The organism is Prevotella sp. khp1 (genome assembly GCF_900102205.1).
Classification (GTDB): domain Bacteria; phylum Bacteroidota; class Bacteroidia; order Bacteroidales; family Bacteroidaceae; genus Prevotella; species Prevotella ruminicola.
The window spans coordinates 1-57,671 of sequence record NZ_FNJZ01000004.1 but is presented as its reverse complement, the minus strand read 5'-3'; the positions used below and the strand labels follow the sequence as shown (position 1 = coordinate 57,671).

Annotated in this window: 42 protein-coding genes, 5 tRNA genes and 2 rRNA genes (1 of these 49 running past the window's edge); 8 read left to right on the top strand and 41 right to left on the bottom strand. The window is 49.0% G+C overall.

The features are described from left to right. The 18 genes from rpoC to BLR73_RS11190 all read right to left on the bottom strand — a co-directional run. On the bottom strand, nucleotides 1-861 hold the start of the coding sequence (gene rpoC, locus BLR73_RS11275) for a DNA-directed RNA polymerase subunit beta' (protein WP_091862103.1). Its footprint begins 3,471 nt before the window's first position; 861 of the gene's 4,332 nt are visible here — the first part of the coding sequence; the start codon lies at nucleotides 859-861; the stop codon falls past the left edge of the window. Nucleotides 862-907: 46 nt separating this feature from the next. Continuing rightward, on the bottom strand, nucleotides 908-4,720 hold the full coding sequence (rpoB, locus tag BLR73_RS11270; RefSeq protein WP_013065193.1) for a DNA-directed RNA polymerase subunit beta: 3,813 nt from the start codon (nucleotides 4,718-4,720) through the stop codon (nucleotides 908-910). Nucleotides 4,721-4,797: 77 nt separating this feature from the next. After that, a complete protein-coding gene (gene rplL, locus BLR73_RS11265) occupies nucleotides 4,798-5,178 on the bottom strand; it encodes a 50S ribosomal protein L7/L12 (RefSeq protein WP_013063286.1) in 381 nt (126 codons plus the stop codon). Nucleotides 5,179-5,226: 48 nt separating this feature from the next. After that, nucleotides 5,227-5,742, bottom strand: a complete 516-nt coding sequence (rplJ, locus tag BLR73_RS11260) for a 50S ribosomal protein L10 (protein WP_013064077.1) — start codon at nucleotides 5,740-5,742, stop codon at nucleotides 5,227-5,229. A gap of 20 nt (nucleotides 5,743-5,762) precedes the next feature. Then, the gene (gene rplA, locus BLR73_RS11255; RefSeq protein WP_013065728.1) at nucleotides 5,763-6,455 is read right to left on the bottom strand and encodes a 50S ribosomal protein L1; all 693 of its coding nucleotides are present in this window, start codon (nucleotides 6,453-6,455) and stop codon (nucleotides 5,763-5,765) included. A gap of 22 nt (nucleotides 6,456-6,477) precedes the next feature. Continuing rightward, a complete protein-coding gene (rplK, locus tag BLR73_RS11250; RefSeq protein WP_013064963.1) occupies nucleotides 6,478-6,918 on the bottom strand; it encodes a 50S ribosomal protein L11 in 441 nt (146 codons plus the stop codon). Between the two features lie 95 nt (nucleotides 6,919-7,013). Continuing rightward, the gene (gene nusG, locus BLR73_RS11245) at nucleotides 7,014-7,559 is read right to left on the bottom strand and encodes a transcription termination/antitermination protein NusG (RefSeq protein WP_013064805.1); all 546 of its coding nucleotides are present in this window, start codon (nucleotides 7,557-7,559) and stop codon (nucleotides 7,014-7,016) included. A gap of 17 nt (nucleotides 7,560-7,576) precedes the next feature. Next, nucleotides 7,577-7,768, bottom strand: coding sequence for a preprotein translocase subunit SecE (secE, locus tag BLR73_RS11240; RefSeq protein ID WP_013063860.1), 192 nt, complete (start codon nucleotides 7,766-7,768; stop codon nucleotides 7,577-7,579). 16 nt (nucleotides 7,769-7,784) lie between these two features. After that, a tRNA-Trp gene (locus BLR73_RS11235) sits at nucleotides 7,785-7,857 on the bottom strand. Nucleotides 7,858-7,943: 86 nt separating this feature from the next. Continuing rightward, complete coding sequence (gene tuf / locus BLR73_RS11230) at nucleotides 7,944-9,128, bottom strand: elongation factor Tu (protein WP_013063031.1); 1,185 nt, start codon at nucleotides 9,126-9,128, stop codon at nucleotides 7,944-7,946. Nucleotides 9,129-9,192: 64 nt separating this feature from the next. Continuing rightward, a tRNA-Thr gene (locus tag BLR73_RS11225) sits at nucleotides 9,193-9,264 on the bottom strand. Nucleotides 9,265-9,274: 10 nt separating this feature from the next. Continuing rightward, nucleotides 9,275-9,347 (bottom strand) — tRNA-Gly (locus tag BLR73_RS11220). Nucleotides 9,348-9,362: 15 nt separating this feature from the next. Next, nucleotides 9,363-9,445, bottom strand: a tRNA-Tyr gene (locus BLR73_RS11215). A 95-nt stretch (nucleotides 9,446-9,540) separates the two neighbouring features. After that, nucleotides 9,541-9,614: transfer RNA gene (locus BLR73_RS11210), tRNA-Thr, on the bottom strand. Between the two features lie 102 nt (nucleotides 9,615-9,716). After that, nucleotides 9,717-10,016: a ribosome hibernation-promoting factor, HPF/YfiA family gene (gene hpf / locus BLR73_RS11205; RefSeq protein WP_013063088.1), complete on the bottom strand. Its 300-nt coding sequence runs from the start codon at nucleotides 10,014-10,016 to the stop codon at nucleotides 9,717-9,719. Between the two features lie 40 nt (nucleotides 10,017-10,056). Then, entirely contained in the window at nucleotides 10,057-10,938 is an 882-nt protein-coding gene (xerA, locus tag BLR73_RS11200) for a site-specific tyrosine recombinase/integron integrase (protein WP_091862100.1), read from the bottom strand. A gap of 75 nt (nucleotides 10,939-11,013) precedes the next feature. Further along, the gene (gene rpsU, locus BLR73_RS11195; RefSeq protein WP_013065274.1) at nucleotides 11,014-11,205 is read right to left on the bottom strand and encodes a 30S ribosomal protein S21; all 192 of its coding nucleotides are present in this window, start codon (nucleotides 11,203-11,205) and stop codon (nucleotides 11,014-11,016) included. Between the two features lie 187 nt (nucleotides 11,206-11,392). Next, nucleotides 11,393-13,168 carry an aminopeptidase P family protein gene (locus tag BLR73_RS11190; RefSeq protein WP_091862459.1) on the bottom strand — a complete coding sequence of 592 codons (1,776 nt, stop codon included), beginning with the start codon at nucleotides 13,166-13,168 and terminating at the stop codon, nucleotides 11,393-11,395. A 153-nt stretch (nucleotides 13,169-13,321) separates the two neighbouring features. Here BLR73_RS11190 and BLR73_RS11185 point away from each other — a divergent pair, with 153 nt between their 5' ends. Further along, the gene (locus tag BLR73_RS11185; RefSeq protein WP_091862097.1) at nucleotides 13,322-14,308 is read left to right on the top strand and encodes a malate dehydrogenase; all 987 of its coding nucleotides are present in this window, start codon (nucleotides 13,322-13,324) and stop codon (nucleotides 14,306-14,308) included. 35 nt (nucleotides 14,309-14,343) lie between these two features. Beyond that, nucleotides 14,344-14,871, top strand: coding sequence for a gamma carbonic anhydrase family protein (locus tag BLR73_RS11180; RefSeq protein ID WP_073046871.1), 528 nt, complete (start codon nucleotides 14,344-14,346; stop codon nucleotides 14,869-14,871). Nucleotides 14,872-14,875: 4 nt separating this feature from the next. Here BLR73_RS11180 and BLR73_RS11175 read toward each other — a convergent pair whose 3' ends face one another. Genes BLR73_RS11175 through gltX form a run of 3 tightly spaced genes read right to left on the bottom strand, consistent with a single transcriptional unit; the run spans nucleotide 14,876 to nucleotide 18,782 of the window. Beyond that, complete coding sequence (locus tag BLR73_RS11175; protein ID WP_091862094.1) at nucleotides 14,876-15,982, bottom strand: metallophosphoesterase; 1,107 nt, start codon at nucleotides 15,980-15,982, stop codon at nucleotides 14,876-14,878. Nucleotides 15,983-15,996: 14 nt separating this feature from the next. Next, nucleotides 15,997-17,265: a 3-deoxy-D-manno-octulosonic acid transferase gene (locus BLR73_RS11170; protein WP_091862092.1), complete on the bottom strand. Its 1,269-nt coding sequence runs from the start codon at nucleotides 17,263-17,265 to the stop codon at nucleotides 15,997-15,999. After that, a complete protein-coding gene (gene gltX / locus BLR73_RS11165; RefSeq protein WP_091862090.1) occupies nucleotides 17,265-18,782 on the bottom strand; it encodes a glutamate--tRNA ligase in 1,518 nt (505 codons plus the stop codon). The genes BLR73_RS11170 and gltX overlap by 1 nt, the downstream gene beginning before the upstream one ends. Nucleotides 18,783-18,868: 86 nt before the next feature. Between gltX and BLR73_RS11160 the strand changes: the two genes are divergently transcribed. Together BLR73_RS11160 and BLR73_RS11155 are read left to right on the top strand one after the other, a co-directional pair. Then, nucleotides 18,869-20,920: an HD family phosphohydrolase gene (locus tag BLR73_RS11160; RefSeq protein WP_091862087.1), complete on the top strand. Its 2,052-nt coding sequence runs from the start codon at nucleotides 18,869-18,871 to the stop codon at nucleotides 20,918-20,920. Nucleotides 20,921-21,095: 175 nt separating this feature from the next. Continuing rightward, on the top strand, nucleotides 21,096-22,706 hold the full coding sequence (locus tag BLR73_RS11155) for a TonB-dependent receptor (RefSeq protein WP_091862084.1): 1,611 nt from the start codon (nucleotides 21,096-21,098) through the stop codon (nucleotides 22,704-22,706). Nucleotides 22,707-22,715: 9 nt separating this feature from the next. On the opposite strand, the gene priA is transcribed toward BLR73_RS11155, so the two are convergent. From priA to BLR73_RS11120, 7 genes are all read right to left on the bottom strand, one after another. Further along, on the bottom strand, nucleotides 22,716-24,971 hold the full coding sequence (priA, locus tag BLR73_RS11150) for a replication restart helicase PriA (RefSeq protein WP_091862081.1): 2,256 nt from the start codon (nucleotides 24,969-24,971) through the stop codon (nucleotides 22,716-22,718). A 3-nt stretch (nucleotides 24,972-24,974) separates the two neighbouring features. Next, a complete protein-coding gene (locus BLR73_RS11145) occupies nucleotides 24,975-25,589 on the bottom strand; it encodes a porin family protein (RefSeq protein WP_091862078.1) in 615 nt (204 codons plus the stop codon). A gap of 117 nt (nucleotides 25,590-25,706) precedes the next feature. After that, a complete protein-coding gene (gene gldN, locus BLR73_RS11140) occupies nucleotides 25,707-26,762 on the bottom strand; it encodes a type IX secretion system ring subunit PorN/GldN (protein ID WP_091862075.1) in 1,056 nt (351 codons plus the stop codon). A gap of 17 nt (nucleotides 26,763-26,779) precedes the next feature. After that, nucleotides 26,780-28,339 (bottom strand): type IX secretion system motor protein PorM/GldM, encoded by a 1,560-nt coding sequence (gldM, locus tag BLR73_RS11135; RefSeq protein ID WP_091862072.1) that lies wholly within the window; start codon nucleotides 28,337-28,339, stop codon nucleotides 26,780-26,782. Nucleotides 28,340-28,344: 5 nt separating this feature from the next. Then, nucleotides 28,345-29,109 (bottom strand): type IX secretion system motor protein PorL/GldL, encoded by a 765-nt coding sequence (gene gldL, locus BLR73_RS11130; RefSeq protein WP_091862070.1) that lies wholly within the window; start codon nucleotides 29,107-29,109, stop codon nucleotides 28,345-28,347. A 20-nt stretch (nucleotides 29,110-29,129) separates the two neighbouring features. Then, on the bottom strand, nucleotides 29,130-30,566 hold the full coding sequence (locus tag BLR73_RS11125; RefSeq protein ID WP_013063609.1) for a T9SS ring complex lipoprotein PorK/GldK: 1,437 nt from the start codon (nucleotides 30,564-30,566) through the stop codon (nucleotides 29,130-29,132). 16 nt (nucleotides 30,567-30,582) lie between these two features. After that, complete coding sequence (locus BLR73_RS11120; protein ID WP_091862066.1) at nucleotides 30,583-31,521, bottom strand: PorP/SprF family type IX secretion system membrane protein; 939 nt, start codon at nucleotides 31,519-31,521, stop codon at nucleotides 30,583-30,585. Between the two features lie 154 nt (nucleotides 31,522-31,675). On the opposite strand from BLR73_RS11120, the gene BLR73_RS11115 reads away from it, so the two are divergent. From BLR73_RS11115 to BLR73_RS11100, 4 genes are all read left to right on the top strand, one after another. Beyond that, a complete protein-coding gene (locus BLR73_RS11115; protein ID WP_091862063.1) occupies nucleotides 31,676-34,174 on the top strand; it encodes a glutaminase family protein in 2,499 nt (832 codons plus the stop codon). Between the two features lie 22 nt (nucleotides 34,175-34,196). Next, nucleotides 34,197-36,473: a GH92 family glycosyl hydrolase gene (locus tag BLR73_RS11110; protein ID WP_369821151.1), complete on the top strand. Its 2,277-nt coding sequence runs from the start codon at nucleotides 34,197-34,199 to the stop codon at nucleotides 36,471-36,473. 93 nt (nucleotides 36,474-36,566) lie between these two features. Beyond that, complete coding sequence (locus BLR73_RS11105) at nucleotides 36,567-36,920, top strand: PadR family transcriptional regulator (protein ID WP_013063228.1); 354 nt, start codon at nucleotides 36,567-36,569, stop codon at nucleotides 36,918-36,920. Nucleotides 36,921-36,940: 20 nt separating this feature from the next. Further along, nucleotides 36,941-38,518 (top strand): PspC domain-containing protein, encoded by a 1,578-nt coding sequence (locus BLR73_RS11100; protein WP_091862061.1) that lies wholly within the window; start codon nucleotides 36,941-36,943, stop codon nucleotides 38,516-38,518. A gap of 55 nt (nucleotides 38,519-38,573) precedes the next feature. Here the strand turns inward: BLR73_RS11100 and BLR73_RS11095 are convergent, their stop codons facing one another. From BLR73_RS11095 to BLR73_RS11035, 13 genes are all read right to left on the bottom strand, one after another. Then, nucleotides 38,574-42,155 carry a glycoside hydrolase family 38 N-terminal domain-containing protein gene (locus BLR73_RS11095; protein ID WP_091862058.1) on the bottom strand — a complete coding sequence of 1,194 codons (3,582 nt, stop codon included), beginning with the start codon at nucleotides 42,153-42,155 and terminating at the stop codon, nucleotides 38,574-38,576. Between the two features lie 81 nt (nucleotides 42,156-42,236). Further along, entirely contained in the window at nucleotides 42,237-44,360 is a 2,124-nt protein-coding gene (locus BLR73_RS11090; protein WP_091862055.1) for a TIM-barrel domain-containing protein, read from the bottom strand. Between the two features lie 33 nt (nucleotides 44,361-44,393). Then, nucleotides 44,394-45,119 (bottom strand): SusF/SusE family outer membrane protein, encoded by a 726-nt coding sequence (locus tag BLR73_RS11085; RefSeq protein ID WP_091862053.1) that lies wholly within the window; start codon nucleotides 45,117-45,119, stop codon nucleotides 44,394-44,396. Between the two features lie 10 nt (nucleotides 45,120-45,129). Beyond that, entirely contained in the window at nucleotides 45,130-47,379 is a 2,250-nt protein-coding gene (locus BLR73_RS11080; RefSeq protein ID WP_233456389.1) for a glycoside hydrolase family 31 protein, read from the bottom strand. A gap of 183 nt (nucleotides 47,380-47,562) precedes the next feature. Then, nucleotides 47,563-49,164 (bottom strand): DUF6377 domain-containing protein, encoded by a 1,602-nt coding sequence (locus tag BLR73_RS11075; RefSeq protein WP_143010942.1) that lies wholly within the window; start codon nucleotides 49,162-49,164, stop codon nucleotides 47,563-47,565. Between the two features lie 170 nt (nucleotides 49,165-49,334). Beyond that, nucleotides 49,335-50,465: a SusE domain-containing protein gene (locus tag BLR73_RS11070; RefSeq protein WP_091862047.1), complete on the bottom strand. Its 1,131-nt coding sequence runs from the start codon at nucleotides 50,463-50,465 to the stop codon at nucleotides 49,335-49,337. Nucleotides 50,466-50,484: 19 nt separating this feature from the next. Then, nucleotides 50,485-52,410 (bottom strand): RagB/SusD family nutrient uptake outer membrane protein, encoded by a 1,926-nt coding sequence (locus BLR73_RS11065; RefSeq protein ID WP_091862044.1) that lies wholly within the window; start codon nucleotides 52,408-52,410, stop codon nucleotides 50,485-50,487. Between the two features lie 17 nt (nucleotides 52,411-52,427). Further along, nucleotides 52,428-55,487 (bottom strand): SusC/RagA family TonB-linked outer membrane protein, encoded by a 3,060-nt coding sequence (locus BLR73_RS11060; protein WP_369821150.1) that lies wholly within the window; start codon nucleotides 55,485-55,487, stop codon nucleotides 52,428-52,430. A gap of 350 nt (nucleotides 55,488-55,837) precedes the next feature. Further along, on the bottom strand, nucleotides 55,838-56,059 hold the full coding sequence (locus BLR73_RS11055) for a DUF2795 domain-containing protein (protein WP_013063838.1): 222 nt from the start codon (nucleotides 56,057-56,059) through the stop codon (nucleotides 55,838-55,840). A gap of 64 nt (nucleotides 56,060-56,123) precedes the next feature. Then, a complete protein-coding gene (locus tag BLR73_RS11050; RefSeq protein ID WP_073046810.1) occupies nucleotides 56,124-56,687 on the bottom strand; it encodes a cob(I)yrinic acid a,c-diamide adenosyltransferase in 564 nt (187 codons plus the stop codon). A gap of 11 nt (nucleotides 56,688-56,698) precedes the next feature. Then, nucleotides 56,699-57,196 carry a hypothetical protein gene (locus tag BLR73_RS11045; protein ID WP_143010941.1) on the bottom strand — a complete coding sequence of 166 codons (498 nt, stop codon included), beginning with the start codon at nucleotides 57,194-57,196 and terminating at the stop codon, nucleotides 56,699-56,701. A gap of 144 nt (nucleotides 57,197-57,340) precedes the next feature. Continuing rightward, nucleotides 57,341-57,453: ribosomal RNA gene (gene rrf / locus BLR73_RS11040) — 5S ribosomal RNA — on the bottom strand. Between the two features lie 81 nt (nucleotides 57,454-57,534). Further along, nucleotides 57,535-57,671 (bottom strand): 23S ribosomal RNA (locus BLR73_RS11035); the annotation flags it as partial.

Here is a 57,671-nt window from a genome sequence, read left to right as displayed (position 1 = left end):
AGATGTAGCGAAACGTCCACCATCCAGTGGTACCAGAGGACGGAGCTCAGGAGGTGTAACAGGGATAATCTTCATGATCATCCACTCGGGGCGGTTGATGCCCTTCTCAACTGATGTACGGAAAGCCTCTACTACCTGCAGACGCTTCAGAGCCTCGTTCTTACGCTGAACTGAAGAGTCGCTGTTAGCACGGTCGCGCAGCTCGTACGACAGTGAGTCGAGGTCGATACGTGTCAGGAGGTCGTAGATAGCCTCGGCACCCATCTTAGCGATGAACTTGTTAGGATCGCTATCGTCGAGATACTCGTTATCGGGTGAAAGCTGATTCTCTACAATCTCTGAGTACTCATCCTCTGAGAGCAGGTCGAACTTATTAGAACCCAGGGCATCGTTACCCTCGGCATCCTTACGGCCTGCCATTACACCTGGCTGGATAACCACGTAGCGCTCGTAGTAGATAACTGCATCGAGCTTCTTGGTGGGCAGACCCAGCAGGTAACCTATCTTATTAGGAAGACTACGGAAGTACCAGATATGTGCTACGGGCACAACGAGCTCGATGTGACCAGAACGCTCACGACGAACCTTCTTCTCTGTTACCTCTACACCACAACGGTCGCAGACAATACCCTTATAACGGATGCGCTTGTACTTACCGCAGGCACACTCGTAATCCTTGGTAGGACCGAAGATGCGCTCGCAGAACAAACCATCGCGCTCAGGCTTATAGGTACGATAGTTGATGGTCTCTGGCTTGGTAACCTCACCGAAGCTGCTCTCCAGAATCTCTTCAGGAGAAGCAAGTCCGATGGTAATCTTCGTAAAATTATTCTTTATTTTTGAATCCTTCTTGAAAGCCATATATATTATCTTTCTCTTAATTCTTAACTCTTAATACTTAACTCACTTAGTCGAGGGTAATACTCAAACCAAGACCACGCAACTCGTGCAGCAGCACATTGAGAGACTCGGGGATACCTGGTGTAGGCATTGGCTCGCCCTTAACGATAGCCTCGTAAGCCTTAGAGCGACCTACGGTATCATCCGACTTGATTGTCAGGATCTCCTGAAGAACATGGCTGGCGCCGAAGGCCTCAAGGGCCCAAACCTCCATCTCTCCGAATCGCTGACCACCGAACTGGGCCTTACCACCAAGAGGCTGCTGAGTAATCAAGCTGTACGGACCGATTGAACGGGCGTGCATCTTATCCTCAACCATGTGACCGAGCTTCAGGAAGTAGGTGATACCTACTGTAGCAGGCTGGTCGAAACGCTCACCGGTCTCACCATCATACAGGTGGGTAGAGCACAGGCGTGGCAGACCTGCCTTATCAGTCCACTCAGCAAGGTCTTCGAGCTTAGCACCGTCGAAGATAGGTGTAGCGAACTTAACACCGAGCTTCTTACCGGCAGCACCGAGGATAGCCTCGAAAATCTGACCAAGGTTCATTCGAGAAGGCACACCCAGAGGGTTCAGTACCAGGTCGACTGGACGACCATCCTCGAGGAATGGCATATCCTCCTGACGTACGATCTTAGATACGATACCCTTGTTACCGTGACGTCCGGCCAGCTTATCACCTACGCCGATCTTACGCTTCTTAGCTACATATACCTTAGCCATCTGCAGGATGCCGTTTGGCAGCTCGTCACCGATAGTGATAGCGAACTTCTTACGCTTCATCTCAGCATCAAGCAGCTTATACTTCTTCATGAAGTTGATAATCAGCTTGGCAATCAGCTCGTTCTTATGCTCGTCTGTTGTCCAGTTGCTAATCTGTACATCGCCATACTCAAGGTTGCGCAGGGCTGTAGCAGTGAACTTGCTACCCTTGGTGATGATCTCGGCACCGGTGTAGTCCTTAACACCCTGTGAGGTCTTACCCTTAGTAAGCTCCATAAGCTTGTCAATCAGGATATCCTTCAGGTCCTCAACCTTTGCCTCGTACTCCTCGTCGATCTTAGCAAGCACGATCTTATCCTGCTGCTTAGACTTACGGTCCTTGATGGCACGCTGGAACATCTTCTTATCAATAATAACACCACTCAGTGATGGGTTAGCCTTGAGTGAAGAATCCTTCACATCACCAGCCTTGTCACCGAAGATGGCACGGAGCAGCTTCTCCTCAGGTGAAGGATCGCTCTCACCCTTAGGTGAAATCTTACCAATCAGGATGTCGCCTGGCTCAACACGGGCACCAACACGGATAACACCGTTGTCGTCCAAATCCTTTGTGGCCTCCTCACTTACGTTAGGAATATCAGCTGTGAACTCCTCAACACCACGCTTGGTCTCACGTACATCGAGTGAGTACTCATCAACGTGTACAGAGGTAAGTACGTCGTCGCGAACAATGCGCTCGTTAAGCACGATAGCATCCTCATAGTTGTAACCCTTCCAAGGCATGTAGGCTACCAGCAGGTTGCGGCCCAGAGCCAGCTCACCGTCCTCGGTAGCGTAACCCTCAGTCAGGATATCACCGGCCTTTACGCGCTGTCCCTTCTCACAGATAGGACGCAGGTCGATGGTCATATTCTGGTTGGTACGACGGAACTTAGCGATACGGTACTCCTTCAGGGCGGGCTCGAAGCTTACGAACTCCTCGTCCTCGGTGCGATCGTACAGAATACGGATGGTTGTAGCATCAACGTACTCGATAACACCATCACCCTCGGCAGTAACCATGGTACGTGAATCCTCACATACCTGCTTCTCGATACCGGTACCTACGATAGGTGCCTCGTTGTGCAACAGAGGTACGGCCTGGCGCATCATGTTAGATCCCATCAGCGCACGGTGAGCATCGTCGTGCTCCAGGAATGGGATAAGAGATGCAGCGATAGAGGCAATCTGCTGTGGCGATACATCCATCAGGTCAACGTCTGTAGGTGGAACTACAGGGAAGTCGGCATCCTGACGACACTTAACAACCGAGCGGATAAATGTACCATCGTCGTTCAGAGGTGCGTTACCCTGACCGATGATGTGCTCAGCCTCCTCCTCAGCGGTGAGGTAAACGATACCATTGTCGCTCAGGTCGGCAACACCATTCTCTACCTTACGGTAAGGAGTCTGGATAAATCCGAGCTCGTTGATCTTAGCATATACACAGAGAGATGAGATCAGACCGATGTTTGGTCCCTCAGGGCTCTCGATAGGACACAGACGACCATAGTGTGTATAGTGTACGTCACGAACCTCGAATCCGGCGCGCTCACGGCTCAGACCACCAGGACCCAGGGCTGAGAGACGACGCTTGTGAGTAACCTCGGCCAGAGGGTTGGTCTGGTCCATGAACTGCGACAGAGGATTGGTACCGAAGAACGAGTTGATAACGCTAGAGATAGTCTTGGCGTTGATCAGATCGGTTGGTGTGAACACCTCGTTATCGCGAACGTTCATGCGCTCACGGATGGTACGGCTCATACGAGCCAGACCTATAGAGAACTGATTAGCCAGCTGCTCGCCTACGGTACGTACGCGACGGTTCGACAGGTGGTCGATATCGTCGACAGTAGCCTTAGAGTTAACCAACTGAATCAGATACTTGATAATCTCGATAATATCTTCCTTGGTCAGAACGCGAACATCCATATCGGTGTTCAAACCAAGCTTCTTGTTGATACGGTAACGACCAACATCACCCAGATCGTAACGCTTGTCAGAGAAGAACAGGTTCTGGATAACCTCACGTGCGCTGGCATCATCGGCAGGATCGGCATTACGCAGCTGACGGTAGATGTAAAGCACAGCCTCCTTCTCAGAGTTAGATGGGTCTTTGGCCAGTGTGTTGAAGATGATGCTGTAATCCGAAGCAACAGATGCGTCCTTGTGCACCAGGATAGTCTGTGCGCCACTCTCAAGGATGTCCATCATGTTCTCCTCGGTAATCTCAGTCTCACGCTCCATAATCATCTGGTTACGCTCGATTGATACTACCTCACCAGTATCCTCATCAACGAAGTCCTCGTTCCAGCTCTTCAGTACGCGGGCAGCAAGCTTGCAGCCAATCACAGCCTTCAGGCTCTTCTTGTTAACCTTAACCTCCTCAGCCAGGTTGAAGATCTGCAGGATGTCCTTATCGGCCTCGAAACCGATAGCACGCAGCAGAGTTGTTACGGGCAACTTCTTCTTACGGTCGATGTATGCGTACATCACATTGTTGATGTCGGTAGCAAACTCGATCCATGAACCCTTGAATGGGATAACACGAGCCGAATACAGCAGGGTACCGTTAGCGTGTACGCTCTGGCCGAAGAATACGCCAGGTGAACGGTGCAACTGTGAAACAACTACGCGCTCGGCTCCATTGATAACGAATGTACCATTGGCGGTCATGTAAGGGATAGGACCCAGGAATACATCCTGAATCACAGTTCCGAAATCCTCATGATCCGGATCAGTACAATACAGTTTCAGCTTAGCCTTCAGGGGCACGCTATAAGTCAAACCACGCTCCAAGCACTCATCGATGCTGTAACGAGGTGGGTCGATATAGTAATCCAAGAACTCAAGAACGAAATTATTACGTGTATCGGTGATAGGGAAGTTCTCAGCGAACACCTTATACAAGCCGTCATTCTTGCGTTCCTCAGGCGGAGTATCCAACTGCAGGAAGTCTTTGAACGACTTTAATTGCACATCAAGGAAATCCGGGAATGGCATCGGATTTTTGACGCTGCCAAAGTTTACTCTGTTATCTATTATTTTTGAAGCCATAAATTATAATTTAAATAAAAAGGCTAGGAACCCCCGACTGGGGAGTCCCTAACCGATTGCTATTTGTATGTAACTGATTACTTCAGCTCAACCTCGGCACCAGCGGCCTCGATGGTCTTCTTCAGGTTCTCAGCCTCTTCCTTGCTCAGACCCTCCTTAACGGTAGCAGGAGCACCGTCTACGAGATCCTTAGCCTCTTTCAGACCAAGACCACAAGCCTCCTTAACGGCCTTTACAACCTGCAGCTTAGCAGCACCGGCTGACTTCAGAACTACGTCGAATGAAGTCTTCTCCTCAGCTGCATCAGCAGCACCAGCTGCAGCAGGACCAGCGGCAACAGCAACAGCTGCAGCGGCGGGCTCAATTCCATACTCGTCCTTCAGGACAGTTGCCAACTCATTAACTTCTTTTACAGTAAGGTTTACCAACTCTTCTGCAATAGCTTTAATATCTGCCATTTTATTTAAAATTTTAATTGTTTTTAATTTGAATGTTACTTATTTCGCTTATTTGTTACGCTCAGCGATAGCGTCAAGCAGACCGTGAACCTTGCCACCAGCGTTCAAGCCAGAAACAACATTCTTGATTGGAGACTGCAGCAGAGCTACAACCTCGGCGATCAGTTCGTTCTTGCTCTTGATTGCTACGAGCTCATCAAGCTTGTCAGCACCTACGAAGAAGCTCTCCTCAGCATATGCACCCTTCAGGGCAGGGATACCTTCCTTCTTGTACTCCTTGATCAGCTTAGCAGGAACGTTAGCTGTCTGTGCGAACATAACAGCTGTGTTACCCTTCAAGCACTCATAAAGTGGAGTGAAATCGATTTCTGAAGCCTCAAATGCCTTCTGGAGAAGAGTATTCTTCACCACCAGCAACTTAATCTCATTCTTGAAGCACTTCTCACGGAGCTCTGATGTCTTAGCGGCATCGAGACCGGTCAGGTCAACAAGATAGAAATGAGGATATGCCTTCAGTTTCTCTCCAAGTTCTACAATGATAGTATCTTTTACTTCCTTTTTCATTTGTCTAATCTTTTAACGAGTTATTCAACTGATTTAGGATCTACCTTGATACCCATGCTCATAGTGCTTGAGAGGAAGATACTCTTAATGTATGTACCCTTAGCAGCGGCGGGCTTCAGCTTGATAATGGTAGAGATAAACTCCTTAGCATTCTCAAAGATCTGATCACCAGTGAAGTTGATCTTACCAATTGATGTGTGCACGATACCTGCCTTATCAACCTTAAAGTCAATCTTACCCTGCTTAACTTCCTTAACTGCCTTAGCAACATCCATAGTAACAGTACCACTCTTGGGGTTTGGCATCAGTCCGCGGGGACCGAGCACACGGCCCAAAGGACCGAGCTTACCCATGCAAGAAGGCATTGTGATGATAACATCAACATCTGTCCAACCACCCTTGATCTTCTCGATATACTCGTCAAGACCAACATAGTCGGCACCTGCTTCCTTAGCAGCAGCCTCCTGATCAGGAGTACAGAGAGCGAGCACACGTGTAACCTTACCAGTTCCGTTTGGCAGCGATACAACGCCACGAACCATCTGGTTAGCCTTACGTGGATCAACGCCCAAGCGTACATCGATATCAACTGAAGCGTCGAACTTAGTGGTGGTAATTTCCTTCACCAGTGCGGCGGCTTCCTTCAAAGAGTATGCTTTCCCTGCTTCAACCTTATCAGCGACCAACTTTTGATTTTTTGTCAGTTTACTCATTGTCTCTAATTGAAGTTATTAATTATTTACCAGGGAACTCCCCTTCTACAGTGATACCCATACTACGCGCTGTACCAGCGATCAGCTTCATAGCTGACTCTACGGTAAAGCAGTTCAAGTCCTTCAGCTTGTCCTCAGCAATAACGCGAACCTGATCCCAAGTTACCTTGGCTACCTTCTTACGGTTTGGCTCAGCACTACCGCTCTTCAGCTTAGCAGCTTCCTTCAGCTGTACAGCTGCGGGAGGAGTCTTCAGCTCGAAAGAGAATGACTTGTCAGTGTAGTAGGTGATAACAACAGGAATAATCTTTCCTGCCTTATCCTGGGTTCTGGCGTTGAACTCTTTGCAGAATCCCATAATGTTAATTCCCTTAGAACCCAGTGCAGGTCCTACTGGAGGTGAGGGATTCGCAGCGCCACCTTTAATCTGTAATTTGATTAATCCAGCAACTTCTTTAGCCATTTCTGTTTGTTATTAATTGAATTTTGTTATATAAGCATCAGGAGTGGAAGCCTCCCTCTACCGATATAGAGAACAGGCGAACCGTAACATTCACCCTATTCCTTTTCTACCTGATTGTATCCAAGCTCCAATGGAGTCTTGCGACCGAAAATCTTAACCATAACTTTCAGCTTGTGTTTCTCGGCATTCACCTCTTCGATAATTCCGCTGAATCCGCTGAAAGGTCCATCTGTTACCTTAACTGCTTCATCCACAGCATAAGGTACACCAATCTCTTCACTCTTTATCTCCGTCTCCTCGGCAGTACCAAGGATTCTGTTAATATCACTCTGCTTTACAGGGGTTGGATTATCCAAACCGCCCAAGAAGCCTAACACATTAGGCATAAAGCGCAGTGTGTGAGCCATCTCACCCTGAAGGTTGGCCTCTACCAACACATAACCTGGCAAGAACAGCTTCTCCTTAACCACACGCTTACCATTACGCAGCTGAGCATATTTCTCGGTAGGCAGTAACACCTGACCAACGTTTGCTTGGAGGAAAGAGTCACGCTTCATCAAGGCCTCAAGGTATTCCTTTACCTTGGCCTCTTTACCGCTAACAGCGCGAAGTACGTACCATTTCATTCCTGACTGAGCCATCTCTCAAACAACGTTTATTAACCGGGATAAACCATACTCATTACCGACTTGAACACAAAGTCCATGGCCCATACTACTAATGCAATAATAAGCGATGCTGAAAGCACCACTACTGCACTATGAGTCAACTCTTTGCGAGAAGGCCAAGTTGTCTTATGTGCCAACTCGTCGTAACAAGCTTTGCAATAATCGATAAACTTCTTAAACATATTATTTCTTATTTAGCACGGGAAGGAGGACTCGAACCCACGACCCTCGGTTTTGGAGACCGATGCTCTACCAACTGAGCTATTCCCGTAAGTAAGCCCCCGCCCATTAAAAACGGGGGCTTGGTTTATCTAGTGTTTACTAGAAAATTCTAGATTATCTAGAGCTTACTGAGGATTAGTCCTCGTAAACCTCTGTGATCTGACCAGAACCTACTGTGCGACCACCCTCACGGATAGCGAAGCGCAGACCTGGGTTCAGAGCTACAGCGTAGATAAGCTCAACAGTGATCTCTACGTTATCACCAGGCATTACCATCTCAACACCTGCGGGCAGTGAAATCTCACCTGTGCAGTCCATTGTGCGGAGATAGAACTGAGGACGATACTTGTTTCCGAATGGAGTGTGACGACCACCCTCTTCCTTCTTCAGAACATAGATAGAAGCCTTGAACTTCTTGAATGGCTTGATCTGACCTGGGTGGCAGAGTACCATACCACGCTTGATCTCGTTCTTGTCGATACCGCGGAGCAGCAGACCTACGTTATCACCAGCCTGACCCTCATCAAGAATCTTGCGGAACATCTCAACGCCAGTTACAACTGACTTCTTGTCCTCACCAAGACCGAGCAGCTCAACCTCATCACCTACGTGGATAACACCAGTCTCGATACGACCAGTAGCAACTGTACCACGACCTGTGATTGAGAATACATCCTCAACAGGCATCAAGAATGGCTTGTCAGTTGCACGAGGAGGCTCCTGGATCCATTCATCACAAGTGTTCATGAGCTCCATTACCTTCTCCTCCCACTTAGCAACACCGTTCAGTGCACCAAGGGCAGAACCGCGGATAATAGGAGTATCCTCTTCAAACTCATACTGCTCCAGAATCTCGCGGACCTCCATCTCAACGAGCTCCAGCATCTCCTCATCCTCAACCATATCGCACTTGTTCAGGAATACAACCAGACGGGGAACGTTTACCTGACGAGCGAGCAGAACGTGCTCACGAGTCTGAGGCATAGGACCGTCAGTAGCAGCTACAACAAGAATAGCACCGTCCATCTGAGCAGCACCAGTTACCATGTTCTTTACATAGTCAGCGTGTCCTGGGCAGTCAACGTGAGCGTAGTGACGCTTTGCAGTCTCATACTCAACGTGAGCGGTGTTAATAGTGATACCACGCTCCTTCTCCTCAGGAGCGTTATCAATCTGATCGAATGACTTAACCTCAGAGAGACCAGCCTTTGCCAGCACAGTAGTGATAGCAGCTGTCAGAGTTGTCTTACCGTGGTCAACGTGACCGATAGTACCGATGTTTACGTGCGGTTTGGTGCGCACAAAATTCTCTTTTGCCATTTTACTTGTTATTAATTTTGTTAATTATTACGAATTTTCAGTTTCCTCCTTCTAATCGCAAGAGAGCTGTAACTGAGAGTTGAACTCAGGACCTCTTCCTTACCAAGGAAGTGCTCTACCACTGAGCTATTACAGCATGTTCTTTGAGCGGAAAACGGGGCTCAAACCCGCGACCCCCAGCTTGGAAGGCTAGTGCTCTATCAACTGAGCTATTTCCGCAAACATCTCTTGTAGTGGGTGCTGATGGATTCGAACCACCGAAGTCGAAAGACAGCAGATTTACAGTCTGCCCCATTTGGCCACTCTGGAAAACACCCATGTCATTTTCGCTTATTAAGCGAGGGACGACCTTCCCTTTTGTTCTTTCGAACCAAGCGGATTGGCTTTCGCCTATCCTCCTCCTTCCTTCTTGAGCCTCTTGTCGGATTCGAACCAACGACCCCGAGATTACAAATCACGTGCTCTGGCCAACTGAGCTAAAGAGGCTTTTCTAAGCAGCCGTTCTCTGTTTCAGATTTACGACCTGTCGGAAAACGGCTGCAAAGTTACGACTTATTTTTGAATTACCAAAACTTTTTCGAGTTTTTTTTATCTATTTCTCAATTTTTCCTTGAATTTCGTCAATTGAGCCCTCATTGAATCTACACAAAGGTCAATTCCTTCCTCAAAAGTGTCACATGTCTTGTCTACGAAGAGAGTGGTTCCTGGAACGAAAACCTCAAGACTTGCTTCCTTATTTTGAGCCGTGGCTGGCTTGACTACTTTAAGTTGCACCTCTACTTTCTGTATATCCTCAAACGATTTTTCTAACTTGGCGACCTTCTTTTCGATGAACGCCTCTAACTTCTCGGTAGCGTCGAAGTGAATCGACTTAATCTTAATCTCCATAGTTACCTCCTATTTTAAAATAGTTATTAATAAAAAAGGTTCAGGCTCTTGGATGAGCCTCTTTGTAAATTCGCTTCAGCTGCTCAAACGTGGTGTGGGTATAAATCTCGGTTGTGCTCACACTGGCGTGTCCTAACAAGCTCTTGATTGTTTCCAACCCTGCACCGTTGTTCAGCATGGCAGTGGCAAAGGTATGCCTAAGCACGTGTGGCGAACGTTTTTTCAGCGAGGTAACCATCGAAAGATACCTCTTTACGATCTGATAAACCTGACTGTCGGATATCCGTTGCCCTTTGTCACTCAGAAAAAGCGCGCCGCCGGTTTCGCCGAATTGTTCGTTGCGAGCAGTCTGATACTGCTTGAGCGCCTCGGCCAGCTCAGCCCCGAAGGGCACTATGCGCTGCTTATTCCTTTTTCCCGTTACTTTCAGTTGTGCCGCTTCAAAGTCTACATCCTTATCGTTCAGACTTACAAGTTCCGCACGTCGTAAACCGGCCTCATAGAATAGTAATAATATGGTACGCGCACGTACATTATTAAATGAACTATCCCACTCTATGCCGTCTATCAGGCGGTCCATTTCTCCTTCGCGAAGGAACTGCGGCAGTGGTTTTGATTTCTTTGGACCTATCACAGCATGTGCCGGATCGGTCTTAACCAGTTGTCTCTTTAGGGCAAAGCGGTAAAAGGAACGCAATGCACTCAACTTTTTATTAATAGTCGACGCAGAGTTTCCTTTATCCATCAGACTCTCCATCCAGTCACGGATCAGATCGGTATCTACCGAACTTATAGAGAGTTCTTTATCCCTAAAAGTCACATACGACTCAAAATCCCTAAGACTTTCCTCGTATGTCTGCACTGTTAGCGGAGATTTATTCCGCTCGTAGCGCAGGTAGTCCAGAAACTGGTTAATCATCATAAAATCGCAACCTTTAGTATTTGGGTACGAATTTACGGAAATTTCTCGAAACTACCAAATTTTCGGGGAACTTTTTTATTCCTCGTTAGCGCGAAGCTGCTGAACATATACAGCGTGCTCCATCTTAAGGCGCTTCAGTACAGATGGCTTGTCAAACTGCTGACGACGACGCAGCTCCTTTACAACACCTGTCTTCTCGAACTTTCTCTTGAACTTCTTGAGAGCCTTCTCAATGTTCTCGCCTTCCTTTACTGGTACAATAATCATTTGTTTTGCTTTTAATTATTTATGTTAAACTTAATGCTTTCGGGCCCAGTGCCTCGAAAAGCGGGTGCAAAGTTACTGATTTTTTACAAATCTACCAAGTTTTTACACGATTTTTATCAAATAAAACGTAATTTCTTGCGTTTTCGTACCCTCCTGATAGTCAAAAACATATATTTTGATATGTCTATTATATCGCGGCACAAGCGTTTTTAAGCCATGCCACTTCTTCAGCTGTCAGATGGGGCGACAGGGTTTCGAAAACATGCTGGTGATATTGGTTGAGCCAAGCGATTTCTTCGTCCAAGAGCATTTCCTTGACGATGGGCGTGGTGTCGATAGGACAGAGGGTGAGACTCTCGAACTGCAGGAACTCTCCAAACTGGGTTTCCTTATAGGGTGTAATCAAGAGGGTATTCTCGATACGTACACCAAACTTACCCTCGAGATAGATACCTGGTTCGTCGGTAATGGTCATACCAGCTACAAGGGGGGCTGGTTTCCACTCCATACGGAACTGATGAGGACCTTCGTGCACATTCAGATAGGTACCCACGCCGTGACCTGTGCCATGCAGATAGTTCAATCCCTCGCGCCACATCGCCTCGCGGGCCAGAATATCTATCTGGGTACCACTGGCACCGCTGGGGAACTTACATAATTCTATCTGGATATGACCTTTAAGCACCAGTGTATAGATTCGCTTCTGCTCCTCGGTGAGCGGACCAAGGGTGATTGTACGGGTGATGTCGGTAGTACCATCCAGATACTGCGCACCACTATCCAACAGCAGGAAGCCTTCGGGCTTCAAGGGGATATCGGTATCAGGCGTAGCCTCGTAATGCACGATGGCACCATGTGCCTGATAGCCAGCGATGGTATCGAACGAGATATCACGATAGAGCGGTTGTTCGGCACGGAGCGAGGTGAGCTTCTGGTCAATAGATATCTCCGTCTGTCCTCCAGCCTCAACGGCAGGTTTCAACCAACACAAGAATTTTGCCATCGCAATACCATCTTTGAGCATGGCCGATTTAAAACCTTCAATCTCTGTAGCGTTCTTGACGGTTTTCATGCGCTTGACGGGCGATTCCACCTCTACTATCTCACGGGTGACCTGCTTATAAAGCGTATAGTTAACCTCATCAGGATCGAGCAGGATGTTATACTCAAAATAATCCTTCAGACCTTTTGCCACTGCCTCGTAAGGTGCCACCCCTACCCCTTCGGCTTTAAGATAAGTCTCAACCTCGGGGGTAAGCTTCACCTTATTTATATATAAGGTAACAGCTTTGGATGAAATAAGCAGATAAGCGACAAACACGGGATTGCAATGCACATCAGTGCCTCGCAGATTCAGCGTCCAGGCAATATCATCGAGAGCCGACATCAGCATACCATCGGCATGTTTCTGGCGCAGTGCCTGACGGATACGGACTATCTTTTCATGACAGCTCTCACCAGCATACTGCAATGGAAAAATCTCGACAACATGCTCTGGGATAACAGGGCGATCGGTCCAGATCTGTGCCAACGGATCGAGATTGGTACGCAACGTGATGCCACCCTGCTGACGCAGATCGGCTATCAGCTCCTTCACAGCATTCACCGACGAGCACCAGCCATCGAGTGCCACTTCGGCCCCGGCAGCACACTCCTTGCCTATCCACTCAGCGATGGTAGGCGTTCCGGGCATCTTCAGTTTCATCAGCTGGAACTCGGTGCCACGCAACTGCTCCTCGGCCGCAATAAAATAGCGTGAGTCGGTCCACAAGGCTGCCGAAGTCATCGTCACTACAGCCGTACCAGCCGAGCCGTTAAAACCACTGATAAACTCGCGCCCCTTCCAATGATCGGGCACATATTCGCCCTGATGAGGGTCGGTACTTGGAAAGATAAACGCAGCGAGATGTTCACGTTTCATCACCTCGCGAAGAGCTTCAATTCGTTGATTCACAGTCATCATCATCGTGTTTTGTAATTTCGAGATTACAAAGGTACAAAATAACTAGCAGAAAATCACATGATTAACACAGATTAATAATAAAAAAACACTTTATATGAGTCTTTTTTCGTAACTTTGCAGCACTTTAAAAATAACAATAATAAAAATACAATTATGGCTTTTTTAACTAACGAGAAATTGGTGATTGTTGGTGCCGGTGGTATGATTGGCTCTAACATGGTACAGAGTGTGTTGATGCTGGGCTTGACTCCCAACATTTGTTTGTATGATATCTATGAGCCAGGTGTTCATGGTGTATATGATGAGATGTGCCACTGCGCTTTCCCAGGTGCAAACATTTCTTACACTGTAGATCCTAAGGAGGCTTTCACTGGTGCTAAGTACATCATCTCTTCAGGTGGTGCTCCACGTAAGGAGGGTATGACCCGTGAGGACCTGCTGAAGGGCAACTGCCAGATCGCAGCCGACTTCGGTGAGAACATCAAGAAGTACTGCCCAGACGTTAAGCACGTGGTAGTTATCTTCAACCCAGCTGACGTAACAGCTCTTACAGCTCTGATTCACTCAGGTTTGAAGCCCAACCAGCTGACCTCTCTGGCAGCTCTCGACTCTACCCGTCTGCAGCAGCAGCTGGCTCAGGAGTTCGGTGTACAGCAGGATAAGGTTACAAACGCTTACACCTACGGTGGTCACGGTGAGCAGATGGCAGTATTCGCCAGCAAGGCTCTCATCGATGGCAAGCCTCTCTCTGAGCTTCCTCTCTCTGAGGAGCGTTGGGCTGAGATCAAGCACATGACAACTCAGGGTGGTAGCAACATCATCAAGCTCCGTGGCCGTTCTTCATTCCAGAGCCCTGCTTATCAGGCTGTTAAGATGATTGAGGGTGCTATGGGTGGTGAGCCTTTCAAGTGGCCTGCTGGTTGCTATGTAAATGCTTACGGCTTCAAGAACGTGATGATGGCTATGCCTACCGTTATCGACAAGGACGGTGTACACTTCACTGAGCCCGAGGGCACAGCTGAGGAGATGGCTTCACTCCAGGCTTCGTACGAGCACCTGCAGAAGATGCGCGACGAGATCATCAGCCTTGGTATCATCCCCGCTGTTGAGGATTGGGCTAAGGACAACGCCAACCTGTAATTAATTCAGGATTTTGAATTAAGTATTTAGAGACTATGGCTCTAATAAAATCATATCGCGGTCTCGCTCCCAAATGGGGGCGAGACTGTTATTTTAGCGAGAACGCTACGATTGTGGGCGATGTAACGATGGGCGACGAGTGCTCGGTGTGGTTTAATGCAGTAGTACGCGGCGATGTGGCGCCTATCACCATCGGCAACTGCACCAACATTCAGGACGGCAGTTGTGTACACGTAACCCACGAAACAGGTCCTACACATATAGGCAACTACGTTACTATCGGGCATAACGTAACCGTTCATGCCTGCACCATTCATGATAACGCCTTGATTGGTATGGGTAGCACCCTGCTGGATGGTTGTGAGATAGGCGAAGGCTCGATCGTAGCTGCTGGCGCCTTGGTGCTGCAGAACACCAAGATTCCTGCTGGCGAGATTTGGGGTGGCGTACCTGCCAAATACATCAAGCCCGTACGCCCAGGACAGACGGATAATGCCAAGCACTATGTGGCCTACTCCAAATTCTATCTGGAGGAGGGCGAAACAGAACCTACAAAATTCTAAGTATTTATTTTAGCGTAGCTACAACATACTCGCTCTGGGTACCAATGCGGAACTTTCCGCCCCAGATGCCTATGCCCGATGAGACATAGTACTGGGTTTTGCCACGCTGGTGGCTACCCCAAGAGCATTCGTAGATACGATCCGTAATCCAAGAAATTGGCCATACCTGTCCACGATGGGTGTGGCCACTTAATTGAAAGTCGACACCTGCCGCCTCAGCCCTATCAAGATTGTAGGGCTGATGATCGAGCACAAGAATGTATGGACTTTGAACATGGAGCTTTGAACTTTGAACTTTAACCAAATCCTTGATGGGTTTGCGGCGCATGTTGGTACGATCGTCGCGACCAATAATCACGATACTGCTATCGATAACGGCTGCCTCATCTACCAACAAATGGATGCCGGCATCCTTGTAGAACTGCTGTGCCTCGGGCACACCAGCATAAAACTCGTGATTGCCCAAGCAGGCATAGACAGGCGCCTTGAGCCGACGGAACTCCTCGGCCATCTGCTCCTCGATAACCGGACGCATGCTACCATCGATGATATCACCAGCAATCAGGATAAAGTCTGGATTTTCAGCATTCATCATATCCACCCAGCGCGCCAGCTCCTTTCGCGGATTGTGATAGCCAATATGGAGATCGCTCGCCATCACAATCTTATATTCTTTCGCCAATGGTTTTGCCGACTTTAAATCGATGCCTACACGTTCCTTATGATGATAATGCAGATTGCCATATACAAACACGCCCAGCATCAGCACCAAGATGCCAAGGGCTGTATATCCGTTTTGGTAAAGAATTGACTTGGGCACCAGACGAACCAACCGGCCCAGATCGAGTACCAGGAAAATCATCACCAGATAAAGCAGAACAAACAATGAGGATGTACCAATCTCGTAAGCCCAACGAGCCGTCCATAAAGGTAAGCTATCAAAGGCGCGACGGAAATTCAGGAACAGCATCACAAAACTCAGTACGCCTATAGCGATAATAAGCGACTTGAGCCAAGCCTGCACAGGCAGCATCACCCAGATGTGCCAAGCCAGATAGCCGATAGCCAAGAATGGTAATAACAGGAATAGTATCATCCACATAGTTTTCATGCTTTACAAAAAAATTACAGAGCGACAGACGAGAGCACCTTCTGCGTGGCACCCGACTGGCCCTTTACAAAATGACCAGCCTTCTGGCCCTGCTCCTGCAGGTAAGCGTCATCGGCAGCAAAGCGATCCATCTGTGCAGCAAAGTCCTCGTAGCTGCTAATCTCAAAGCCACCGCTGGTCTTCAGTCCCTGAGCCTCCTGGAACTTCTGATTGTTAGGTCCGAAGAATACGGGCACATCCCAAACAGCAGCCTCCAACAGGTTGTGGATACCAACACCAAAGCCTCCACCGACATAAGCCACATTGCCATAGTGATAGATGCTCGACAGCAAGCCGAAGCAGTTGATGATAAGAACTTCGTAGTCATTGACCATTGACAATTGACCATTGACCATTTTCTCTGCCTCGGTGTAACGGATTACCTTGCGGCCCTCGAGCAGTTTCTCAATCTGCTTGAGATGATCCTCGCCAATCACATGAGGGGCTATAATCAGTTTCCAGTTCTTATGCTCATTACGCTCGGCTTTGCCGCTTAGCTTGTCTAAGAAGTATTTAATGAAAATCTCCTCATCGGGAGGCCATGACGAACCAGCCACGAATACCTGAGGAGCATCTTTCACAAACGACTCAACGATAGGCAGTTGCTTGGCAGCCTCTTTAATCTGCAGCACACGATCGAAACGGGTATCACCCACCACAGTAGTATCGGTGATACCAATCTTGGCCAGCAGTTCCTTGCTGATCTCGTTCTGCACAAAGAAATGAGTGAAGCAATTAAGCACACGACCGTACTGACGACCGTACCACTTAAAGAACACCTGCTCAGGACGGAAGATACTCGACACACTATAAACAGGCACACCACGATGCTTCAGAATATGCAGGTAGTTGTACCAGAACTCGTACTTGATGAAGAAAGCCATCACAGGACGTACGGTACGCAGGAAACGACGTGCGTTGGTGATGGTGTCGAGTGGCAGATAGGTGATGATATCAGCACCCTCGTAGTTCTTACGCACCTCATAACCTGAGGGCGAGAAGAATGTGAGCAGAATCTTGTATTCAGGATGATCCTTGCGCAGCTGCTCCATCAAGGGGCGTCCCTGCTCAAACTCACCCAGCGAGGCAGCATGGAACCACACGTACTTGGCATTCGGATCTACCTTTTCGCGTAGAATCTTGAATGCCTCGCGCTCGCCACGCCACATTTTACGTACCTTCTCATTGAAGCAGCTATAAATAGCCACTCCAAGAAGATACATATATATTACGAGATTATACATCAGCCTAATACCTCAATCGCACGTTTCATTCTGGCGATGGTCTCCTCCTTACCCAAGAAGGCAGAGATATCGAACATGCCAGGACCCTTACCCTCGCCAACGAGAGTGAGTCGCCATGCGTTCATTACATTACCCAGCTTATACTCCTTCTGCTCAACCCAAGCATGTACAATCTGCTCCTGATTCTCGAGCGAGAAGTCGTCGATACCCTCAAGCACACCAATCAGTTCGGTCATCACCTGAGCACTATCTTCCTTCCAGCGCTTCTTAGCAGTCTTCTCATCGTAGGCTGTAGGAGCCTCGAAGAAGAACGAGCAAAGTGGCCACATCTCGTGAACAAACGATACACGATCCTTCATCATCTCGGTAACCTTGAGGATGCGCTCTGAGGTCTCGTTAGGACAGTGCTCCTTAACGATAGGCTCGAAGAGAGCTGCAATCTCCTCGTTGCTCTTCTTCAGAATATACTCGTGGTTGAACCAAACAGCCTTCTCGAAGGCGAACTTGGCACCAGCCTTAGAGCACTTAGAGATATCGAACAGAGGAACCAGCTCATCGAGTGAGAAGATTTCCTGCTCGGTTCCAGGATTCCATCCCAGCAGAGCCAGGAAGTTGATAACAGCCTCGGGGAAGTAACCATCCTCACGATAACCGCGAGAAGTCTCACCACTCTTAGGATCCTTCCACAGCAGTGGGAATACAGGGAATCCCAGACGGTCGCCGTCACGCTTCGACAGTTTACCCTTACCATCGGGCTTGAGCAGCAATGGCAGGTGAGCAAACTGAGGCATGGTGTCCTCCCAACCGAAAGCACGATACAACATGACGTGCAATGGAGCAGATGGCAACCACTCCTCACCACGGATGACATGCGAGATTTCCATCAGATGGTCGTCAACGATGTTAGCCAGATGATAGGTAGGCAGCTGGTCGGCACTCTTATAAAGCACCTTATCATCACAGATATCGCTCTTAACACGTACCTCGCCACGAATCAGGTCGTTAACCAGGATCTCCTGACCAGCCTCAACCTTGAAGCGAACCACATACTGTTTACCCTCGGCAATCAGCTTCTCAACCTCTTCCTTAGGCATGGTCAGCGAGTTACGCATCTGACTGCGGGTATGACAATCGTACTGGAAGTTCTGAATCTCAGCACGCTTAGCCTCCAACTCCTCTGGCGTATCGAAAGCAATATAAGCCTTATCGGCATCCAGCAACTGCTGAACATATTTCTTGTAAATATCACGACGTTCGCTCTGGCGATAAGGACCCTTGTCGCCACCAAAGCTAACACCTTCATCAAACTTGATACCGAGCCACTTGAACGACTCGATGATATACTCCTCGGCACCAGGTACGAAACGGTTACTATCGGTATCCTCGATACGGAAAACCAGATCGCCACCATGCTGCTTGGCAAACAGGTAGTTATACAATGCTGTGCGCACACCACCAATGTGCAAAGCACCCGTTGGACTGGGTGCAAAACGTACTCTAACTCTTCTTTCTGACATAATCAATTAAAATTTGTGTGCAAAGTTACAAAAAAATTGAGAGTTTTTTCGTATTTTTGCACCATAATTGCATAAAATACGTAGAAATGAGTAGTTTTAACATTAAAAACGACCTAACTTGGCGTGATTTTCTCATTCGTTTGGGTCTGATCATCATAACTGTTGCCATCATCGTATGGATGATGCCACGCAGCAGTCAGCACAATTTCAAGATCGAAAAAGGCCGACCTTGGATATATACCGACCTGAAAGCGCCATTCGACTTCCCCATCTACAAGAGTGACGAAGCCGTGAGGGCCGAGCGCGACAGCATCATGAAGCAATACGAGCCGTATTACATCATGAACAGCGAGATTGTGGGCAAACAGGTACGCCAGTTCTCGAAAGACTACTCAAACGGCATCCCCGGACTGCATAACGATTACATCAGCATTATCTCAAACCGTCTGCACCGTCTGTATGAGCAGGGTATCATGAGCAATTCCGAGTATGCCAAAATCAGTAAGGACACCTCTCGATTTGTACGTATCGTCAGCGGTAAGAACGCCACCAGCTCACAAATCAGCCATGTATACTCGGTGGTATCAGCCTACGAACAACTATTTCAGGATCAGACACTTGCCAAGCATCGCGAGGTGCTGCAGAAATGCAACCTGAATGATTATATCACTCCCAACCTCACCTACGACAAGGAACGTAGTGAGGCCAGCTTGAACGACCTGCAGAACAGTATTCCACTGGCCAGCGGACTGGTACAGCGAGGTGAGAAGATTATCGACCGTGGTGATATCGTTGACGGCAAGACCTACAATAAACTGCTATCGTTCCAGAAGGAGATGGAGCGCCAGAATGTGGACCAGGAGAAGATTCGTCTGAACATCATGGGCCAGTTGCTGTACACAGCCATCCTGATTACTTGCTTTACCATCTTCCTTACCCTGTTCAGAAAAGATTACTTTGAGAAAGTACGATCTACCACCATGTTGTATGCACTCATCGTGCTGTTTACGATTATTGCATCCGCAATGGTAGAACATAGTGTGCTGCACGTTTACATCGTTCCGTTTGCCATGGTGCCTATCTTCATCCGTGTGTTTATGGATTCGCGAACAGCCTTCATGGCTCATGCCACCATGGTGCTCACCTGCGCCTGCTTCCTGCAGTACCCGCTGGAGTTCGTGGCCGTTGAACTGGTAGCCGGATTGGTAGCCATCTTCTCGCTGCGCGAACTGTCCAGTCGCTCGCAGCTGTTCTGGACTGCCGTATCGGTTACGGTTGCAGGCATCCTGACCAACCTGGCACTCGACTGGATTCGCATCAACGACATATCAAAAATCAGTTATAGCGAATACAACTACCTGATTATCAACGGTGTACTACTATTCTGCTCATACCCCTTGCTCTATGTTATCGAGAAAGCATTCGGTTTTACATCCAACATTACGCTGATTGAGCTATCGGATATGAACAAGGCTGTACTGCGCAAGATGAGCGAGGTTGCCCCAGGCACCTTCCAGCACTCTATTCAGGTAGGTAACCTGGCTGCCGAGATTGCCAACAAGATTGGTGCCAAGAGTCAGTTGGTACGTACTGGTGCACTGTATCATGATATCGGTAAGATTGTTAATCCTATCTATTTCACAGAGAATCAGTCTGGCGTGAATCCACACGAGAAAATGAATCCGATAGACAGCGCCCAGATGATTATCAGTCATGTTACCGAGGGAACCAAACTGGCCGACAAGTACAACCTGCCCGATGTGATCAAGGAATTTATTACCACCCACCACGGACAGGGAAAAACCAAGTACTTCTACGTACAATATAAGAATGCTCACCCCAACGACGATGTCGACGACCTGCTGTTTACCTACCCAGGGCCTAATCCGTTTACTAAGGAGCAGGCCATCCTGATGATGGCCGACACCGTAGAAGCCGCCTCGCGCTCGCTGCCCGACTACACCGAAAAGTCGATTCGCGAACTGGTTAACAGACTGATTGATGCTCAGGTGGCCGAGGGTTACTTTAAGGAGTGCCCCATCACCTTCCGTGATATTGCCTATGCCAAAACCGTGCTGATAGAGAAGCTGAAGACCATCTATCACACCCGTTTGAGCTATCCTGAGCTGAAAAAGTAAATCCATTTATGCACAAAACCACCCAAAAGTGTGCAAAAACCTGCACACTTTTGCACATTTGTGCAGGTTTGTGTGCAATTTTCGTTAAACAACGTTAACTTTGTGTGCGTAAACATAAGATTTTGAAACATTCACTATACCTTTGCAGCCGATTTTGAAAAAAAGTGTTTAAATTATGAAAAAGATGAATGTCTTGCTGGCCAGCCTGATGCTGACAGCAGCTACAACAACAGCCACAGCTGGTGGCATCTTAACCAACACCAATCAGAGTATCGACTTTTTGCGCAATCCTGCGCGAGATGCAGCCATCGGTCTTGATGGAGTATACAGTAACCCCGCCGGTGTAGCCTTCATGCCCGAAGGTTTCCACCTCGGTTTCAACTGGCAGTATGCCCATCAAACCCGTACCATCGAGAGTACCAGTCCATTCTTTGCATTAGGAAGAAAGAACGGAGGTCAGACCACCAAGACTTTCGAAGGTGTGGCCGACGCCCCCTTCCTGCCCTCAATCCAGGCAGCCTACAACAAGGGCAACTGGAGTGTGCAGTTCAACTTCTCGGTTCCTGGGGGCGGCGGTGCCTGTGAGTTCCAGGACGGTCTGGGTTCGTTCGAGAGCGTAGTTGGTAACATCGCCAGCAGTTTCATGACGCTTGATGGCATGGCCACTCAGCTCAATGGTCTCACCTCACAGCTCACCCCCCTCTATGCCATGATGGGACAGGCTGCCCCCAACGCTATCAATACCTATGGTGTGAATGGCTATGACATGAACGGCTATATGCAGGGACGCCAGTATTACTTCGGTTTCCAGTTGGGTACGGCCTACAAGATTAATAAGAACCTCGCTGTTTACGGAGGTTTGCGCGTGCTCTATGGTACAGCCACTTATAAAGCCAAGATCAGCAACATCATGGTAGGCACACAGGGCGGCTATGTGGATTTTAGCAATTTCCTGCCCAATGTTCCTGCTCAGGCACAACAGAATGCTGCTGTGGCTCAGCAGCATCTGGCACTGCTCAGCAAGGTTGAACAGGCAGGCATGATGACCGATCAGCTCAAGCAGGCACAGGCATCGCTGACAGCTGGTTTGTCACAGCTTCAACAGAGCTCAGGTCAGTTGGCCACTCTGTCGAAATATGCCGAGGGTGTGAACCTGCTTTGCAACCAGTCGAGTGTAGGCATCGCTCCTATCGTCAGCGTTGACTATACGTTTGGCAATTTCAACTTTGCTGCCAAATACGAGTTCAAGACACAGATTCGCATGAAAAACGAATCAACGGTGAATGAAGCCAGCGAGATTGCTGCAGTCAACAAGTTCCGCGATGGCGAAGAGGTGAATGAAGATGTTCCTGCTCTGCTGACAGTAGGTGCCATGTGGAGCCCTGTTGAGGATATCCGTATTAACTTAGGCTATCACCATTATTTCGACAAAGACGCTTCATGGTATAACAATGCCCAGAAACTGCTCGACCACGACTCAAACGAGTATCTGGCAGGTGTAGAATGGGATCTGAGCGACAAACTCACCATCTCAGCAGGAGGTCAGGTAACACGCTATGGTCTTACTGATGACTACATGAACGATATGTCGTTTGTAACCAACAGCTACAGCTTCGGACTTGGTTTCAACTACAAGGCCAGCGACAAGATTACCTTGAAAGCTGCCTACTTCCAGACCAACTACGACGATTACAATCGTAACGACTATCCCCCACTCTCTGGTATGAGCGACTCGTTCACCCGTACCAACCGCGTACTGGGTATCGGCTGTGAGCTGAATCTCTAAAAAGAACGATTATTGCGGATCTACATCGAAGTAGATCTGGAGCGACGAATAGCGCTTGTCTTGTAGCATCTGCTGCTGGGCAAGCGCTAAATATTTACGAACGTCGGCCATACCGATGCCTGGTTCTAACTTAAGCACCAACTTACGAATAGAGAGCGACTTAACTTTAGCGATGGCAGGCTTGTCAGGACCTAACACACGGGCCGAGAACCACTGGCGCAATCTGCTACCCATCTCAATACCTGCCGACTCAACCACTGCATCCGAGCGGTGTTTCAGGTAAACATAGATTAAGCGATAATAAGGCGGATAATGGAAATGCTGGCGTTCGGCAATCAGCGAACGGTATAATCCGGCATAATCGTTCTGCACTACCTGTTGGATAACTGGCAGCGTAGGCGATTTGGTTTGTAGGATTACCAAACCCTGCTTGCCCTTGCGACCGGCACGACCTGCCACCTGAGCCATCATCATATAAGCCTGCTCGTAAGCACGGAAATCGGGATAGTTCAGCATGTTGTCGGCATTCAGAATGCCTACTACCGACACCTTATCAAAATCCAAGCCCTTGGATATCATCTGGGTACCTATCAACAGATTGGTACGCCCTGCCGAGAAATCGCTGATGATACGTTCGTAGGCATTACGGGTACGGGTGGTATCAAGGTCCATACGGGCAATACGGGCCTCAGGGAAGATATCACGCAACTGGTCTTCAATCTTCTCGGTGCCATATCCCTTGGTTATCAGATCATGCCCGCCACAGGCCGGGCACTCAGTGGGTACCTGGTAGGTGTAGCCGCAGTAGTGACAGGTAAGCTGATTCATGTTGCGATGCAACGTCAGCGACACATCACAATGCTGACAATGGGGCACCCAGCCACATTGCTTACACTCTATCATGGGTGCATAGCCACGACGGTTCTGGAAGTAAATCACCTGCTCGCCTCGCTCCAATGCCTCGCGGGTCTTCGCCAACAACAAAGGTGAGAACGCACCGTTCATCATCTTACGATGCTGCAGGTCCTTGATATCCACCACCTGGATATCAGGCAGCTGAATACCTTTATAACGTTGGAAAAGCTCTACCAAACCATACTTACCTGTTTTGGCATTATGGTAGGTCTCGAGCGATGGTGTGGCAGTACCCAATAACGTTTTGGCGCCATACATCTGTGCCAGCATGATAGCTGCCGAACGGGCATGATAACGCGGTGCAGGGTCCTGCTGTTTATACGAGGTTACATGCTCCTCATCCACAATAATCAGTCCTAAGTTCTGGAAAGGCAGCAGCACGGCACTGCGCGCACCCAGAATCACATCATAGGAATGCTTCGAAAGCTGTTTCTGCCATATTTCCACACGCTCGGCATCCGAGTATTTACTGTGATAGATGCCCAGGCGATTACCAAACACTCGCTGCAGGCGTTGCATCATCTGCACGGTAAGCGCTATTTCGGGCAACAGATAGAGCACCTGCTGATGCTTATCCAATGCCTGCTGTATCAGGTGGATATAAATCTCGGTTTTACCGCTCGAGGTAACACCATGCAGCAGCGTCACGTTTTTCTGCAGAAACGAGAACTGTATCTGGTTAAACGCTTCCTGCTGTACATCGCTCAGCGGTTTGATATGTTCAGGATGCGGATCGCCACCAAAATTCAATCGCCCCACCTCTTTATCATAAGTTTCCAACACACCTCGCTGCACCAAGGCGTTTACCGACTGCAAGGTGTGTCCCTGGTTAATCAACTCGTCGCGGGTTATCTCGAACTGTTCTTCGGTCTGTCCTAACTGGTCCCAACCCGAGAGTTCCAGATAATCCAGGAAAGCCTTGAGCTGCTTGGGAGCACGCTGCAGCATATCAATAGCCACGTGCAGGGCCTGCTCGCTGCGGAACTTAGGCGACAGCTGGATGTAGAGTTCGGTACGTGGACGATAACCATCCTCGGCTTTCAGTCCCGATGGGAGTGCTGCCTTATACACCTCGCCAATGGGCGACATATAGTAGTCGGCTATCCACTGCCACAGCTTCAGCTGGTTATCGGTAATGATAGGTGTGGCATCCATCACCTGGCTGATGGGCTTCACCTGATAATCTTTCGGTTTTTCATGGTGCAATCGGGCCACAATACCCAAGTAGGTTTTGCTACGCCCGAAAGTTACCAGTACGCGCATACCAATACCTACGCTCATGCCATCAGGCACGGCGTAGGTAAAAAGTCCTGTTAACGGAACAGGTAATATGATATCCGCGTAACTCACCCCTTAGAAGAAGTAAGCAACCGAAAGCTGCCAAGCATTAGCCTTGGTTTTGCCAGTAACAAGATTAGCAACAGTTGATGTAGTCGAACTGAGAACGTTTGTTTCACCAGTTGTTCCAAGCGCAATGTTATAGTTGGCCGATACCTGCAGATGATTCAACAGCATCAAACCTACACCCACGTTAGCACTCAGATTTGAATCCTTCAAACGCCACTCCAGGGCATTATCAACGATATTGGCCGACTTGTCACCAATATTAAAGCCGAACTGAGGACCAGCAAAGATATAGAGGCTGGCGGTGTTACCCAGACCAAAGCCATAACGCAGGTTGATGGGGATCTGGATTGACTGCTGCTTCAGCTTATCCTCAGAACCTTCGATCTTAGCCGAACGCTGATCGTACAAGGCCGATGCATCAATGCCAAGACCTACCACTGGGAGCGTAAAATTAAGAGTCGGACCGATAAAGAAACCTGTCTGATTCGACTTGTCAACGACCGAATTGTCAAACTTCATATTAGTCAGGTTAAGGCCACCCTTAACACCAAACTTCACCTGTGCCTGAGCAGCAACAGTCATTGTTGCCAGCAGCACTACTAAAGTAAAAAATTTCTTCATAACTTATACCAATTATTAATGTTATTGAATCATTCCACGGCGCAAAGTTACGAAAAAAGTTGGAATCGAAAAGGGAATAACCGTTTTTTTTCGATTATTCCCTTGTATTTTGACTAGTTAGTGACGCTGTCGACGTACCGACACGCGGGCACCACTGTTGCTACTGCCACTCGATTTCTCGGTCTTGGCACTCTTCTGCTTAGCCACCTTTACGCCCTTGGTTGCGGCGGGTTTGTTCTTGGCAGCCTTCACCTTCTTATCGGCCTTGGTATCCTTCAAAGCAGCTATGCTATCCAATGAGTCGCGCTTGGCAGGATCGCCAAAAATCGTTTTCTTAAAACCTTCCAGTTCAGCTTCGATACGTTTCTGTTCGGCAGTCATCTTAGCCTCATCGCCACCGCACAACTGCAGCAGTGTTTTACCCTGTGCATTGTTGGTTTTATAGATTTTGCCACGATACATATTGAGCGTAAAGAAGTCGTCCATCGATACGGTAGCGGCATTGTTCATACTGCTGGCCATCACTGTCTGACGGTTCAGGTAGGGTTCCAAGTCACTGTATTTCACCCAGAACAAGGGGTACTGCGTTGCCTCGCCACCAAACTCGTCCATCATAATGGGACACAAGGCCTGCACCTTGATATGGAACGAAGAGTTGGCCTGATCGTAATAGGCACTCTCCTTCAGATAGAACTTCTTCACCATCGCCGAAGGGATATCGCTGTTATCCACACGTATCTTACCATCCTTTTCCTCGTAATAAATGTGGTAGTTATCCAGTAGGGCCTTCATATCGGCCTTGGTGGCATCGGTAAACACATCACTGCCATCGGTAGGATACTCATACACGGGGATATAGCCGTTAAGTGCCAATTTGAAGATATAGGTAAACAAGTTCAACTGTTTGCCCTGAGGCTCCACAGGATAGTAGAGTCCGCCATTGGCATCGTCTTCCAACGAAATCTCACGATAGATATCGCGACGCCACACCACCTCTTCGGGCATCTCTACAGCTGTGGGGAATGATATCTGTGCGCGCATCGACATAGCCGAAGATGCTGAATTCTGCTTGGCTTGCTGCTGAGTCTGCTGCTCGGCACGGCGCTGTGGTGGCTGAGCCACTGCTGCACTCACCATCAGCACGAGGGTTGATATGAACAATAATCTCTTCATACTATCTTATACCTTATTTATTTTACAATCACTTCCATGGGGTTAGTCAGGGTGCGGGTTAATCCATCGGGACCGGTTACCGTTACCCTCGAAATATAGAATCGGCGATTACGAGCCAGCTTGCGGAAGGTATCCTTCTGACGAGCCGAAAACTGTGCACCATCCGATGCCATCGGCACGGCGTTACCCATATTGTCGAAGAACACCGTTTCGAAGCTCTGCACACGGAATGCAATATCCAGTATGCCATCGTCGATAGCAGCACCCAGATGTTCTACAGCCACCAGCTGTCCCTTGCTCAAGGCTCCACCCTTGTATCGGGCGGGATTGCCATGCTCATCCTTCATCGCTATATAAGGTGTAGGATCGGGCAATTTCCTGACACGGAAGGTGTACTGCCCCATCTGCTGGGCATGACCGGTATTGGTGCTGGTAACGGTAATCACAGCGTTCTGTCCTATCTTTGCTGGACGTGCAATGTACTTGCCAGGCCCCACGCTCTGCAACGTACCATTGGTCATCGAGGCCTGAATCTTATTCAGCGGCACACCTGGCACACTGATGCTGATGGGGTTGGCATAACCTGCATAAAGCATGTTCATCAGGTCGGCCGATACAGTAGCGCTGGGCTCAACTACGGTGTAGTCCTGTGTAAACTCACGGCGTATGCGGTCGCCATTACCATTCACCATCTCCATATAGCCCTTCAGCGTAAAGTCGCCAGTCTTGCCACACACGGTTTCGTACAGTCCGTTCTGAAGGTTTACCTTCTGTCCGCCGATAAAGATATCGGGTACCTGGGTGGTATCAACAGCAGCCATCACGATACGGGCCGAGAAACGGTCGCCACGAACAATCGTTTTTGAGTTGGGAATCACAAAGGCATCCAACAGGTTTACACGAACATCCTTCACGTCGATGTTCTGTACCAGAGTATGCAGAACCTCGCCCTCGGCATAGCGCACATCACTCTGCAGTTTCGACAGCAGCGTAACGGCAGCCGCAGCGGGCATCGACTCAAACATATATTCGGCCCAGTTCTTACCCATAGCACGCTTGGGCACCTGGGTAGTAAGATTGCTGGCTATAATCTGTCGCTGTTTCTCATCAGTTACCATCGTCAGCATACGCTCACGGAAACTGTTGATAGCCTTGTACAGTTTCTGTCCCTGTCCGTTGGTAGGCGAGAGCATCACGTAGTTAGCAGGCTCCTGATCCTCCTTATTGCGGATATTAGTGACATCGCCATCCTTGCCATCGGCCTCAACCACGATGGCCTGCTTCAGACTGGCAGCAAAGTTATACAACGAGTCGCTCATCTGGCGCACCTGCTGGGCTTTGTCGTACCACTCGCGGGTTTTCTGCGGGTTAGCTTTCAGCTGCTGCTCAAAGGTTTTGTAGATGGCCAGGTTCTCCTTGGCGGAGTTACCTGTAGTGCGGTTCAGACTTTCCTCCACAATCGAAAAACCGTTGAGCACCTCGTTCGAAACGTTAAGTGCCAACATCGCCATCAGGACAACGTACATCAGGTTAATCATCCTCTGACGTGGAGAAACGGGTCTTTTCTTGATTGCCATAGTCGTTATGCGTTCATCTTAGCCGTCATTGCCTCAATCATACGGCTATAAATCTTATTCAGTTCTGCTATCTGGGCGGCCATCTTCTTGGTTTGTTCGTTAATATCATCGATCGTACCAATCTGGGCGCTGGCACTCTTCAACTGCATCTCGTAAACCTTGCAGATGCCAGTTAGCGTGCGGTTCAGGTTCTCCATCTCCTCAGAGTCGTGAGCCAGCTTCTCGTTCTGGGCCGATACCTTCGAGAGGGTCTCAGTCAGATGCTTCAGTTCCTCTACGTAGGTAGATGTAGCAGCATCCAGCTCGGGATGAGCCGAAACAGATATCGGCTGGACTGCAACTGCCGACTGAACAGCTGCCGGCTGGGCGCTGGGTGTCGACGGTGAATTGGTCGATGAGCCTGTGTAGCTGCCACCATTACCATTAATGATGATGGTTCCACCATTGCCACCTACTACAGTTGCGCTGCCGCCTTTACTTGCAACGGGCGCTTCACCATTCACGTTCACGTGGGTATCCAGCACCATACCATCGGTAGTCTTGTCGAACGGACGATCGAAGGCCGAAAGGAAAAAAACCAGCACCTCGGTACCCATACCAAGGAACAAGAAGAAATCGGCGCCCTTCAGGTGGGTAAGCTTAAACAGCGTACCTAAGATAACGATTGCTGCGCCCCACGAGTAGGCGTAGTTCAGGAACGTCTGTCCTGGCACACTGTCCATCCACTTCTGCAAGCGGTAAATTACATTATATTTGCTGTATATCGTCATAACTATTGCGTATTTAGTGTTTACTTTCTCTTACCTTTTGTGCTTTTGGCGCGCTCGCTGGTTGAATTGGCCAGACTGCGCACACAGCGGAATCCAATATACGAACGGGGCTGGTTCTGATACTCAGCTGTACGCCAGGCCGAACGAATATACGACTCGGGATCCTTCCACGAACCACCACGCACACTCTTACGCTTCAGGCGATAGGGATCCTCCTGAGCAGCGTTGTACTTCAGTGTGGGGTTGATATCGTTCATTGCCTCAACACCTGCCTCGGTATAGATGGTGCTGGTCCACTCGGCCACATTACCTGCCATATCGTAAAGTCCATTCGAGTTGGCCGAATAGATGCCCACCCTACTGGTAATCAGATTGCCATCCTTGGTATAGTTGCCATTATCGGGCTTAAAGTTGGCATAAAAACAACCCTTGCCACTGGCCACATCTTCGTTATCCCATGGGAACTCGTTCTGATCCTTGCCACGGGCGGCATACTCCCACTCTGCCTCGGTTGGCAAGCGGTAACGCTGCACATAACGGGCTGCGGGACCTAAGCCTTTCAGCAGATACTCAGTACGCCAGGCACAGTAAGCATTGGCCTGCTCCCAGGTAACACCCACCACGGGGTAATCGTTGTAAGCGGGATTCGAGAAATAGTAACGCAGATACATCTCGTTATCAGCATTGGGGAAATCGTTTACCCAGCACGTGGTGTCGGGGAATACGTTTACGATATAGGTATTCAGGAAATCCCACGGTCCCGAAAGCGGACGATTGATACTCTCGCGGACAATACGCCCCTCGTCATCCACATAGGCTGTATCTTTCGATATCCACACCTGCTCGTCGGGATCAACTGTCAGGTCGGTATTCAGGTTGCGCTCCTGGGGGTTCAGTCGGTTACGACGCAGGGCTGCGGCGGTATAGTCGTACACCTCGTAGCGGTAGTTAAGCTGTCGGAAATCCAGCATTTTATCGCCTGTTACGGGATTGGTTACGTACATGGCATCGATAATCTCCTGCTCATCTTCGCTGGGGCGGCGTGGCAGTGGTTTCTTCCAATTCAGTACGGTCGAAATCTCGTTACCTTCACGGTCGGTCTTTACCGTCTTGTAGGTTTCGTCAATCTCTGAAAGACGCTCGCGCAGGATAGAGTCGCGTACATAATTCACAAACTGGCGATACTTCGAGTTGGTAACCTCGGTCTCGTCCATCCAGAATCCATCTACCGAGATATCGCGTACGGGTGTTTTCTTACCCCACAGCGAATCCTGGTTCTCAATACCCATTTTCACATGGCCACGCTTAACCAGCACCATACCGTAGGGCGTAGGTTCGGTAAAAGCCCTGCCACTGGTACCTGTCACCTCACCGCCATTGGCTGTCATCAGCTTACCGCCAAAACAGCTAGTAAGCATCAGTGCCGCAACGGTGCATAGTCCTATCAGTTTCTTCATATATATATCTTATTTACTATAGTAATCTTACGCTCTTATGCAGATTTCTGCCCTTTTTATACAGATTCAACTCTGTCTCGTAGCCCACAAACAGTTCATGACTGCCGTTACCCACGTTAATGGCGCTGGTATAGCACTCGTAGCTGTAGCCCAGATGTATGCCGTGCCATCGGCCACCTACCAGCACCGTTACTGAGTTGGTAGGACTATACGAAAGGCCTGCGTACAACATCTTTTTATCGTGTTCGTACCTTACGCGCCCTGTTACATCGGCCCGCCAGGCCACCCCATCGGTGCGTCCTAACACAGAGGTCTGTATTTTAAAAAACGGATGATTTAGCTGAATATTGTATCCTGCGGTAAAATAATATGTTGCATCAATACTCAGTTCGCTGGTTTCGCCCAATGCTACCACCGGGTTGTTCAAGTGCAGAACCGATGCTCCCATGTACCAGTTAAGTGCCTGATAATAGATGCCTGCCGACACATCAAGTCCCGAACCGTTTATCGACGAGCTCGATAGTATGGGGTCACTGCCATCCTCGGGCATTTCAGCCTTGCTGCCATCAAACGTCTCGCCCAGCATACCCAACTGCACACCTACGCTCAACTTGCCTTTCACCACCCGTCGCTGGTAGGCATACTGCACAGCCAGACGTTTGTGCGAGAACAATCCGATATCATCGTTCAGCAGCTGAACACCAACGCCATGATAGGTACCCAAGCCATACAGTTGCATATCGGCAGCCGCATACATGGTTTTAGGGTTGTGCTCAAAGCCTGCCAGCTGCAGCCCATAGGCCCCAGTCACATTCAGCTTAGCCTCCTTACCCACAGCTGCAGGGTTAAACGACGGCTCCATTGCCCAGTAATGAGCAAAGGAAACATCGTATTGCGCCCGCACCGTTGCAGCCACAATCCACAGCCCTACTATTGCGATAATGATACGTTTCACATATTATAAAACGTATTTCCGCGCTGTTTATTGTGTTTGGAGGCGTTTAACATTTTTAAGTGATAAATAACCGATAATTAACCTCGCAATTGGGCGAAAAGCAGTATTTTTGCAACCGACTTATTTTATTTAACACAAAAATTAAAAACTTAGTATGCAAAAGAAACTTACTACCTTATTAGGTATGGCATTAGCCGTTACCTGTGCCTTTGCACAAACAGAACTGTTTAAACCCTACAAACAAACAGCGCTCCGACTCCCTGCAGTACCCATTGTGGTTAACGATCCCTATTTTTCAATCTGGTCGCCCTACGACAAGTTAACCGAAGGCAACACACGTCTTTGGACAGGCGACGAGAAACCTTTGGAAGGATTGCTTCGTGTAGATGGCACCACCTATCGCTTTATGGGCGACAAGGAGCATAAGGTGCTGAAGGCGCTCGCCCCCATGAGCGACGAAGCAGCCTGGGAGGGTCAGTACACCGAGAACAAGCAGACTGATGGCTGGCAGAAGCCCGACCTCAAGGCCAATGGCTGGCAGACTGGCCGCGCAGCATTTGGTAATGCCGGCGACAACATCCACACTGGTTGGAGCAAGGAACATAGTGATATCTATATCCGTCGTGAGATTAACCTGACAGCCGAGGATTTGAAAGGCGACCTCTATGCCTTGTACTCACACGATGATGCCTGCGAGTTGTATATCAACGGCACACAGGTGGCAACAGGTCGTATGGATGCCGTATTCAATGAGTCGGTACACCTGAATGCCCAGCAGAAGCAGCTGCTGCACGAGGGACGCAACGTGATGGCTCTGCACGTATACAATAATGCGGGCGGTGCCTATGCCGACTTTGGATTGTATGCCAACATCGGTATCGAGGCAACCTCGGTTAAGACGGCTGTACAGAAGAGCGTCGACGTGATGGCCACTTCAACCTACTACACATTTACCTGCGGTCCGGTAGCATTGGATGTGGTGTTCACATCGCCTATGCTGATTGATGATCTCGACCTGCTCTCTACCCCCGTTTCGTATGTTTCGTATCAGGTAAAGAGCTTAGACCGCAAGAAGCACGACGTGCAGTTTGCATTGTTGGCAAGTCCACAGATTGCAACCAACAAGCCTCATCAGCCCACAGAGTCGACAGTGGTTTCAGTGAATGGTGTGAAGTATCTTAAGACAGGTACTATCGATCAGCCCATCCTGGCCAAGAAAGGCGATGGCATCGGCATAGATTGGGGTTATCTGTATGTAGCCGACTTCAACGGCAAGGTATCACTCGACAGCTACAACAACATTATCAACGGCTTTATGGCCAAGGGCGACCTGAACTGCGGTCAGCAGCTGGTGCGTGCTTACAAGCAAAACGACACCCCAGTACTGGCCTATGTTCATAACTTTGGTAAGGTTGACCAACAGCCACAGGCATCGTTCTCGCTGATTGGCTACGACGAGGTTGAGGATATCGAGTATATGTACCAGCGCTACAAGGCCTACTGGGCACATGGTGGCAAGGTGGATATCTTCGACGCTTTCAATAAGCTGAACCGTAATTACAAGAGCATTATGGAGCGTTGCCGCGCCATGGATAAGCAGATTTACGACGATGCCCTGAAGGTAGGTAATGCGCACTATGCCGAGATTCTCTCTGGCTCTTATCGCCACGTGCTGGCAGCACATAAGCTGTTCGAGGACAACGAGGGACATCTGCTGTACTTCTCGAAGGAGAACAACTCTAACGGTTGCGTAAACACCGTGGATCTTACCTATCCTTCGGCACCACTCTTCCTGGCTTACAACCCTGAGTTGCAGAAAGCCATGATGACCAGTATTTTTGAGTATAGTCGCTCTGGTCGCTGGACCAAGCCCTTTGCTGCTCACGACCTGGGCACCTACCCCATTGCCAACGGACAGGTATATGGTGGCGACATGCCTATCGAAGAGGCAGGTAACATGCTGACTCTGGCTGCACAGCTCTGCATCCAGGATGGTAACATCGATTACGTAAAGCCTTACTGGGACATTCTTACCCAGTGGACCGACTATCTGGTAGAGAACGGACAGGACCCATCGAACCAGTTGTGTACCGACGACTTTGCTGGCCACTGGCCACACAACTGTAACCTTTCGGTTAAAGCTATCATGGGCGTAGCAGGCTATGCGCTGATGGCCCGCATGAAAGGCGATGCCGCTACATCCGAGCGCTATATGAACCGTGCCCGCCAGATGGCCAAGAAATGGGAGGCCGATGCTCGTGAGGGCGATCACTACAAGTTGGCATTCGACCGCCAGAACACTTGGAGTCAGAAGTACAATATGATCTGGGACAAACTGTGGAACACCAACCTGTTTGGCGATGAGGTGATGCAGCGCGAGGTAAGCTACTACCTGAAGCAGCAGAACACCTACGGTCTGCCACTCGACATCCGTAAGGACTATACTAAGACCGACTGGATTATGTGGAGTGCAGCGATGGCCAACGATAAGGATACCTTCCTGAAGTTTGTGGAACCTATCTACAAATATATAGACGAGACGCAGTCGCGCGTGCCTATCAGCGACTGGCACGAGACAAAGACCGGAATGATGGTTGGGTTCAAAGCTCGCTCGGTTATTGGTGGTTATTGGATGAGATTGTTAGTTAAGTAATATTGTTGTTATGAAAAAGAATCTGAGAAAGAGTCTTTTGGCTGTGGCACTGCTCCTTGGGGGCAGTGCTGTGGCAGCCACCGCACCTGTTGATTATGTCAACACGCTGGTAGGCACACAATCAAACCACGCACTCTCAACTGGCAATACCTACCCTGCTATCGCACTCCCCTGGGGCATGAATTTCTGGATGCCTCAGACTGGAAAGATGGGCGACGGATGGGCTTATACCTACGACGCAAGTAAGATTCGCGGATTGAAGCAGACCCATCAGCCTTCGCCCTGGATAAACGACTACGGACAGTTTGCCATCCTTCCCACTGTTGGCACCGTGTTCGATGAGGACAAGCGTGCCTCCTGGTTCTCGCATAAGGCCGAAACGGCCCGTCCGTATTACTATAAGGTGTATCTGGCTGATTACGACATCACAGCCGAGGTAACACCCACTGAACGTGCCGCTGTGATGCGATTCACTTACCCCGACTCCAAAGAGTCACGCATCGTAGTGGATGCTTTTGATAAGGGTTCGATGGTACGCATTATCGACGATTGCCACATTGAGGGTTATACCACCAAGAATAGTGGCGGCGTACCTGAGAACTTTAAGAACTATTTTGTGATTGAGAGCGACAAGCCGTTCACATTCCTCTCTACAGTAGCAGATGGCAAGATACAGGCCGACAAACGCGATTTTGAAGGTAATCATGCCGGTGCAGTAGTAGGATTCCAAACGGTTCGTGGCGAGACTGTAACCTTGCGTATAGCCTCATCGTTCATCAGCGCCGAGCAGGCCCGACAGAACCTGAAAGAGGTTAGCAATCGCTCGTTCGACACCGTATGCAATGACGGTCGCCAGCGTTGGAACACCATCCTTAGTAGACTGGAGGTTGAAGACAACAATGTTGATCACTTGCGCACCTTCTATTCTTGTTTGTATCGTTCGGTTCTATTCCCCCGTATGTTCCACGAGGTAAACAAGGCTGGCGAGATTGTACACTACAGTCCTTTCGACGGACAGGTGCACAGCGGACGTCTGTTCACCGATACTGGTTTCTGGGATACCTTCCGTTCGCTCTTTCCACTGCTCAACCTGGTATATCCTGAGATGAGCCAGCAGATGCAGGAGGGATTGGTGAACACCTATAAGGAGAGTGGATTCCTACCAGAGTGGGCCAGTCCTGGTCATCGCGGCTGCATGGTGGGCAACAACTCAGCCGCGGTGGTGGCCGATGCCTATCTGAAAGGCATGCGCGGCTACGATGTGGAGACACTCTGGCAGGCTGTAAAGCACGGTGCCAATGCTGTTCATCCTCAGGTATCAAGCACAGGCCGACTGGGATTTGAATATTATAACCGTCTGGGCTATGTGCCTTATAATGTTGGTATCAAAGAAAATGTGGCACGCACCTTAGAATATGCATACGACGACTGGTGTATCTATCGTTTAGGACAGGCACTCGGAAAATCTAAGAAAGAACTGAAACCTTATAAGGAGCGTGCCTTGAACTACCAGAACGTGTTCGACAAGGAAACCCGATTGATGCGTGGCAGAAATGAGGATGGTACCTTCCAGAGTCCCTTTAATCCACTGAAGTGGGGCGACGCCTTTACCGAGGGTAACTCATGGCACTACACCTGGTCGGTTTTCCACGATCCTGCAGGATTGATTCGTCTGATGGGAGGTAAGGAGAACTTTGTAGCTATGCTCGACTCCGTATTTAACCTGCCACCTGTTTTCGACGAGAGCTATTATCGTGCAGTGATTCACGAGATTCGCGAGATGCAGATCATGAATATGGGTAACTATGCCCATGGTAACCAGCCCATCCAGCACATGATTTATCTGTACGACTGGGCAGGACAGCCTTGGAAGGCTCAGTACTGGGTGCGTCAGGTGATGGACCGCATGTATCAGGCCGCACCTGATGGCTACTGCGGCGATGAGGACAACGGACAGACTTCGGCCTGGTATGTGTTCTCAGCTCTCGGTTTCTATCCCGTTTGTCCGGGTTCAGGGCAGTATGCACTGGGCACACCTTACTTTAATAAGATAACCCTGCATCTGGCCAACGGCAAAACACTGGTTATCAATGCCGACAGTAACAGCACAGAAAACTGCTACGTAAGCGAGATGAGCGTGAATGGTGCTGCTTATGATAAGAACTATCTGGAGCACACCGACCTGCTGAAGGGTGGCCGTATCGATTATCGTATGTCGTCAAAGCCCAATCAGCAACGAGGCACTAACGAGAACAGTCTCCCCTACTCGTTCTCAAATAACAGCCTAATTGTTAAATAGATATAATTCCTTGCAAAAACTTGGTACTTTGTTATACAAGGTACTAAGTTTTTGCTTATCTTTGCCGCAGAAATCTTTTAAAACGGTAAAGATATGAACATTGAAAATGCAAAGTCGCAAATGCGTAAAGGCATGCTCGAGTATTGTGTACTGCTACTCTTGAAGCATCGCCCATCGTATGCCAGCGACATTATCCAACAACTAAAAAACGCCGAGCTACTGGTGGTTGAGGGCACACTCTACCCACTATTAACCCGACTTAAGAACGATGGTTTGCTGCAGTACGAATGGCAGGAGTCAACCCAAGGACCGCCTCGTAAGTATTACGCCCTGAGCAAAGAGGGTGAAAAGTTTCTCGAAGGGTTGGATGCAGCCTGGCAGGAACTCTCTAACACCATTAATTATCTAAAGAATGTAACCCCCAAGTTATTGGAAGTAAAGGATTGAAGAATTGAAAGATTAAAGTTATGAAAAAGAATATTACCATCAACCTGTGTGGGCGTCTGTTTCAGATAGACGAGGATGCCTACGAGCTGCTGCAGCAGTACATTAACTCGCTCCGTTCATCGTTTGGAAAACAGGAGGGCGGCGACGAGATTGTGGACGACATCGAGACCCGCATCGCCGAACTCTTCGACGAACTACGCCTGCAAGGCATCGAGGCCATCACCATCGAGCATGTTAAGGAAATCATCACCCGTATCGGCAAGCCCGAAGAGCTTACTGGCGAGGATGGCGAGAAGCAACAAGAAGGCAACGGCACCAACTGGGAAGAGCAGGCCCGTTCGGCTGGTCAGAAGATTTATGAGAATGTACGTGCACGTACAGCTGGCAAAAAACTGTATCGCAACCCCAAGGATAAGATGCTGGCAGGCGTACTGTCTGGTATTGCTGTATATACCAATACCGACCCTGTTATCTGGCGATTCCTGATGATATTGTTTACCTTCTGCTATGGTGTGGGTATCTTTATCTATCTTGTGTTGGCACTCGTTATTCCCGAAGCCAGAACTCCCGAGCAGTTGTTGCAGATGGAAGGCAAGGATATAACGCCGCAGAACCTGGCCGATGTAGTGGTTGAGGGCGAAAAGCAGCACGTACAGCGCCCCGGTTTTATGCGTCTGTTGTTCATCATCCTCATGAAGATGGTTATAGCCTTTGTCGTTATCATTTCAATCGTCGTGTGCATTGCCCTGTCGCTCGGATTCTTCGGCGTGCTCATTGCCACGGTCAGTGCGATGGTGCTTCCACTAAACAGTACCCTACCGTTCAGCCTCGGAGCTATGGGACTGGAAGGCGCATGGGTTAGCAACCCCAAGATGCTTATCATCTTTGTAATCGCCCTGTTCCTGGTATTGCTTCTGCCCATCTATGCCATTATCCACATGGTGCTCTCACTCACAGGCAAGATCCGCCCTATGGGTGTTATTCAGCGCATCGTAAACATCGTGCTTTGGGTTATCGCCGTATGCATCGCAGTGCCCTTAGGTATCACCATAGCCAATTATCATTACGACTATTACCAGGAGCGTTACCAAATCGATTCTACTACCACCTATCAGGGTGTAAAAATGGATGAGAATGATGCCGATTTCCTGCGACGTGGCAGCTGGAATCTGGTAAAGGCCAAGAACTGCGATCATTATACGTATTATGCTATGGATAGCCAGGGGTATAATAACGCGCGTTTTTTGGATGTGTTTAACGATCGTTGCGAGGAGATATTCCAAGCCGAGCGTAAGGAAAAGGTTGAACCAGGCATTTACCAGCTTACATGCTACGCCCGCGCCGAGGGGCCTGGCACCTTTATCTATGCCATGGGTAAAGAGAAACATCTACAAACCATCCCTGTAAACAATAACCCAGAAGACGAAATGGGTTGGAAGCCCATCACCATCGATAGCATAGTAGTAGCTGGCGATTCGATAGCCTACGGCATGTCGTCTGATGCGGTATTCACTGGCGAAACCTGCCGCGCAAAATGGTTCTCGGCCATGGACTTTGTACTTACCCGCACAGCCGACCTGCCAAATACAAAGAAATAATCGTGGTCACAAACAAAAAAAGAGAGCTGATGTTTGTCAGCTCTCTTTTTTGTATTTAATAAACCTCTAACTCGTAGATACGAGAGGCAGAATCCTGCCCCTGTGTAGGAGCTATCACAAAAAGTCGCAAGTAACGCACGCTGGTTGCAGTGAAGCTGCGATCGGTGTAGTTGTTGCGATTGCCTTCGAACATATCCAGCGTTTGCCACTCTTCGGTATCGCTATTACGGCCCTGCAGCAGACAGGTACGGGTGATATAAGCCGACTGCTCACAAGCAGCACTCAGCACACGCCAACGGGTGATAGTGGTAGGCTTGCCAAAATCGAATACAACATAGTTTGGAGCAGCCTGGGCATCGCACCACTTGGTATCAGGGTCGCCATCCATCAGCATGGCTGCGCTTTCGCTATTATTCACCTCGCCTGAGGTGGCGATAACCTTAGCATCGCGCAACAAGTTCACCTGGGGCTGGGTAGCAGCAGCTGTGGTTTGTGCATTGGGCAGGATAGATGTTTGGAACAATGGGGCTGCAGCAGTGCCATCGTTGGCATCATTAGCTACAGTAGCAGCAAACACTACCACATGCTCGTCAGCAGGCAACTGAACCTCGCGAACGCCCTTAGGCAGATCGATGCGTACACGGAACATATAGGTGAACTCATAAGGCTCGTCGCCGGCTCCTGAGTGGCGGTGACTGCCCACCCATGCCACCTCGGCATCCTTGAGATAACCAACGGTCTGACCATCGTGTCCCCACTGGCCAATAAAGCCTGTGTAGTAGGGCACACCTACGGTTTGCTGTTTGCCAGCAACGGTGAAGGTGGCCTGACGGTCGTCGTTGTCCGAAGCTACCAGCAGATACAAGTGACGGTAGTCCTTATCAGTGGGAAGCTGCAAGGTCTGACCCTTACAGGTCAAGCCATTGGCAGCATCTTTCTCGCCAAAGGTGAAGGGGATATCGCCCACGGTGATACCTTCGTCGGGCAGCAGTTCGGCTGCATAGCTGTTACCACCCTCGAAGTTGCCCGAGGTGCGGAACTCGTTGAAACTGAAACAGTGGCGGTCGAAATCGAGTGCCACCGACTGGGCATCGACAGCGGCAGACTTCTGACCTGCCAGCTGAACCTTATAGGTCTTGACGCTGTAAGGCTTGATATCTACCAGCAGCTGGGTGCCATCGGTCTTGGCATCGGTCAAGGTGCGTTCTGTACCATCGGCCTCAACAGCCTTCACAATAGCAGCAGGGAAGCTGATGCGAGCCTGCTGCGCTCCCTTACCACTCATCTCATACACACGAATCACATACTCATTGCTCACCTCGGCACGCTTCAGGGCACGAACAACAACATTTTTATTATCAGAATTTACAAACGAGAACTGACGGCCTAACTGACCTGCATGGCGGTCGGCATGGAAAGTACGAAGCGGACTGTTGAGACGGTCGGCCTGGCGAACAGCCTCAACAGCATCAAGCTCACCCTGATGACCTACCAGACTATAAGTGAACACATGATGACCGAAGTCCTGACGGGCCTGATAAGCATAGCTACGACCGGGCTTTGGCGAATAGAGCAGCGACAGGCGCAGGGTGTTGTCGGCGGGTTTATCCCAACCGTAGCGCGAATCGTTGAGCAATGTCACACCATAGTCGCCCTTGCGGTCGGTCAGGTCGGTCCACTCGTGGGCATACACCTCGAAACTGTTATCGCGGTTGTTACCACGGCGCACGCTACCCAAACCGATATCGTAGGTAGCCTCAGCATTAGCTACACTAAGTGGGAACTCAGCCTTAAGCAGGGCATTGAGCGAACGCCAGTCTACCTCGTTCTCAAAGTCGATACGATCGGCCTGTGCACCCTCGTACAGATGGATGCGCTGGATGATGTCGCTCTCGCCATATTTCTTCTTAATCACCAGTGTCTGGCGCAGAGTGCCTGGCTCAACAGAGATCTGTACACCATCGTGAACAGGCAGTGGAGCCTTGTCGAGTGTACGCTTCAGGATTTCCCAAGCAGGCCATCTCTCTGAACGGCAGTCGTCAAACACCACCAGGCGCAGACTTTTTCCGTTAGCCACCAGCTGGCGGTTATTCTTTTTATCGATGAGGGATACTACATCACCAAAATCATCTACGGTGAGCTGATAACGCGACGACTGGATGGTGCGACCTGCAGCGGCAGCACCCATCTTCTTATTGCCAGCAGCCTTAACACCATATACAGCCATACCAGTAGCAGGTACATCGGCATCGAACAGCAGCACGCGCTTACCATCGCGCTCTACTACCTGCGAAGCCACACTACGACCATTAGCATCGGTTACACGGTAATCGCGGTTATCATTCAGTTCCACCTGTGCGATGGCACGGACGGGTGTCGTCTCATTGTTATAAACCACAACAGGCTGACCAGAAACACGTGTATCCATCTGACGGGCGATGCCAGAAACGCTGTGTGTCAGCACATCAGAGAACTTCTTGAGTGCCAGCAGCTCGTCGTTCCACGAGAACTCGTAGGCACGGGGAATGCTGGTACCAGTCAGGTCATCGTGGAACTGATGCCAGATGACGCGCTTCCACGTATCGGTCATCACATCAGCTGGATAGCTGGCAGCGCCCAGCCAGTCGGCCATCACTGCTGTACGTTCAGCCGCATCACCCAGGTGTTCGTTCTGACGGTTATACAGTTTCATGGCAGCCTGCGAAGTATAGCAGCCGTTGCCATGAACGTCCATAGGCAACTCACCGTTGAATACTGGCAGTTCAGGGTGCTTGTCGTAAGGCAGATAATCTTTGTAGATCTGATCGCTGGTAGCACTCACAATCTTAATCGGACCGCTACCTTTGATACCTTTCTCGATAGCACGCACTGAAGCGATGGTGGGCGAACCACCGATATCGCCAGTACCATAGTAATGATAGGCCTGACCAAGCGGACTCTCACCGATCTCGCGCAGCAACTGTTGGTTCTGCGACAGGTCTTCGTCGTTGTATCGCTGACTGTAGTTAAAACCGTGGGTCATCATGATGCGACTGCCATCGATACCCTGCCACAGGCCAATGGTGTAAGGATAACGCTTGCCACCCTCGTAGAAGGGATTGGTACGCCACACCAGTTTCTGCGACGAGAAACCAATCAAGCCGCAGTGAGCTGCCAGTGTGGGCAGCGTGTAACCAAAACCAAAGCAGTCGGGCAAGAACACATCGGTACTCTCTGTATTGAACTCCTGACGGTAGAACGTCTGACCCAGCAAGATGTTACGCAACCACGATTCGGGCGAGCAGATTATCACCTCGTTGGCATCCCAGCCGCTACCGGTCAGGTGCCAGCGGCCATTGGCCACATAGTGTTTCAACTCGGCAAACTGCATCGGATAGTACTCCTTCATCCAGCTGTACTTCACAGCACCCTCAAAATTAAAGATGTAACTTGGATACTTTTTCAAAAGCATCAAGTTCTGGTCGATGGTACTCTTCACGTAATCGCGAATAGTGGTTTGCACGTCCCAGTTCCACTGGGTGTCAAGATGGGCATCGGCTACCATGTAGGCTTTCTTCACGGTCTGCGCCATAGCTCCCGACGAGAGCAGCGCAGCCACAGCCACCGATAAAAATTTTTTAGAATTTTTCTTAATCATAGAATGTTTATTAATGGGTTGGTGCCGCAAAAGTAGCCAATTATACCTAAACCGGAGTTCTCATTTCTGCCTTTTTTGTAGTTATTTGATGGAAACGGTAATTTCTGAGCCTGTTTTCCAGGCACTGTACTTTACTCTGCCACCATTTACGTAGCCGATACGCAACTGGCGCTGGATGGGAGCCAGTTGTCCGTCCTTCTGCGTCAAAGTCACCTTCAGCTGCTTTTTCTGCTTCACAGCTTTCAGTTCTGTCAGGCGATAAGCCCCTTTCTTGTAGTCGAAACCATCGCCGGCATCCTCATACAACTGACCTTGAGCCTGACCGTTGGCATCAACACACACCAGCAAGGTAAGCGAGTCGGTACGCATCTCGGCTGTGCTCTGAGCCAGATTAGCCAGGGGAATAATCGAACCAGGGCGCTGGCGCAGTTCGGCCTGATAGCTATCGGTATTGGCCTCGAGTGTCAGCTTCTGCCAGCTGCCACCATCAGGCTGAGCCACATCGGTTGCCCATTGTGGACGGACCATCAGATCGGCACCCAACAGGAAGGCACGATCCTCGCTACGCAGACTCAGATCCTTAGGATTGCTCATAAACAGCGGGCGCATCACAGGCATGCCATCCACACTGGCCTCGCGGAAACAGGTGTAGATATAAGGCATGAGCATATAGCGGCGGTTGATGGCAGTACGACACACATCGAGCACCTTTTCGTCGAAAGCCCATGGCTCCTGATCGATAGTACCCTTAGTATTGTGGTTGCGCACAAAGGGGAAGTAAACACCCAGTGCCGTCCACTGAGCCACCAACTCGGCATTGGAGTTCTCACAGAATCCACCGATATCAGGCCCATTGAATGGCTGACCACTCAAGCCCAAGGTAAGCGTCATGGGCACGCTGAGTTTCATCTGCTCGGGCGATGAGAGGTTATCGCCTGTCCAGGTAGCCGCATAGCGATGACCACCTAAGAAGTTTGAACGTGAAAGGATGAACGGACGCTTCTGCGGGTTAGCCAACAGCAGACCCTGACGGCTGGCACGCACCATATTCAGGCCGAACACATTATGGAAACGCAGATGTGGACCTGCAGCGCCACCATCGCCATTGAGGTGCTGGTTATCGCGCGGCATGGTGCTCTCTTTCTGTCCAAACACGGCGGGTTCGTTCATATCATTCCAAACACCATCCACACCCTTGGCCATAAAGTCCTTATATAATGTGGCCCACCAGGTACGCACCTCGGGACGGGTAAAATCAGGGAAGTGACAAGCGCCTGGCCACACATCGCCCTCGAAAGGCTTTCCATCACGTGTTTTCACCCAGTAGTCGCCAGCGGTACCCTGATCGTCAACAAAGTAACCTTTCTCTACCTTCACACCTGGATCGATCATATACACCGACTTAAAGTTATTCTGATGCAGATAATCGTTCAGACGATTAGGATTGCTGAAGCCCTTTGGATCGAAAGTAAAAATACGATAGCCGTCCATATAGTCGATATCCATCCAGATTACATCTGATGGGATACGATGCTTGCGCAGCTTGTCGGCCACCTCCATCACCTTACTATCTGGATAGTAGGTAAACTTACATTGGTGGTAACCTAACGACCACAAGGGTGGCAGCGACATAGTACCGGTGAGACCAACCAATGCCTGCATAAGAGCTTGAGGACTCTGGCGCTCGATAACGAATACGCGGAAAGCAGGACCCTCACTATCGAATATCACCTCGTGGTCGGCGGTGGTTATCTTCTGTCGCCAGGTGTTATCGGCAATGATACCAAAGGCTGTACCATCCTTGCGTAATCCCATCACCCATGGGTGACTCTGGTAAAGGTGAGTACCGCCATCAACACCATAGGCAGGGGTATCAACATTCCACAACTCGATGGTTCGACCATTACGTCGCAGCGGACCTGTTACCTCGCCTGTGCCATAGAAATCCACGTCGTCGGCCACGCGGATAGTAGCAATACTATGACCATTCTGCTGACTGAAAGCCACGCGCAGAGGCCACTTGGCATCCAACGGATTAACAGCTGCAGGCTCCTGTTCAAAAATGGGCGAAGGCTGATGCTGCTTAGCATCGTAATGGGCAGGATAAAACACAGCCACACTATCGTTGGTGATAAATGCAGACTGAGCCATCGCAACAGATGCGATGGCCAGACTACTAAGGATAAAACTGATTCTTACAGTCATGATTACTAACTATTAATTAACCCAATTGTTTTTTCATTTCACTAACTCTGCCTGGATGGTTTCGTTAAACAAATCTACTTTGATGCGATAACGCCCATCGACCGACAACGTCCACTTAGTATCATCGCCACCAGTGTGAAAACGCTGATCCTTAAGAATATCCGTATCGGCAGCATAAGGATGGATGGATTTGGGATGCCAACGATCCTGGCCCTGGAACTTAAAGCTGCCAGGTTCCTCAACCTCGGGATGACGTTTCAGCTCGCCCTCCCAAGTCCAGATACAAGGATTATTCAGGTCCTGTTTCATCAGAAGCATATGGCCCTCTGACTTCCAGCCTACCTCGGTGGCACCGCCAGCCAAGAACAACTCGCCCCAAGGCTGGAACAGTTCGCCACGCAACTGTTTTTTCTCAGTATCGATATGGAAACGGTAACGATCCTCGCTTACCACCACCTGCCAGGCGGCCTGCTTGGCATCGGTAGTGATGGTATAGTCGACACCTTTGTTTACGATATTGGCATCGGGGGCGTCGGCCACCAGATAGGTCGTACGCTTACCTGCCTTCTTGGCTGTGGCAACGCGCAGTTCGCCTGCCTTCAAGCGGCCAGCATACTTAAAATCGTTATCACTTACCTTGGTAAGTTTCTGGGCACCACCAGGCACAGCGGTTCCGATAATCCACAGTTCCTGATACTGCTGGGCACACAAGGTGATACACACCACCAGTGCAGCCATCATCATATATAATCTTTTCATCACGCTTACATTATTTAATAGTTACCACTGTTTTCTTATCACACGCTGTACGAGCCACATTAACGGTGAGCAAACGGCGCTGCTGATCATAGTTCCAGCTACCATCGGTCAACTGGCGACCATCGATAACCACGGCTTTTGGACGGTTAACTGCCAGGAACTCTACGGTGTAGGAACGGCTCTCAGGCATGCCCGCAAATTTTCCCTCACGGGGAAGAATGGTGAGCGTGTTACCTTCGTGACTGATGGTTGTCGTGGTATAAGCACCCTGCTTATAGCCCTCGGTATCGCCCTCGTCCTCGTAAAGCTTGGTCTGTCCATTGCCACCAGGCACCACCTTCAGTATCAGACGGTCAGGACGTGTGTTGAGATTCATCATCGGTGGGTTGTTCACTATCACACTACCGGCACGGAAGAAGTAAGGAATCTCCTCCATGGCATAACGGTCGGTAAAGGTTCGGTTACCCTCAACCACCTTGTTGCGACACACATCAAACCAACGTCCCTCTGGCAGCCATGTGCGGCGGGCTGTGGTGCCATCCTTCTCAGGCTTGGTAACCACTGGGGCCACTAAGATATCGTCGCCAAACATATACTCATCCTCAAACAGATAGGCATTGTTGGCCTCGGGCCACTCGTAATAAAGCGGACGACACAGACTAACACCCGTATCGTAAGCCTGGCGGGCTGCGGTATAGATATAAGGCATCAGCGCATAGCGCAACTTAACCGTCTCAAGCAGCGAGGGGAAGTTAGAATACTTCCAGATGCGACGCTCGATACCCTCCCAGTTAGTGGCATGGGTACGGAAGATGGGGGTAAACACACCGAACTGCATCCAGCGCAGATAAATCTCAGGATCGTTGCCACCTGTCTGCTGGTGTCCGCCTAAATCGTGGCCCCAGTAGCCAAAGCCTACATTCGAAGCTGTGGCAGTAAAGTAAGGCTGCCAAGCCAGGGTGCCATAGGTTGTGAACGAGTCGCCAGAGAAACCAATCGGGTAACGGTGGCTGCCCAGTCCGCCCCAACGATGGAAAATCAGCGGACGATGGTTGGGACGATTCAGTCGCATATCGTTATAGAACACATGGTTGCACCAGAAGGTCTCGCCCAGTCCGTCAACATACTTGCTGGTGAGGTTCTGCTGCCAGTCGAGCCACCAGAAATCAACACCCTGACGCTCGCGAGCACGGATAATGTGCTTGAACATGTTATGATAGAAACGGCCATCGCTCAGGTTCCAGGGCACGCGTTTGGTCTGTTTATCCAATCCCATGTCCTCGCGCAGATCGTTGAAGAAGTCCTCATCATCATCCACGCCATCGGCTGGGTGAAGATTCAGTGACACCTTCAAACCATGCTGGTGCATCCAGTCAATCAGTCCCTCAGGATCGGGAATAGCTGTGCGGTCCCAAGTCCAACCAGTCCATCCCTGTGTGTGCCAGTCCATATCAAAAATCATCACATCCATGGGGATGTTGAAGCGCTTCACATCGTTCACAATCTCCATAAACTCATCCGAGGTGTAACGCTGGTATTTGCTGTACCAGTAACCCAGCACGTAGAGTGGCGGCATGGGCTGGCGACCAGCCACCTTGATGAAATCGCCTAAAGCTTTCTTATACTGATGGCCATAACCCAGGAAGTACCAATCGATGGCCTGCTTATCCACAGGCTCGGCCACCCAGTCGATACCATCCACCTGCTTGTCGAATGCGAATGTGGTTGAGCCATCGCCACGACGGGCCAATGGCGACTCGTCGATAATGCTCCAACCGGCACGCGACAACAAACCATTCTCCAGTTCCTGGCGCTTGTTATCACCAATCTGTCCGTCGAGGGTGCGAGTTGTACCCTTCAGGTTCATCGCATCGTCCTTACCAGGATACCACAACACGGGGCGACCGTTAAGCTGCATCGAGATGTTGAGCACCTCGGCCGATGGCTTGCGACCATCAATCACGCCACCTATCTTATATTTAAGTGTCAGGGCCGATGTCTTGATTTCAAGATAACCATCCTTCTCTACAGCCGTAAAGGCAGGAACGGGTAAACGACGGTTTACGATAGCAAACGTTGCACGATCTTCGAACAACGAGCGATCGCTGTACTGAATACGGATCATTTCGGGCGTTAATACAGTAAAACGCGCCTTTCCTGAGCGTACAACAGCATCGGGATGAGCCACAGGATTCAACTCCTGTGCCCACGCTGTATTGATACTCAGACAAATGAATAATAAAGTTAGAATTCGTTTCATTTTTATATATTACGTTTTTGTTATTTCATGCACAAAAGTACTGCAAATAGATCACATACAAAAGAAAGCAAGTAAATGTATAACGAATAATCAGTCGTATAACAAAGATGGCGCTGATAATCAGCAAGTTCACTTAAGTCGAGTTAGTTGTTTGTATAACAGAAATATTGAGCAGCGAGCCGCCTAGATTTCCATAATCAGGTGCTCAAACTGCTCGTTGTCAACCGTCGATCGGTTCTTTATTCGAGTTTTATACGTATTCACCGTATGTACCGAGTAATCCAGGAACTTGGCAATGCGCTCGCTATCGTTGATACCTAATCGAATCAGGGCAAAGATACGCATCTCGGATGTCAGCGACTGATCGTTATCTGGCAGCTTACGATCTTTCTCCTCGAACAGCGCATTATAACGCTCCACAAAGTCGGGGAACAGTTTCAAGAATGTCTGGTCGAAAGCTTCGTACATACTCGCGCGCTCCGTATTCAGCGTCGAGAGTTTCATCATCGAGCGCAAGTCCTCATACTGGCGCGCAGCTATCTTACGATCGATAGCCAGATAAAGTTTCTCCAACTTGGCAATAAACTCGGCATTGGTATAGAATGAACGACCGATATAGGCATTCTTGATCTTATCATCCTCCTGCAACTGCAGATTGGTGAGCTTGAGCTGCTCCAACTGCCCGGCAATGGTTTCACGCGCCTCGGTAAGCTTTAGGTTCTTACGGCGGATAGTCCAGTAGCTCCATAGACATGCCAACAACAGGATAACGAACAGGGCCGTTGCCACAAACAGCCAGTTTCGCTGACCACGCATACCATCGTAGCGATCTTGTTCGATAATAGGCAGGATATCATTGATTTCCACCTTACGGAGTCGGGTTCCGTAGAAGTTTACATCCTCTAAAGCCTGATGCACATACACGCTGGCACGTTCATGCTCACCCTCCTTAAAAATCAGACGAGCCAAATGATAAAGAGCGGTTATCTCACGTGTTGCCGTTTCGTTATCAGCCATAGCCGCTTGGGCGAAACATACTATAGCCTTATCCTCATGCTCCAACAAGATATGAGCCCATGCCATCTCTGCCATCGCTTTGGCACGCATGTGCAAGTCGTCACCACATCCATCAAGTACATGTTGCAGCGACTCGAGTGCTTTCTGATGCTCGTGCTCACGCAACTGGCGCGTACCAGTAACCGACCACCACATGCAGGAATTGGGCGGCACAATCTGCTTAAGCGAGTCGAGATACCCATTACTTCTATTGATATATTTGGTATAAAAGGGTTCTTCCTTGATGTAATCGGCCATATTGCGCCACAGCAAGCTGTTAATCTCATAATAATCCTCGAGCAATTTTCCGCTCAAGGCACTACGATCTATCGAGAGCATCACATCGTGAGCCTCGCTCAAGATACCAGCCGATATCAACGAGAAAGCAATAGCCTCTTGCGACTGGGCGATATACTGTGGATTCTGCAGACGAGTGGCTAATCCCAAACAAGCATAAGAGTAGTGACGGGCTGAGTCGTAACGGTAGCTTTTGTATTCGTTATACAAGGCGTACATCTGGGTAAATTCGCGACCTTCGGCCTTGGCTTTAGCCATACCCTCTTTCAGACTTTCAATACGGTCGATACGCTGTTTCTCATAATAGTCACGCTTGGCAAGACTGGCATCCAGTTTGTTTAACCAGTCGGCAGTATTTTTATCAATTGCAGCCTTAACAGGCACCATTAAAAATACCAATAAACATGTTAGTATAGGTTTCCTAATCTTCATTTTAGTTTGAGTCTTCGTTAATCGCAGCCAAAGTTAAAGATAAAAACCCAACCACGCACCATCTCAATTCAAAATATAACAATAATTAACGCCATAAAAACCAATAGGCAATTAATAGCTCACAGAGAGCTACTAACTGCCCATCGGCCGAAATATTACTTTACTACTTACTAATTAGCTGGTTCGAACTTAGTCCACATATCTGTGGCCAGCAAACAGAGTGTCAACGTGTAGCGACCGCTTACCGAGGGCACCCACTTCACGTCGCCACCATTGTCCTGATAACGGAAGGGTGACAGACGATGATCACTCACGGGGTCGGCATTATAGTCAGGCGCGAAGAAGAAGGGATCGCCCCAGCCATTACCAACACCAATCTTAAACTCACCACCAGCATTGAAATCGCCAGTCCAAGCATAATAGTAGGGTTCGCGTGCGCTACCTACCATCTCCAAACGACCATTAGAGGTGTTTGTATTCCAACCTACCGAACAGCCGTTTCCACAAATCCAGATCTGTCCTGGTGTGGGCAACTGAACGATGTCAAGTACACGACAGTCGTTGAAGCCGACGTTGGTATCCACGATAACCGTACGCTTGCCATTGCCATCGAAACGGAAATCGCGCACATCACCGTCTGTATAGTACTCCAACTGCTCGCCTTCGGCTATACCATAGGCAGGATAAGCCTCTGGTGTGGTGGTGAAGTGGAACTTGCAGGCACTCATGTTCAACGTAGCCTCGTAGATACCGGTACCCAGCTGGCGCTGATCCAAGCGCTGGGTACTCTTCTTACCATCATCGGTGGTAATCTGCATGTACAGGTAGGGTGAGTATTTCTCGTAGCCTGTAGCTGTGAACTCGACAGTCGAGAGCTCAGGCTTGATATAGCGCTGCTCGTTCTTGAAGACAGCCAGCAACTGAGCTGTTACCTTGACAGCCTGACCTGGCAGAGCCCACTGGCTCAGCATCGTGTTCAGCTCGTCGTGGGTCATCGAATAAGTCAGGTTAGTACCCAACTCCTTATAGTCAGAGTGGCTGTCTTTCTGACCGGTGGGATATAGGCATAGCTTGTAGCTGATGCCTTCGGTTGATGGGTCGACACTTGTGGCCGCATCCCAACTGAAGGTAACAGCCGTCTGGTCGGCAGCACTCTTGCTGAGGGTAATCTCCTCAACCGAGCTCTTCACGTGCATCTCGTCGGGGTTCTCCTCCAGCGTGAAATACTCTGGGTCCTTGTTGCACGATGTGAACAGCAGTCCTGTGCACAAGGCACTGAATATCATTGCATATTTCTTCATAATCGTATTCATTTATAGCTTAATTACCATTTTCGTTTACCCAGAATGGGGCCTCGCGCAAGTTGGGGTTCTTCTCGTACTCGTCGATATAGATAGGCATCCAGTAGTACTGGCGCTTCCAGATACGGGTCTGGAACACGGTGCGCTTGAAGAATTCCTCAGGAGTGCTACCCTGGAAGTTCATACCATAGTCGTCGCCACACATCTCGGGCAGGTTTTCTGCCTCCTTCCAGCGACGGATATCATACCAGCGGTTGTTCTCGCAGCACAGCTCCACACGGCGCTCAGCACGAATCACACGGCGCAGCTCGGCCTGGGTGTCATCCACATGGATGAACTTCTCGTCCATCGGGCTCACGTCAGCAGTAGTGTATTGGCGCACACCGGCACGCTCACGGATACGGTTCAGATACTTCAGAGCCTCCTGGCGCGAAGAGCTGTTGTCGTAGCACTCGTTCACAGCCTCGGCATAGTCGAGATAGGTGAAGGCCAGACGATAGGTGAAGCCCTGACGTGGGGTAATTGATCCTGTAAGGTTATTATCGAGCACGTTCAAGCCCTTACGAGCCAGGTAACCATTCTGTGGGGCATCGTGGGGTGATGATGTCTGGATATTATCACGACCGTTATAGAAGAAATCGTATTTACGATTGCCTACTGCCAACCAAGCGCCATGGAACGATACGGCATTGTAGAAACGGGGCTCGCGGTTGCAGTACATATTATAGGTACCACGATCGGTTACCTGTCCGGGCTTACCGGTACCATACTCCCAGTTGGTGATATCCGAACGATCGTCGATAGTGGTTGACATACCATCCTCTACATAACCTGAGTTAGGATCGCTGATGGGCAGACCGTTCTTGGTAAAGAAGGCATCAACCAAGCCCTGATAAACACCCAGGCCACAACCGCCGCCATACTCACGTACACTCACCTTAACCAGGAAGAAATTATAACTATTATTCTTAGTTACAGGGAAGGTAATCTCGTGGTTACCCTCGCTCCAACGCTTGATGTGCACGTTATAGGTACTCATGAAGGGGTCGATCTCACCATTAGGACCTTTCTCGGTATAGAGAGCATAGCCAGCTTTCTCGGCCTCGTCGATACAGAGTTTCAAAGCTTCTACGGCACGCACCCATTTCTGTGGATCGTAGGTAGGATTAAAAATCTGTTCACCTTCGTTGTTCACATAATCCTTGTACCAAGGGTTACCATTTACCAAAGGACTAGCAGCAAAGAGCAACATGCGCGAACGAACGGTGAGCGCCATGATGCGGTTGATACGACCATATTTCGAAGGATCGTCATATACAGCAGGCAGTGCCATAGCAGCCTCCAACATCTGCTTATCACAGTAATCAACCACATCGTCGAACTTAGACTGACCTACCATCAAATCTGCCAAATCAAAGTCGGTAGGAGCAATATAATCGGGCTTGAAGGGGATACCACCATGGTTCTCGGCCAACTGCCACCAGCCATAAGCGGTAAGGAACTTCACCTCGTTCTTCATGTTGTCAACCTCCGACTGTGGCAGGTCGTGATCGGGCATCGCCTTTACCATATTATTAAAAATGTAGCCATGACGGATATAACGGGGCATCATCTGCCAGTAATTGGCATCCCACTGTGAGTTAATGGTCCACTGGCCGAAAATCTTTGGGATAACTTTGCTCCAATCCCACTGCTGCCAACGCTTTGAAGGAGTCATATCATCGGCGAACACCTCATAACCATCGGTCTTCAGCTCCCACTTGTCAGGCGTATGAATCACATTATAGACATAGGCCAACCATTGATAGACCTTTTCACGGTTCTCGAACACCATATCGGTGGTCAGCTCGGTATCAGGCTCCTTGTCGAGATAGTCGGAGCACGACACTAACGAGCCGCTGATGGCGCTAAGCGCACAGAAAATATATAGAAGTTTCTTCTTCATAACAATAATACGATAAACTAAAAGTTAATGTCGATACCGAACATCACTGAACGGTTCATTGGATATTTCAAACCATCGTTGGTACCCAATTCAGGATCCCACAGCTTGAACGACGAGAGGCAGAACAGGTTATTGCCACTGACATACACACGACAACTCTTCACATAGAAACTCTGCAACCAAGACTTGGGCAAGGTATAACCAACCTCAAGAGTCTTACAACGCAGGAAGCTCATATCTTTCTTCCACCAGGTAGAACGACGGTAGTTGTTCACGTTAGGACCATAGGTCAGACGGGGCCAGAAGGCATATGGATCCTGATTGGTCTCTGTCCAGCGATCGTCGAGATTATAACTGTAGGCGTTACCCTCCGTAGTAGTACCACCACCAGGCAGGAAGTAAGGCTGATTACCAATCACACGATACATATCACCTGTGCCTTGGAAGAAGAAATTGAAATCGAAGTTCTTGTAGCTAATCACACCACCGAAACCATACACGATGCGTGGGTCTTCAGTACCACCAATGTAACCTTCGTCGGCCTCGGTAATAGCACCATCACCATCCACATCTACATACTTAATGTCGCCAGGATGCAGAATGGCAGCACCCACACCATCCTGTGTAGGAATACCATCCTTTAAGGTTCCGTCGGCATTAAAGTCGTCGTAGGTGAATAAGCGCTCAGCAACCAAACCCCACAACTCGTTCATTGAACGACCTGTAGCCGAACGGTGAGTGCCCTTCAGAGCCTCTGGCTCGTCTTTCTCATCTACACGGTTCTTGGCATAAGTAAAGTTACCATAGGCCGAAGTGAACAGGTCCTTGTTCCACTGCTTGTGGAAATTGAGTGTCACCTCTAAACCTTTGTTTGATACCTGACCGAAGTTAGCCCAAGGAGCCTTCACAAAACCAGTCTGAGTGGGAATGATGCTACGCTCCATAAAGATATTCTTACGCTTCTCACTGAAGATATCCACATTCAGGTCGAGCATATTCCACAAACCGACCTCGATACCAAGGTTCTTCTTGGTCACGGTCTCCCAAGTCAGGTTATCAACACCAATCTCACCTTCGGTGATACCCTTGACACCATCGCGATCATAGTTTTTCTGACCATTGGTTCCCCAAATATAGCCCTCCTCGTTGGTGAAAAGTGTGCCCAGATAGGCAAAACGGCGACCACCAATATTATCATCACCGGCCTGACCAATGCTGGCACGGAACTTGATCTTATGGAAGATAGGTTTCAGTTTCTCCATGAAGTGCTCCTCACTGAGCAACCATCCGATAGCAAAAGAAGGGAAAAAACCGAAACGCTTACCCTTGGCAAAGTTCTCAGAACCGTTGTAACCGAAGTTGAACTCAGCCACATAGCGGTTGTCATAGGTGGCCGACAAGCGACCGGCGATACCCTGCTTACGGTAGTCCTGAATACTACCATCATCATAGGCCTGCTGATTGTAGAGCAACATGGCATCCACATCGGTTTTACCAAAACGATGGTTATACATCAGGTCGGTCTCGAAATACACGCGGGTGTTACCATATTCATTACCCTGCTCGTTGCCCAGCGACTCGTCGCCAGCTTCATGCTGCGAGTAAATCAGGTTACCCTCTTCATCACGTCCAGTAGCGGGGAATACGGTACTTGGTTTAGCCGTACGACTACGACGGCTACGGTTCCAGCGGTCGAAACTAAACAGCCCCTTAGCCTTCAATCCTGGCAGAATCATCTTCAAATCCTGCTCAACACTGAACAGTGTCTGAATTTTACTTGAAGTAATGAAGTCGTAACCTTGCTGAGTGACCGTACGCCAGGGGTTAGCACGATACGAAATCACAGGGATAGCACCATCACTATAACGGGCTGGATGCACGAAAGGCAAGGTACGGAAAGCCTCTCCAAACGCATCATTGGTATTGCAACGCTGCTTCTTGAATCGGTTCAGATAACCACCAATGTTTACACGGAGCATGGTGGTCTTGGTCACGTCCATATCAATGTTGGTGCGCAGGTTATACTGCTGGTTGTTAGTTGCATTATCGAAAACCAAACTCTTATCCTGCTCCAGCAGACCTGTCTCCTTGAAATATGAAGTGACAATCGAGTAGCGCAGGAAGTCGGAACCACCGCTCACCTCCAGATTACCACGAGTGGTATAGGCATAATCCTTTGTAATGGCATCCACCCAGTTCACATCAGGATAAAGGTCGGGATCATAGCCAGAACGGGTACGGTCAATCTGCTGCTGTGTAAAAGGCTGAGCCACCCTGTCCTGAGCAGCCAACTCGTTGAGCAGCGACATATAGTCGGGCGCATTCAGGAACTTTGGCAACTGAGTGGGCTGATTAATAGCGTGTTCAACATGGAAACTCACCTGAGGTGCTCCTATCTTACCACGCTTGGTGGTAATCACAATCACACCGTTAGCACCTCGGACACCATACATGGCCGACGCCGAAGCATCTTTCAATATAGAAAACGACTCAATTTCAGCAACATCTACGTTATCCAAGTCGCGCTCCACACCATCAACCAAAATCAATGGGTTGTTGCTACCAGAGAAGGTTGAGATACCTCGAATCCAGAAGTTTGAGTCATCATAGCCAGGCTCACCTGAGCGTTGAATACCAATAACACCACTCAGCTTACCAGCCAGATTATTAGATAAGGTACGCGTAGAACCGAACTGCAGCTCAGCAGGCTTGATGGTCTCGATAGCACCAATGATAGATGCTTTCTTCTGACTGGAATAACCAGTTACTACCACTTCGGTAAACTCATTGGTTTCTTCCTCCAGCATCACATTCAGCAGGCGCGAACCATTTACCTTTACCTGTTTGCTGGCAAAACCAATGTAATTAAACTCTAACGTAGTACCACTCTTAGCGGGCACGTTAATTCGGAACATACCATCAGCATCGGTAATGGCACGAGTTTCAGTACCCACCAAAGTTACGGTAACACCAATAAGCGGTTCTTTCTGCTTATCGGTTACAAGACCTGTTACCTGGTTGGTCTGTACGCTTTGCGCCACAGCCGCAGGAGCCTGAGGCAACAACGGAGCAGCCATCAGCATAGTCAGGCTGCAAAGCATCACAGAACTGGCAGGTAACCAGAAGTGACAAATTTTGGTTAGTTGTTTCTTCATTTTTTGTTAAATTGTTAATTTGTTAGCTTTGGATTGATTTGCGGTGCAAAGTTAACCTCTTATATCCATTATTCGCCAATAAAAAAGATTTGTATAAGGCAATATAAGCCTTTACGAACAAAATACATACTGATTATCAAGTAGTTAACAATTCAACAAACAACACGTGTGTATAACAGAAATATAAAATAAGCAACATGACAAATCACGCAGATTATGTCATGTTGCTCATTAAAAGACGTCTAAGGTTAGAGCTCGTTTGTTTTCAGCAATTAGTACTCATCCTCGTTGAACAAGAAATCTTCTTTAGTAGGATAGTCGGGCCAGATGTCTTCGATGCTCTCATACACCTCACCTTCATCCTCAATCTCTTGCAGATTCTCCAATACTTCGAGTGGAGCTCCCGAACGGATGGCATAATCTATGAGTTCATCCTTGGTAGCGGGCCAAGGTGCGTCTTCTAATTTCGAAGCTAATTCAAGTGTCCAATACATAATACAAGTTTGTTAGTTTAACTAATTCATTTTTTATTCGGCCGCAAAAGTAATGAATTAATTTCTATCTACCAACATTTTGCCATACTATTTCACTCTGATTTGCGTTAAAATTTATTTTTTTTGCCAAAACAAACAGATAATCGCTCAATCTGTTCACATATTGCAATATTTCGGGACTAATTTTAGCCACTTCCGACAAAGCGACAATGCGGCGTTCGGCCCTACGACACACCGTACGACACACATGGGCCTGTGCAGCTTCACGAGTACCTCCTGGCAATACAAACCCTTGTTTCTCGGGCAGCAACTTCATAATATCGTCTATCTGATGTTCTACCATCTCTATTTCGCCCTCAGGCAAATATGCAGAGGGAGATAAGACTGTTTGATCCTGATCGGTAGCTAAATTGGTACATACATTAAACAAACAGTTCTGAATACGCATAATCATCGCCTTGTCATCACCATCAGGTAAAAGCGAGACCAGCAGTCCTAAATGACTGCTCAGTTCATCTACCGTGCCATATGCCTCAAGACGCTCACTGGCCTTCGATACACGCTGACCGCCTACAAGCGATGTTTTACCCATATCGCCACCTCGGGTATAGACTTTAGTTATTTTCATAAATTGATTGGTTAGAAGTTAATCTTATAGTTATGTTTAAATCTCGTTTTATCAAAGCATACGATACCGCAATAGTAAAGGTCGTAGGTAATCACTGTTCTATCGTCAGACTCTATCTCATGCCAACGTTCCCAATCACGCCAGATACCTTCGACTACTATAACAGATTGATTATCGCATTTTGGCATTAAGGCTTCCCAGGAGGCATTATCCTCAATGGTAACTCTTGCCAGCTCTACTTTATTAATAATAGGTGTAAAAGCTGTTTGATGGCATCCTGCCTGCCAGTAGCGTTGATATTCATCTGGAATCATCATAGCTGGCTGGCGCCAATTGGCTAATCGAAAGTATAACCGTCCCAGTTTGGTAGTGAGCCAATCATCGCCTTTCAACTGTTCGTAGGCATAATAAGGCCAATGCTCGTTTATCACATAACGTACAAACGAGTAATCGGTAGGCGACTGGATGCCAAAACCTCGGCATTGATGGATACGCCCTAACCAAACCAAACTGCCTTTCAATAGATTCATCACTGCAAAGATAGTGCAAATCGAGTGAAATACCAAAGGAAAACTCGTTTTTCTTTGTAATACCAAATAATAAATACAAAAAAATAGGAACCACTCGAAAGTGATTCCTACTTCGTTTTAAAAAGACGGCGGCTTCCTACTCTCCCGCATTGCATTGCAGTACCATCGGCGCAGGTGGGCTTAACTTCTCTGTTCGGAATGGGAAGAGGTGGGACCCCACTGCAATAACCACCTAATATAGGTTATTGACATTGTCGACACAAGAAACGTAGTTCAAGATTGCTCTTGGAAACAACTACATCTGATAATATCAGCATGAAGCGAAAGAGTTCGGGCAATTAGTAGTGCTCGGCTTTGACGTCACCGTCTTTACACCTGCACCCTATCAACGTCATCGTCTATGACGACCCTCAATGGAGTCCTCATCTTGCGGCTGGCTTCGCACTTAGATGCT

Coding starts and splice junctions, on each gene's coding strand:
- rplJ (WP_013064077.1), bottom strand. CDS start 5,742: ATGAAAAAGGAAGTAAAAGATACTATCATTGTAGAACTTGGAGAGAAA.
- gldL (WP_091862070.1), bottom strand. CDS start 29,109: ATGACGATATACAGCAAATATAATGTAATTTACCGCTTGCAGAAGTGG.
- tuf (WP_013063031.1), bottom strand. CDS start 9,128: ATGGCAAAAGAGAATTTTGTGCGCACCAAACCGCACGTAAACATCGGT.
- gldM (WP_091862072.1), bottom strand. CDS start 28,339: ATGGCAATCAAGAAAAGACCCGTTTCTCCACGTCAGAGGATGATTAAC.
- BLR73_RS11185 (WP_091862097.1), top strand. CDS start 13,322: ATGGCTTTTTTAACTAACGAGAAATTGGTGATTGTTGGTGCCGGTGGT.
- gltX (WP_091862090.1), bottom strand. CDS start 18,782: ATGTCAGAAAGAAGAGTTAGAGTACGTTTTGCACCCAGTCCAACGGGT.
- BLR73_RS11160 (WP_091862087.1), top strand. CDS start 18,869: ATGAGTAGTTTTAACATTAAAAACGACCTAACTTGGCGTGATTTTCTC.
- BLR73_RS11155 (WP_091862084.1), top strand. CDS start 21,096: ATGAAAAAGATGAATGTCTTGCTGGCCAGCCTGATGCTGACAGCAGCT.
- BLR73_RS11065 (WP_091862044.1), bottom strand. CDS start 52,410: ATGAAGAAGAAACTTCTATATATTTTCTGTGCGCTTAGCGCCATCAGC.
- BLR73_RS11145 (WP_091862078.1), bottom strand. CDS start 25,589: ATGAAGAAATTTTTTACTTTAGTAGTGCTGCTGGCAACAATGACTGTT.
- BLR73_RS11180 (WP_073046871.1), top strand. CDS start 14,344: ATGGCTCTAATAAAATCATATCGCGGTCTCGCTCCCAAATGGGGGCGA.
- BLR73_RS11050 (WP_073046810.1), bottom strand. CDS start 56,687: ATGAAAATAACTAAAGTCTATACCCGAGGTGGCGATATGGGTAAAACA.
- gldN (WP_091862075.1), bottom strand. CDS start 26,762: ATGAAGAGATTATTGTTCATATCAACCCTCGTGCTGATGGTGAGTGCA.
- BLR73_RS11125 (WP_013063609.1), bottom strand. CDS start 30,566: ATGAAGAAACTGATAGGACTATGCACCGTTGCGGCACTGATGCTTACT.
- rpoB (WP_013065193.1), bottom strand. CDS start 4,720: ATGGCTTCAAAAATAATAGATAACAGAGTAAACTTTGGCAGCGTCAAA.
- xerA (WP_091862100.1), bottom strand. CDS start 10,938: ATGATGATTAACCAGTTTCTGGACTACCTGCGCTACGAGCGGAATAAA.
- rpsU (WP_013065274.1), bottom strand. CDS start 11,205: ATGATTATTGTACCAGTAAAGGAAGGCGAGAACATTGAGAAGGCTCTC.
- BLR73_RS11105 (WP_013063228.1), top strand. CDS start 36,567: ATGAACATTGAAAATGCAAAGTCGCAAATGCGTAAAGGCATGCTCGAG.
- BLR73_RS11085 (WP_091862053.1), bottom strand. CDS start 45,119: ATGAAAAGATTATATATGATGATGGCTGCACTGGTGGTGTGTATCACC.
- BLR73_RS11115 (WP_091862063.1), top strand. CDS start 31,676: ATGCAAAAGAAACTTACTACCTTATTAGGTATGGCATTAGCCGTTACC.
- BLR73_RS11060 (WP_369821150.1), bottom strand. CDS start 55,487: ATGGCTGCTCCGTTGTTGCCTCAGGCTCCTGCGGCTGTGGCGCAAAGC.
- BLR73_RS11055 (WP_013063838.1), bottom strand. CDS start 56,059: ATGTATTGGACACTTGAATTAGCTTCGAAATTAGAAGACGCACCTTGG.
- BLR73_RS11080 (WP_233456389.1), bottom strand. CDS start 47,379: ATGAAACGAATTCTAACTTTATTATTCATTTGTCTGAGTATCAATACA.
- nusG (WP_013064805.1), bottom strand. CDS start 7,559: ATGGCTCAGTCAGGAATGAAATGGTACGTACTTCGCGCTGTTAGCGGT.
- rplL (WP_013063286.1), bottom strand. CDS start 5,178: ATGGCAGATATTAAAGCTATTGCAGAAGAGTTGGTAAACCTTACTGTA.
- BLR73_RS11070 (WP_091862047.1), bottom strand. CDS start 50,465: ATGAAGAAATATGCAATGATATTCAGTGCCTTGTGCACAGGACTGCTG.
- secE (WP_013063860.1), bottom strand. CDS start 7,768: ATGTTTAAGAAGTTTATCGATTATTGCAAAGCTTGTTACGACGAGTTG.
- BLR73_RS11175 (WP_091862094.1), bottom strand. CDS start 15,982: ATGAAAACTATGTGGATGATACTATTCCTGTTATTACCATTCTTGGCT.
- rplA (WP_013065728.1), bottom strand. CDS start 6,455: ATGAGTAAACTGACAAAAAATCAAAAGTTGGTCGCTGATAAGGTTGAA.
- BLR73_RS11170 (WP_091862092.1), bottom strand. CDS start 17,265: ATGTATAATCTCGTAATATATATGTATCTTCTTGGAGTGGCTATTTAT.
- BLR73_RS11095 (WP_091862058.1), bottom strand. CDS start 42,155: ATGATTAAGAAAAATTCTAAAAAATTTTTATCGGTGGCTGTGGCTGCG.
- BLR73_RS11190 (WP_091862459.1), bottom strand. CDS start 13,168: ATGATGACTGTGAATCAACGAATTGAAGCTCTTCGCGAGGTGATGAAA.
- BLR73_RS11090 (WP_091862055.1), bottom strand. CDS start 44,360: ATGACTGTAAGAATCAGTTTTATCCTTAGTAGTCTGGCCATCGCATCT.
- rplK (WP_013064963.1), bottom strand. CDS start 6,918: ATGGCTAAAGAAGTTGCTGGATTAATCAAATTACAGATTAAAGGTGGC.
- hpf (WP_013063088.1), bottom strand. CDS start 10,016: ATGGAGATTAAGATTAAGTCGATTCACTTCGACGCTACCGAGAAGTTA.
- BLR73_RS11100 (WP_091862061.1), top strand. CDS start 36,941: ATGAAAAAGAATATTACCATCAACCTGTGTGGGCGTCTGTTTCAGATA.
- BLR73_RS11075 (WP_143010942.1), bottom strand. CDS start 49,164: ATGAAGATTAGGAAACCTATACTAACATGTTTATTGGTATTTTTAATG.